Source organism: Georgenia sp. G2120 (genome assembly GCF_055326485.1).
In genome coordinates this window covers 1-49,690 of record NZ_JBUZNL010000008.1, presented here as the reverse complement: position 1 = coordinate 49,690, position 49,690 = coordinate 1, and the positions used below count along the sequence as shown (strand labels likewise).

Below are 49,690 nucleotides of genomic sequence, written 5' to 3'. Positions count from 1 at the left end.
GGGGTCACACGCTCTTTGGGTTGGGGGGGGCCACCCACAAAGGGTTGGGGTGCCCCCCACCCCGCGGTAGCAGCACAACCATCGACCCGTGGAGGTCCCCATGGCCGACTCCGGCCGCGCGCGCCGGCTCGCCGAGCGCATCCAGCAGATCGTCGCCCGCATGCTCGACACGCGGATCAAGGACCCGCGCCTCGGGTTCGTCACGGTCACCGACGTCCGGGTGACGGGCGACCTCCAGCACGCCACCGTCTTCTACACCGTCTACGGCTCCGACGAGGACCGGGCCGGGACGGCGGCGGCGCTGCGGTCCGCGACGGGCATCATCCGCTCCGAGGTCGGCAAGCAGACGGGCGTGCGCCTCACGCCCACGCTCGAGTTCGTCCTCGACGCCCTGCCGACCACCGCCCAGGATCTCGCCGACCGCCTGGCCGAGGTCAAGCTGCGCGACGAGCAGATCGCCGCTGCCGCCGCCGGCGCCACGTACGCCGGGGACGCCGACCCCTACAAGGCGCCGCGCGAGGAGATCGACGGCGACGAGCCCGACGACGAGGCGATCGGTGACGGGCGGGACGACGTCTCGGCCGGAGTTGGCGAGGACGACAACGCGCACGACGACGACACCCCCGCCGCTCCTGCGCGCTCGGGCGAGGACCTCGAGGTCGTCGGTGAGATCGACGGCGACGAGGACGTCTACCGGAGCCCGGACGTCGACGGCCCTGCCGCGGACCCCTTCGACGCCGCGGCGGAGTCCGCGCCCGGCGACGGTGCAGGCTCGACCGACGGTGCCGGCTCTCCCGACGCCACGGACGCGCCCGGCAGCCCTGACGCGCCCGGCACCGGCCGCGACTGAGGGCCGCGTGCAGTTCCCGCGCGGGAGCGCGACGGCCGCGGACGGCGTCCTGCTCGTCGACAAGCCGCAGGGGCTGACGAGCCACGACGTCGTCGCACGGGTGAGGCGCATGGCCGCCACCCGCAAGGTGGGGCACGCCGGCACCCTCGACCCGATGGCGACGGGCCTGCTCGTCCTCGGCGTCGGCCGCGCCACGCGGCTGCTCACCTATGTGGTCGGGGCGGACAAGACGTACGAGGCGACGATCCGCCTCGGCGTCGCGACGACCACAGACGACGCCGAGGGGGAGGCGACGGACTCTCCCGGGGCGAGTGCCCACGTCGTGGGGGAGCGGCTGCCCGCCGCCCTTGCGAAGCTGACCGGGGTGGTCGCCCAGGTCCCGTCGGCGGTCTCGGCCATCAAGGTCGACGGGAAGCGCGCCTACGCGCGGGTCCGCGACGGGGAGGACGTCGATCTCGCGGCGCGCGAGGTGACCGTCCACGAGCTGGACGTCGTGCGCGAGGTGCGCTCCGGCGTCGTGCAGGAGGGGGAACCTGGTGAGGGGACCGCGGTCGTCGACGTCGACGTGCGCGTGAGGTGCTCCTCGGGCACGTACGTGCGGGCGATCGCGCGCGACCTCGGGGCGGCGCTCGGGACCGGCGGGCACCTGACGGCGCTGCGGCGCACGGCGGTCGGGCCCTTCGACGTCGGGGAGGGACGGACACTCGAGGAGATGGCCGAGTCGCTCGGCGAGGTGCGGGAGACCGAGTCCGGGGGCGTCGCCGGTGAGGTGACTGGTGACGGCGGTGGTGGTGGTGCCGAAGCCGGGACTGTCGGGGTCGGGGCTGATGGTGTCGGCGCCGGAGGGACGGCACGGTCCGCAACGACGGGTGACGGCGTCCTCGAGACGCTGCCGGCCGGGCTCCTCGCCCGCCGTCTCTTCCCTGTCCGTGATCTCACCGACGCCGAGACCACGGCCGTGCGGTACGGGCAGCGCATCGAGGCGAGCGGTCTCACGGACGACGGCGCGGCTGGTGCGTCGGATGGCGAGTCGAGCGGGGCGTCGTCCGGTGCGTTGTCCCGCGTTGCCGCTGCGGACACGGACGCGGGTGGGTCGGGTGGTTCCGGCGTCGTCGCCGCCTTCGCGCCCGCCGGGCACCTCGTGGCCCTCCTCTCCGACGAGCGACGGAAGGCCCGTCCGGTCCTCGTGCTGGATCCGGCCTGATAGAGGTATCGAGCGGCCTCGCCGTGCGGTGAGTGCGCGGGGATTCGTCGCTTGCCCGACGGGGCCTGAGCGTGACTCCGCGCGAGCTGCTCATACGGCACGCACGAGGGATGCCGGCCGATTCTCGACCGGGACCGAGCGACCGGCTGATGCACGCGAGTCCACATGTTTGCCCAGGTCACGGCCATCCACAGATGTGCCTCGAGCCCTTGCCGTTGTCGGTGGTACCCCGTAACGTGGCCGTTGATCGAACACAAGTTCGAGCGATGGGTGACTGGCCGCGATCATCGCGGTGGGTCCACGATCATGTGGGGGAGGTGTCGACGATGACGTTGGATGAGGCGGACGTGCGCGGTGTGGGCGCCTTCCCGAGCGACCCGCTGGAGGACCTCCACGTCGCGATCCAGGACGAGCCTCTGGTCGAGCAGCTGAGCAAGTCCCGGGTGGAGCACCTCGACGCGCCCCCGGTCGACCCCCTGGTTGATCACCTGGATACGCCCTCGGTCGACCCTCTGGTTGATCACCTGGTCGAGGCTGAGAACGAGCCCCAGGACGTGGCAACCGTCCTCACTCCCACGATCGATGCCGCTGACGTGCGGGCGCTCCTGCCTGCACTCACGCGCATGACGCGTGCCTCCGAGCAGGAGGCGATCGACCACATCCAGCTCTTCGAGCGGCTCAAGGCGGTGGCGTCGGCGGGGCAGGCGATGGCGGCATCGGACCTTGCGCGGATGCGGGCCGAGGCCGAGGAGGAGAGGGGGGTGCCCTTCGAGGATCGCGGCAGGGGCCTGGCGGCCGAGGTGGCGCTGGCCCGTAAGGAGCCGGCGCGGCGTGGTTCCCAGCACCTCGGGCTCGCGAAGACGCTTGTCGACGAGCTGCCGTGCACCCTCGAGCTCATGCGTCAGGGTCTCGTCTCCGAGTGGCGCGCGACGATCCTCGCCCGCGAGACGGTGGGCCTGTCCGTCGAGGATCGGCAGCGGGTCGACCTGGCACTCGCGGACGACCTTCCGAACTGGGGCGACAAGCAGATCCGGGACCATGCGCGGAAGAAGACGCAGGAGCTCGACGACGAGGCCGCCCTGCTCCGGCACCGCCGTGAGCGGACCAGCCGCCGCGTCAGCGTGCGGCCCGCCAACGGCTCGATGGCCTACCTGTCGGCCTACCTCCCCATGACCGAGGCCGTGCGGGTCTACGCCTCGCTCACCGAGCAGGCGGCGTCGATCGTCACCGCCGGTGAGTCCGGCGAGCGGACCGCGAACCAGGTGGCGGCGGACCTCCTCGTCGAGCACGTCACCGGTGCGTCCGCGAGCGAGCCGCGGGACATCGATCTCACGGTCGTCTTGACGGACAAGACCCTGGCGGGCGCGGACGAGCCCGCGTGGCTGCCCGGTCAGGGTCCGCTGTCCGCGTCGGTGGCGCGGGACCAGGTGCGGGAGGCGAGGAACGTCTGGTTCCGGCGCCTGTGGACCGACCCGGAGACGGGCGGCGCCGTCCGCATGGAGTCGCGCAGGCGCACCTTCGACGGCCAGCTGCGCAAGTTCGTGCTCCTGCGGGACGACTCGTGCACCGAGCCGTTCTGCGACGCCCCCGCGGAGCACGTCGACCACGCCGACCCGCACGCCCAGGGCGGCAGGACGCGCGCCGACAACGCCTCCGGCCTGTGCGCCACGCACAACTACGCCAAGCAGAACCCCGGGTGGCGACAGGCCATGGACGGTGAGCAGCTCGACGTCTGGACTCCCACCGGCCACCGGTACCGGGTCCCGAGATCGCCGTTCCCCTACCGGCTCAGACCGCTACCACCGCTGATGACCAAGGAACGCCACGAGCAGCTGAAGGACCGGGTGGCCGCGCGCGTCCGCCGCTTCGACGAGCTCTCGGAGGCGGCGCTCGAAGCCGAGCGTGCGGGAGTTGAACCGCCCTCCGACGGCGAACCACAGGGCGAACTGGATCCCTAGGTTGGCCGCGTGCGTGACGGAGTGCGACGACTCATCGCCCGACCCGGGTGGCGGGGGAGCGCCTACCCGTGCGTCCCGGTCGTGCTCGCCGCGGCGACCCGCTCGGCGCTGACGAGGTCGAGGATCGCCTTCACGCCGGGCAGTGCGCGCCCGGGGCCGGTGGCGAGATAGCCGGGCCGGTGGATCTCCGGCGCGTCGGGATCGCCGTCGATGACGAGGTGGTCGACCGTGCCCCCGGCCGACCGCACGAGGTGGGCGCCGGCGGAGACGTCCCACGGCGTCGTGCGCAGGCCGAACGTCGCGTCGAGGCGCCCGGCGGCGACGAGGGCGAGCTCCGCGGCGCCGGCCCCGAGCGAGCGCACCGCGCCGACCGTGGTGAGGAGCTGGGCGAGGTGCGTGAGCGTGGCCGGGTGGTCGAGGTCCCGCACGCCCGGGTACCCGGTGGACAGCACGGACTCGATGTCGGTCCGCTGGACGGGGCCGGGCACGCGGGTGTGCTCGTCCGTCGTCGGGCTCCCGTCGAGGGGATGGGTGAGGACGTGGCAGCCGTCGTCGCCGGCGAAGACCTCGAGCCCCAGCTCGGGCATGCGCACGACGGCGGCCACCGTCTCGTCGCCCACCTGTGCCGCGATCGACGTGCAGTAGACGGGCACCCCGGCCGCGAAGTTCGACGTGCCGTCGATCGGGTCGACGACGAACGTCACGACGCCCGGCGGCGTCGGGTAGAGGGAAGGGGTGGGGGAGCTGTCGGTCGCGGAGCCGCCGTCGTGCGTCGTCGAGATGCCTGCCGGAACGTTGAGGCCCCCCTCCTCGCCCAGCACGCGAGCGTCCGGCACGTGCCGGCGCAGCACCTCGATGGCGATCTCCTCGCTGCGCCGGTCGTGGACGGTGACGATGTCGTGGGCGTCGCGCTTGAGCTCGCGCTCCGCCGCCGCGCCCGTGACGCCGACGAGGTAGTCGCAGATCCGGTCCGCCGCGTCACGGACGGCGGCGAGCAGATCCGCGGGTGACGGGGCGGACCCCGCGGCGTCGACGGGGGATTCCTGGGACTCGAGGGACTTTGGGGCGTCGGCGTGACCGGGCGAGGTGGCGCGCATGGCCTCACGCTAGCGGCCGGCCCGGCGGGGCGCGCTGCGCTCCTGGGCACGCCGACTGCCGTCACGCTCACGCTCACACCCACGTTCACGATCGCCGCTCGCACTCACACGTCGTCATTGGCCACTCGCCACTCGCCACTCGCTACTCGCTACTCGCACTCGCCGCTCGCCGCTCGCCACTCGCCGCTCGCCGCTCGCCACTCGCCGCTCGACATCGCTTCCAGGAAACGCCCAGACGACTCCCACGCAGCTATCGGCCACCTCCCAGAGATCTGGCAGCGCACCACGGGATCCCTCCCAGAGTGGCCATGCACTCTCTGCCTCACACCGGGACCCACAACGGGCCCGCTGCGAGAAGGAGAACGCCATGGCCACCGGAGCCCCCGAACCGACCACCACCCCCGACGGCCCCGCCTACGAGGGCCGTCTCCTCGTCCGCCCCGACGACGAGGTCGTCGACCAGGGCGTCGGCTTCGACGTCGGCACCCTGCTCAGCCGCCGCAACGTCCTCGCCCTCGTGGGGGCAGGCGCGGGGGCGACCTTGCTGGCGGCGTGCTCGCCATCGGGCTCGGACTCCTCGACCGCCGGCGACTCCGTCACGGTGGGTGGCGAGAGCGCGACCGACAGCGCCTCCGCCGGCACGCGCACCGCCTCCGCCGGCACGGGCACCGCCTCCGCCGGCACGGGCACCTCCTCCACGAGCACGGTCCTGCCCGCCGCCGAGATCCCCGACGAGACCGCCGGCCCCTACCCCGGCGACGGCTCCAACGGCCCCGACGTCCTCGAGGAGTCCGGCATCGTCCGCTCGGACATCCGACCCAACATCGGCGAGACCACCACGGTCGATGGCGTCGCGCTCACCTTCACGATCCGCGTCACCGACATGGCGAACAACGACGCGCCGTTCGAGGGCGCCGCCGTGTACGCCTGGCACTGCAACGGCCTCGGCGAGTACTCGATGTACTCCTCCGGCGTCGAGGAGGACACCTGGCTCCGCGGCGTGCAGGTGGCCGACGCCAAGGGGGACGTGACCTTCACGTCGATCGTGCCGGGCTGCTACGCCGGTCGCTGGCCGCACATCCACTTCGAGGTCTACCCGGACGTCGACTCGATCACGGACGCCGAGAACGCGATCGCCACGTCGCAGCTCGCGATCCCGGAGGCGATCCTCGGCGACATCTACGCGCTCGACGCCTACTCGGGCTCGGGCCAGAACCTCGCCGGGGTCACGCTCTCGACGGACGGCATCTTCGGCGACGACACCGAGGACCTCCAGATGCCCGTGGTCACCGGCGACCTCGACACCGGGTTCATCGCGACGATCGTCGCCCGCGTGGACACGACCACCGAGCCGACCGGCGGCATGGGCGGCGGTGACATGCCTGGCGGTGGCATGCCCGGTGGCGGCACTCCGCCCGGTGGCGGTACCCCGCCCGAGGGCGGCCCCGGCGGCACGCCCGGTGACACCTCGACCGACGGGTCCTGAACCGGCACGCCCCCCGACCTTCTTCCTCCCGCTCGACCCACCGAAAGAGAGACCGACATGCTCCGCAACCTCACGGGCTGGCACGCCCTCATCATCCTCGCCACGATCCTCCTGCTGTTCGGCGCCTCGAAGCTGCCGGCGCTCGCCCGCAGCGTCGGCCAGTCCGTGCGCATCCTCAAGAAGGAGGCCGGGACCGACGAGTCGTCCGGTGATACGGGCAACGTGACGGCCCTGCCCGACGTCGGACACCCCGGTGCGTCCCGCGCAGGCTCCGCGGCGGGCACGGCGTTCGACGGCACGGCAGTGCCTGACGTCGGAGACCCAGGTATGTCCCGCGCGCCGACCGTGCTGGTCGCGGCGAACGACGCAGGTCCGGCGTCGTCGGCGGGTATGCCACGCGAGAACGTGACTCCGTCCCCCGAGGTCGCGGGCGGGACTGGGCGGATCGCGTCGTGACCGCAGCCCCCGCCGCGACGGGGAACCGGATGCCGCTCGCGGGGCACGCCCGCGAGGCGCGCGACCGGATGCTCCGCTCGGTGGTGGCGCTCGCGGTCGGCACGTGCGGCGGCTTCGTCCTGGCGGACCCGCTGCTCGACCTCATGCGGGCGCCGCTCGCCGAGCTCACCGAGTCGCACGTGACCGCGCTCAACCACTCCAGCCTCACCGGGGCGTTCGACCTGACGGTCCGGCTCGCCATCGTCTCCGGCCTCGTCCTGGCGGCGCCGGTGTGGATCTACGAGGCGCTCGCCTTCCTGCTCCCGGGCCTCACGAGGCGCGAGCGTCGGTTCGTCCTCGCCTCGCTCGCGGGCGCCCTGCCGCTGTTTCTCGCCGGCTGCCTCGCCGGCCTGCTGCTCTTCCCGCACATGGTGCAGCTGCTGGTCGAGATCTCGTCGACGGAGGACCTCACCCTGCTCGATGCCTCCGGGTACGTGAGCTTCGTGCTCAAGGTGGTCCTGACGACCGGTGTCGCGTTCACCCTGCCCGTGGCGGTCGTCGTGCTCAACGCGCTCGGCGTCCTCCCGGCGCGTCTCCTCGCGCGGACGTGGCGGGTGGTCGTCGTGGTGATCGTCGTGTTCAGCGCCCTCGTCGCCCCCGCCGCCGACCTGCTGTCGATGGCGCTCGTGGCAGTGACGATGTCCGCGCTGTTCGGGGCCGCGTACGTGATCGCGCTCGTGCACGACCGGATCGCCGCGCGGCGGGCGCTCGCCAAGGGCGGGGGCACCGGCGCCAACGAGGTGCATGCCGCGAGTGGGGTGCCCGCTGCGGGCGGGGTGGATGCTGCGGACCGGGTGCTCGGTGCGGACCGGGTGCTCGTTGCGGACCGGGTGCTCGTTGCGGACCGGGTGCTCGGTGCGGACGCGGCGGACGACGCTGATCGTGCACAGCACTCGATCTCGGGAGGTGGATCATGACCATCGGGCTCAGCCTGGAGAAGCTGGTCGTCGTGCTGGCGCTGACGAGTTTCGTCATCGGGCCGGCGCGACTGCCGGGATATGTCGCACGGCTGGCCGAGATCGTGCGGGGCGTGCGCGCCTACGTCGAGGCGACGCGCACCCGGACTGAGGACGAGCTCGGCGTGCCGCTCGCGGTCGACCAGTGGCGCGACGCCGCACGGCGCTACGACCCGCGCCGCGTGGTGCGCGACGCGCTCGTGGAGCCGGCTGAACCCGCCCAGCCTGTCCAGCACGCCCATCACGCCGGGGCCGCTAGGCCTGCCGAGCCTGCCGAGCCCGCCGGGGCCGCTGAGCCCGCGGTTCACGCCGAGCCTGCCGAGCCCGCCGGGGCCGCTGAGCCCGCGGTTCACGCCGAGCCGGCCGAGCCCGCATGGCGTTGGGTGATCGCGGGCGGGAGCTCGGGCCACCCGCGTCGGATCCGCGTGCCGGTCGAGGTGAGGTCCGAGGCAGGGAATGCCGAGGGGGGAGGCCGCGAGGATTCGGCCGGCGGGTCTGCCGGCGTGCCCGCCGCCGACGCGCCTCCCGGCGACGACTCCGTCGCCCACGCCGACGCCGCCCCGGCACCGACCACCCGACGGGCCGCCCCCGCAGGAGAACTACAGTGACCCTGCGGCGCGACGCGTCGCCCCCGGCAGGGGCACGCACACGGAGAGGCCGACGGTGCAGGTCTGGCACGGCACGGACGAGATCCCCGAGAACCTGGGGCCGATCGTCCTCACCGTCGGAGTCTTCGACGGCGTCCACCGGGGGCACCGCGCGTTGCTCGCTGCGACGGTCGCCGAGGCCGAGCGGCGCGGGCTGCCCGCCGTCGCGCTGACGTTCGACCCGCACCCGGCCCAGGTGCACCGGCCGGAGGACGACCTCGTCCTCGTGGCCAACGCCGCCGACCGGATCGCACGCCTCTCGGCGCTCGGCCTCGACGGCGTCCTCGTCCAGCACTACGACCTCGACTTCGCGTCGGCCGGCCCCGAGGAGTTCGTCACCGAGTACCTCAGGCGGGACCTCGACGTCGCGTGCCTCGTGGTGGGCGAGGACGTCCGGTTCGGCAAGGACAACGCCGGCGACGCCGAGGTGCTGCGCGAGCTGAGCGACCGCCTGGGCATGGGCCTCGTGCTCGTGGCCGAGGTCGCGTGCGACCTCACGGGCCGCCGCTGGTCCTCGACCTGGATCCGCCAGTCGCTCGCCGAGGGCGACGTCCACCAGGCCGCCCGCATCCTCGGGCGGCCGCATCGCCTGCGCGGCGTCGTCGTGCGTGGGTTCCGCCGTGGTCGGGAGCTCGGCTACCCGACGGCGAACCTCGCCCCCGACGACCTCGGCGTGGTGCCCGCCGACGGCGTGTACGCCGGCTGGCTCCTCCCGGGACCGTTCGAGTCGCCCGGCGCGGCCGACGCCGGGGCGACCCGCCTGCCCGCCGCCATCTCGGTGGGCACCAACCCCACGTTCGACGGCACCGAGCGCACCGTCGAGGCCCACGTCCTCGGCCGCACCGACCTCGACCTGTACGACGAGGAGGTCGTCGTCGAGTTCGTCGCGCACCTGCGGCCGATGGTCGCGTTCGACGGCATCGAGCCGCTGCTCGTGCAGATGCGCGCCGACGTCGAGGACGCGGCCGGCATCCTCGGCGTCCCTGTCCCGCCGGACCTCGCGCCGGGCTCGGTCACCGCGACCTGAGTCGCGGGTCCGACGGCGCACGGCTCGCGACGTGGGGGAGAGGTGGGACGACGGGCCGACGACGACGAACCGCCGGTGACGATCCGCCGCTGCCCCGTCGCCCGGTCCCCACGCCGACGCCGGACCGCTGCTCGCGGCGGTTCGCCGTCGGGTCGTCAGGCTGCCGCGAGAGCCGGCTCGAGGAGGCGACCGTCGGCGATGCGTGCGACGGCGTCGACGCCCCCGAGGGTGGACTCGTCGTGGCTGACGAGCAGCGTCGCGGCGCCGGCCGCGCGCGTGAGCTCGGTGACGAGGTCGACGATCTGCGTGCCCCGCTCGTGGTCGAGGGCCGAGGTCGGCTCGTCGACGAGGAGGACGGCGGGATCCCCGACGAGCGCCCGGGCGATGTTGACCCGCTGACGCTGGCCGCCGGAGAGCTGGTGCGGCCGTCGACCCAGCTCGCTGCCGAGGCCGACGCGCGTGAGCATCCGGGCGGCCCGCTCCCGCGCCGCCGTCATGTCGCCGCCGCGCATGTGCGTCCGGACGGTGAGCTGCTCGATCGCGGTGAGGCTCGGCAGGAGTCGCGGCTGCTGGAAGACGATGCCGATGCTCGTCCGGCGCAGCTCGGCGCGCTCGCGCTCGCCAAGCGACCGGCCACCACCCGTGACGACGCGGTCGCCGATCCGGACGAGACCGGCGTCGGGGAGCGTGAGGGTCGCGGCGACGGCGAGGAGGCTGGACTTGCCGGAGCCAGACGGGCCGAGCAGCGCCGTCGTCGTGCCGGCGGGGACCGAGAGCGAGACGTCGTCGACTGCGGTGAGCCGGCCGCCCCCGTCGGGGTAGGTGAGCGTGACGTGCTCGAGCGTGAGGCCGGCGGCGGAGGCCGAGGCTCGGCTTGGGTCGGGGGCGGCGCTGCGGGCGGCGCTGGAGTTGGAGGCGGAGTCGACGGCTGGCGTGGTGGGCCGAGTGGGCATGGTGGTCACGGCGGGAACCCTTCTGGTGGGTGGCGGAAGGTCGGTCGTCGACGCCGTCAGCGCGGCGGACGGGGAGTCGGGCGGCGGGTGGGGAGTGAGGCGGCGGGCGAGATCGCGTGTGGCGGAGACTCGGTCGTCAGGAGGCGCTGAGTGCCGCGTGGGGATCGACGGACGCGAGGCGGCGCAGCGCGAGCCCGGCGCCGAGCAGGCCGAGGCCGACGAGGATCGCGACGGGCAGCACGGTGGTCGTCCATCCGACGGCGACCGGCATGACCCCGGAGATCGCCCATGCCGTGGCCGTGGCGAGGCCGGAGCCGAGGACGGTCCCGGCGAGCAGGACGACGGCGGCCTGACCGAGGGCGTCGCGCATGAGGTAGCCCGTCGAGGCGCCGAGGGCCTTGAGGACCGCGACGTCGTCGGACCGGCTGATCGTCCACACGGTGAAGAACGAACCGACGACGAGGGCCGAGATCGCGTAGAGGAAGCCCTGCATCATCATCAGCGAGCCGTTCTCCGAGGAGTACGAGCCGATGGCCTGGAGCGAGTCGCCGCGCGAGACCGTCGTGGTCCCGGCCTCGGCGTCGAGGGCCGCGAGGTCGGCGCCCGAGGTCGTCAGGGCGAGGACGGTGGCGACGTCTCGGCTGTCGGCGGGACCGCCGGTCCCGCCGCCCGCACCGCCGTCGCCGCCGTTCGTCCCGCCGTCGCCGCCGCGCGACGGTGATCCGACGGCCTGCCAGTCCGCGAGCGTCGTCCACACGACCGGCGTGTGGGAGAAGCTTGCGTCCACGTCCGCTACCCCGGCCACGACGAGCTCCTGGCCCGCGACGGCGAGGGTGTCGCCGGCCGCGGCGTCGAGCTCCTCGGCCGCGCCGCTCGAGAGCCAGGTCGAGCCGTCGGCGAGGTCGACACCCTGGGGCAGGACCGACGCGCCTGGCTCGGCACCGAGGACCGTGACGCTCGCGGTGGTGCCGCCGACCGCCGACCGCGTGGTGGCGACCCCGAGCGGGTCGACCGCCTCGACGCCGTCCGCGCCGGTGAACGCCTCCCGCTGCGCGGCGTCGACCTGCGAGGACGTGAAGCTCGGCTCCTCGCCGGAGCCGAACGCGAGGTGGTCGGCCGGCAGGTCGGCGATCGCGGACGTCGACTCGCGGGCGAGCCCGGAGGTGAGCGCGGACAGGAAGGTGACGAGGAAGGTGATGAGGACGACGACGCCCGTCATGAGGGCGAAGCGTCCCGAGGCGAATCGAAGGTCGCGCCAGGCGACGAACACGGGGACTCCTTGGATGGTGGGGCGGTGCGCGGGGCACCGGGTCGGTGAGGACCCCAGGCTCGCGCCGACCGCCCCGGTCCCACATCGGCCGTGGTGGACGCTTCCGGGTGCCGCGAGGTGCACGCCGACCTCCACCCTTTGGCCGATCCGGACGGCCCGCCCGCTCCGTACTGTGGGCCGGTGACCGCCACGCCCGCCCCCGGACGGCGAGCCGCGCGCACCATGCAGGTCGGGCTCGACCTGCTCGCGCTCGTGCTCGCCGCGCTCGTCGTGTGGCGGGGCGAGGGCGCCGCGCCCCTCGGCATCGCGTTCGCCCTCGTCCACGTCGTGGGCCGGCTCGCGCTGGGCCCGGTCGTCAACGTCGGTGGGCACGCCCAAGCCACAGAGAACCACCGCGCCGTCGAGAACGGCAGCGTCGGCCCGCCTGCCCGCGTAGGAGGGCACAAGAGGCCGCCGCGGACGCCCCGGCCGTGGGCCCAGGTCGCCTGGGTGGGCGTCCTCACCGCGCTCGCGATCGCCGCGGGCGTGCTGAGCGTCGAGGGCATCTGGCTCGCGTTCCCCGTCTTCCTCCTCCAGCTGCACGTCCTGCCCGCCGCGGCCGGCATCGTCGCGGTCGCGCTCACCACGGTGGTCACCGTGACCATCGGCGTTCTACGCCACGGGTCCGGGGTCGGCGGCGTGCTCGGGCCGGTGCTCGGCGCCGCCGTGTGCGTCGGCGTGGTCCTCGGCGTCCGGGCGGTCCTCGCGGAGGCCGAGCAGCGTCGCGAGCTCCTCGAGGACCTCGTGGCCGCCCGGCAGGTGCTCGCCGAGCGCGAGCGCGCCGCCGCGGTGACTGCCGAGCGGCAGCGCCTGGCGCGCGAGATCCATGACAGCCTCGCCCAGGGCCTGGCCTCGATCGAGCTCGTCCTGCGTGCTGCCGACGGTGCGCTCGCCGCCGGCGACACCGGCCGGGCCACCGATCTCGTCGACACCGCGCGGACCGCCGCCCGCGACAACCTCGCCGAGGCCCGCGCCTTCGTCCGTGACCTCCCGTCCCCGCTCGTGGACACCGGCCTGCACGACGCCGTCACGCGCCTCGGTGAGCAGACCTCGCGCGGCAGCGGGGTCCGGGTCGACGTCACCGTCACCGGCGACGAGCGGCCCCTGCCGGGGGCGGTCGAGCAGGCCCTGTGGCGCGTGGCCCAGCAGGCGCTCGCCAACGCCGTCGAGCACGCGGAGGCGACTCGGGCGCACGTCACGCTCACCTACCTCGGCGACTCCGTCGCGCTCGACGTGGTCGACGACGGCTCCGGGTTCGATCCCGCGCGCGTGCTCAGGGCCGCAGATCCGCCTCGCGCGTTCGACGCCGGGGAACTCGGCCGGGCGTCCGACGCCGACACCAACGCAGACTCCGTCGACCACGACCACGACCACGACCACGACCACGACCGCGCCGACGGCCGGGGGAGGGGCCTCGCCGGGATGGCGGACCGGTTGCGCGCCGTCGGCGGGTCGCTCACCGTGGAGTCGGCGCCCGGTTCCGGCACCGCGATCGGGGCGGCGGTGCCGCTGTGACCGACCAGGTGGTCCGGATCGTCCTCGTCGACGACCATCCGGTCGTGCGCGCCGGCCTGCGCGCGGTCCTCGAGGCCGAACCGGACCTCGACGTCGTCGCCGACGTGCCGGACGGGGACGCGCTCGACGAGGTGCTGGCCGCCGGGCGGAGCGTCGACGTCGTGCTCATGGATCTTCAGCTCGGGGCGGGACGGCCCGACGGCGCCGCCGTCACGCGCCGGGTGGTCGCGTCCGGCGGCCCGCCCGTGCTCGTGGTGACGACCTACGACACGGAGGCCGACATCCTCGCCGCGCTCGACGCGGGTGCCGTCGGCTATCTGCTCAAGGACGCGCCGACCGAGCAGCTCGTGGCCGGTGTGCGGGCCGCCGCGCAGGGCCGCACCGCCCTCGACCCGTCCGTGCAGGACCGGCTGGTCGGCCGGATGCGTTCGCCGGGCACCGCGCTCACGCCCCGCGAGCTCGAGGTGGTCGACCGGCTCGCGCGGGGGGAGTCGAACGACCAGATCGCCGCCGCGCTGTTCCTCTCGCGCGCCACCGTGAAGTCCCACCTCGCGCACGTGTACGCCAAGCTCGGGGTGGAGAGCCGGACGGCGGCCGTCGCGCGGGCCCGGGAGCGCGGGCTGCTGCGGGGGTGACGCATGGTGCGGCGGGCCCGACGGGCCCGGCCGCCGGTGGTCCGGGGCTGCTGCGGGGGTGACTGCTGGTGGCCGGGCTCACGCCGACCGGCCCGGCTGTGCGCGGCCTCCTTGCTAGGATGGTCGTTGCCGTCAAGCCGGCCACGGACGCGTCATGCCCGGGAGAACATGCCCCGGAGCTCCGTGCAACGAACCGAACTGGAGACACATGGCCCTCTCGAAGGACGTCAAGCAGCAGATCATCGCCGAGTACGCGACCCATGAGGGCGACACCGGTTCCCCCGAGGTCCAGGTCGCGATGCTCTCGCGCCGGATCAAGGACCTCACCGAGCACTTCAAGGGCCACAAGCACGACCACCACTCGCGTCGTGGGCTCATGCTCCTCATCGGCCAGCGCAAGCGTCTGCTCGCGTACCTCGCCGAGGAGGACATCGAGCGCTACCGCGCGCTCATCGCGCGTATCGGCCTGCGCCGCTGACGTCACCGGCCCCGGGCCCCTCACGGGGACCGGGGCCGATCTGCGACCCACCCGATCTGCGAGACAACTGAATCCACCGCAGCACACCGCCGCACCAGGCCGTTCGTCCGGTCCTCGGTAGTGGCCTCCGGAAGCGCACGAGCGCCGTCCGTGGGCCTCGATCGATGACCGTCGGAGGTCGGCGCGGCACGACCGACAAAGGAGGCCCCCATGGAGGGACCCGAGATCACCGCGGCCGAGGCCGTCATCGACAACGGCCGCTTCGGTACGCGCACCGTGCGCTTCGAGACCGGCCGTCTCGCGCGCCAGGCCGCCGGCTCCGCCGTCGCCTACCTCGACGAGGAGACGATGGTGCTGTCCGCCACGACGGCGAGCAAGCACCCCAAGGACCACTTCGACTTCTTCCCGCTCACCGTCGACATCGAGGAGCGCCAGTACGCCGCCGGCAAGATCCCCGGTGCGTTCTTCCGCCGCGAGGGCCGCCCGTCGACCGACGCGATCCTCGCCTGCCGCCTCATCGACCGCCCGCTGCGCCCCTCGTTCGTCAAGGGCCTGCGCAACGAGATCCAGGTCGTCGGCACCGTCTTCGCCGTCCACCCGGACGACGCCTACGACGTCGTGGCGATGAACGCCGCGTCGATGTCGACCCAGATCGCCGGCCTGCCCTTCTCCGGCCCGATCGGCTCCGTGCGCATCGCGCTGGTGGAGGACACGTGGGTCGCGTTCCCGCGCTACTCCGAGCTCGAGCGCGCCGTCTTCTCGATGGTCGTCGCCGGCCGTCGCGTGGAGACCAAGGACGGCGCCGACATCGCCGTCATGATGGTCGAGGCCGAGGCCTCGGACAACGTGTTCGACCTCGTCGCCGCCGGCGCCACGAAGCCGACCGAGGAGGTCGTCTCGCAGGGCCTGGAGGCCGCGAAGACCTTCATCGGCGCGCTGTGCGACGCCCAGTCCGAGCTCGCCGCCACCACGTCGAAGCCGACCGGCGACTTCCCGCTCTTCCCGGACTACGCCGACGACGCCTTCACCGCCGTCGAGGCCCACGTCCGCGACGACGTCGCGCAGGCGATCCAGATCCCCGGCAAGGCCGACCGCGAGTCGCGCCAGGAGGAGATCCGCCACGCGATGCTCGAGGCGCTCGGCGAGCAGTTCGAGGGCCGCGAGAAGGAGCTCTCCGCCGCGTACCGGTCCGTCACGAAGCAGGCCGTGCGTGCGCGCGTGCTCACCGAGGGCGTCCGCATGGACGGCCGCGGGCTCAAGGACATCCGCACCCTGTCCGCCGAGGTCGAGGTCCTGCCCCGCGTCCACGGCTCGGCGCTGTTCGAGCGCGGCGAGACCCAGATCCTCGGGGTCACCACGCTCAACATGCTCAAGATGGAGCAGCAGATCGACTCGCTGTCGCCCGTCACCAAGAAGCGCTACATGCACCACTACAACTTCCCGCCCTACTCGACCGGTGAGACCGGCCGCGTGGGGTCGCCGAAGCGTCGCGAGATCGGGCACGGCGCCCTCGCCGAGCGCGCGCTCGTGCCGGTGCTGCCGAGCCGCACCGAGTTCCCCTACGCGATCCGTCAGGTCTCCGAGGCCCTCGGGTCCAACGGTTCGACGTCGATGGGCTCGGTCTGCGCCTCGACCCTCGCCATGCTCAACGCCGGTGTGCCGCTGCGCGCCCCGGTCGCCGGCATCGCCATGGGCCTGATGTCCGACGAGGTCGACGGCGAGACCCGCTTCGCGGCCCTGACCGACATCCTCGGCGCCGAGGACGCCTACGGCGACATGGACTTCAAGGTCGCCGGCACGCGCGAGCTCGTCACCGCCATCCAGCTCGACACGAAGCTCGACGGCCTCCCGGCCTCCGTGCTCACCGGCGCGCTGACCCAGGCCCGCGACGCCCGCCTCTACATCCTCGACGTGATGAACGAGGCCATCGACGCCCCGGACGAGATGGCCCCGACGGCGCCGCGCATCATCACCGTCCAGGTCCCGGTCGACAAGATCGGCGAGGTTATCGGCCCCAAGGGCAAGATGATCAACCAGATCCAGGAGGACACCGGCGCGGACATCTCGATCGAGGACGACGGCACCGTGTTCATCGGTGCGGTCGACGGCCCGTCCGCCGAGGCGGCGCGCCAGGCCATCAACTCGATCGCCAACCCGCAGATGCCGGAGATCGGCGAGCGGTTCGTCGGCACGGTCGTCAAGACCACGTCGTTCGGCGCGTTCGTCTCGCTGACCCCCGGCAAGGACGGCCTGCTGCACATCTCGCAGGTCAAGCGCCTCGTCGGCGGCCGCCGCATCGACTCCGTCGAGGAGGTCCTGCAGGTCGGGGCCAAGGTGCAGGTCGAGCTCGCCGAGATCGACCCGCGCGGCAAGCTCTCGCTGCACGCCGTGGTCGAGGGTGACGAGGGTGGTCAGGCCGGCGACGGCGCCTCCGCCTCGTCCGACCCCGACGGCGGTGCCCAGGACGACGCCGAGAAGCCGGCCCGTCGTGAGCGCGCGCCGCGCGAGCGTCGCCCGCGCACGCGGACCCGCAGCTCGGAGAACGACTCCTCCGACGAGTGAGGGCACTGCCCCGCACGAAGGAGGGGAGCGTTCCTCACGAGTGCGGGGAGTGGAGTGTTCGCCACGAGCCGGGCGATGCCTGGCGAGTGAGCGGACATCTGCTCGACGAGTGAGCACGACGTGAGTACCGACCGGGGGTCGGGCCCTACGGGGCCCGGCCCCCGTCGTCGTGCCGGGGACCAGATGTCAGGGAGCGGCGGCGGGAAAGTCGGAACCCGGCACGACGGCGACACCCGGTCCACGGACCGACCCGGCTCGCGGGTGGGCCGGGGCCCCGTTCCGCGGCCGCCGACCTAGGATTGATCGATGCCCAGCGACCCTCGCATCTCCGCCGGCCACGCCCCGCGTGCCGGCTCCGACGCCCGAACTTCCGACGACCGACCGACCGACGGCGGACCGACGGCCGACGGCGGACCGACGGCCGACCGCTCCGGTCGCGGCTCCCGCCCGACCGACTCTGGTCCCGCCAACTCTCGTCCCACCGACACCCGCCCGACCGACACCCGGTCCCACCACGGCCGGGGCCCTCGTTCCTCGGGCTCGCGGGGGAGCGACGGCCGAGCCGGTGACGCCCGAGGCGGACGACGGGGTGCCGGACCGTCCACGGCGGAGTCCGGCGCGCGGCCCCTCGTCGTCGCCCCCGCCGGTTCGCCCGGCACGGAGCTGACCTGGGAGGCCGGTGGCACGCTCGCCCGCCGCTCGGTCCTGCCCGGCGGCGTGCGGGTGCTCACCGAGCAGGTCCCGGGCCAGCGGTCGGTGGCGCTCGGGGCGTGGATCGCCGTCGGCGCCCGCGACGAGACCGGCGGGCACTTCGGCTCCACCCACGTCCTCGAGCACCTGCTGTTCAAGGGAACGGAGCGACGCAGCGCGTTCGACATCGCCGAGGCGTTCGATGCCGTCGGTGGGGAGTCCAACGCGGCGACCGGCCAGGAGTCGACCTGCTACCACGCGCGGGTGCTCGACACGGATGCCCCGCTCGCGCTCGAAGTCATCAGCGACATGATCACGTCCGCCACCCTCGACCCGGCCGAGATGGAGAACGAGCGGGGCGTCATCCTCGACGAGCTCGCCGCGGCGGAGGACGACGCGCAGGACGTCGCGCACGAGCGCTTCGCCACCGCGGTCCTCGGGACGCACCCGCTCGGTCGGCCCGTCGGCGGCACGCCCGAGTCGGTGCGCGCGCTGCCGCGCGACGTCGTCGCCGAGCACTACCGCTCCTACTACCGCCCCGACGAGCTCGTCCTGACCGCCGCCGGTTCGCTCGACCACGACGAGCTGTGCGAGCGGCTGACCGACCTGCTCGAGCGCGGCGGCTGGGAGCTCGACCCCGCGGCCGCGCCGGCCCCCCGCCGGAGCGCGCACGACCCGATGCGCGGGCGGCCCGGGGTGGCCGACGCCGGGGCGGGTGCCGGTGCCGTGACCGGTGCGGGATCGGCGGCCGGGGCGGGATCGGCGGCCGGGACCGAGGCCGAGCCCGGGAGCGCCGCCGCGAGCCGCGCCGTCACCGTCGTGCGCGCCACCGAGCAGGCGCACGTCGTCATCGGGGCCCCCGCGCTGCGGGCCGGCGACCCGCGACGCTGGGCCCTCGCCCTGGCCACGACCATCCTCGGCGGCGGCATGAGCTCGCGGCTGTTCCAGGAGGTCCGGGAGCGCCGGGGACTCGCCTACAGCACCTACGCCTGGTCCACCTCCTACGCCGAGGCCGGGTATGCGGGGCTGTACGCGGGCTGCGCGCCCGACGCGGTGCCAGAGGTCGCGACCCTGCTCGCCGGCACCCTCGCGGACCTCGCGGGTGACGGGCCGACCGCGGCCGAGCTGGCCCGCGCCAAGGGGCAGCTGCGCGGCGGCCTCGTGCTCGGGCTCGAGGACAACGGGGCGCGGATGTCGCGCCTCGGTTCCGCCGAGATCGTCCGTGGCGAGCTGACGAGCGTCGACGCGACGATCGAGCTCATCGACGCCGTGACCGCGCAGGAGGTGGCGGACATGTGCGCGTTCATCGCCGCCGGCGACCGCGCCGCCACCGTGGTCGGACCGGTGGCCCCGGACGCCGCGGACGGCCTGCTCGGGTAGGGCGGACCCGGGGGCCGCACTGCTCGACCGAGCGGGCCGACTGCGGGGCTCGACGATGCGGCCGCCCGGCCCGCCCGGTCCGTCCGGCCCGTCCGTACCGCCCGATGTCCGGATGGTGGGATGTCCGGCGTCGGGCGGGCGGGCGATCGTCGGCTCTGGCGAGAGTGGGCAGCAGCCGGGCCGGACGGCCCGGAGGCATCCACGAGGGAGACGACATGACGACGACGATCGACGCAGCCACCACCACCGGCATCCCGGCGAAGCACGAGTCCGTGCCGGCCGCGCGCGGCATCTGGCGCGGCAAGCTGCACACCGACCTCACGTCGCGCCACTTCGAGTACGCCACCGGTGAGCCGGAGTCGATCGGCGGTACGGACCTCGCGCCGTCGCCGATGGACCTGTTCGTCGGCGGCACGGCCGGCTGCCTGTCCGTCGTCGTCGAGGTCGTCGCGGGCGAGCTCGGCATCAGCTTCGACGCGCTCGAGATCGACGTCGACGGCCACCTCGACACCCGCGGGTTCCTCGGCACCGCGGACGTGGCGCCGAACATCCAGGTCGTCGACGTCACGGTCCGCCTGACGACGTCCGCGACCGAGGAGCAGGTGGCCGAGCTCAAGGCCGCTGCGAGCCGGCGCTGCCCGGCGCTCGGGCTGTTCCGCGCCGCGAACCTCACGATCAACGAGGACTGGTTCGTCACCGCTGCGTGAGCGAGCGACCCCCGACGTCCGCCGGCCTCGTATCGTGCCTGGCATGACTGAGTCGATCAGGGTGGCGGTCGTCGGGGCCGCGGGACGCATGGGACAGAACGTCGTGGGCGCCGTCGGCGCCGCGGCCGACCTCGAGGTCGTGGCCGAGCTCGACGCCGGGGACGACGTGACGGCCGGGGTTCGCGAGGCCGACGCCGACGTCGCGGTGGAGTTCGCGGTGCCGAGCGTGAGCCGCGACAACGTCCGCGCGATCCTCGCGGGCGGCGCCCACGCTGTCGTCGGGACCACCGGGTGGACGGACGAGGCGCTGGCCGAGCTCGCGACGTACGTGGACGAGGTCAACGAGTCCCGGACCGCGGCGGGCGAGGAGCCCCTCGGCGTGCTCGTGGCGCCGAACTTCGCGCTCTCGGCGGTGCTCGCGATGTCGTTCGCCCGGCAGGCGGCGCCGTTCTTCGAGTCCGTCGAGGTGGTCGAGCTGCACCACCCGGACAAGGTCGACGCACCCTCGGGCACCGCGCTGACGACGGCGCGCGGCATCGCCGCCGCCCGTCGCGAGGCGGGGGTCGCCGACTCCCCGGACGCCACCGAGACCGACCCGGACGGCGCGCGGGGTGCCGACGTCGACGGCGTGCACGTCCACGCGGTGCGGCTGCGCGGTCTCGTCGCGCACGAGGAGGTCCTCCTCGGCAACCCCGGCGAGCAGCTGACCATCCGGACCGACTCGTTCGACCGGGCGAGCTTCATGCCCGGCGTGCTGCTGGCCGTGCGCCAGATCGGTGGACGGCCCGGGCTCACCCGCGGCCTGGACGCGCTGCTCGACCTCTGAGAGGTCGGGCTCGTCGGGGCTACCGGTCTGCCGGTGGCGGGCGGACCGCGCGGGGCGTCAGGCCCCGAGGGTCGGCCGGCGGCAGGGTTCGCGGGGTGGTCGGCTACTCGCCGAGCGAGGCCCACCACTCGTCCTGGACGGCCTCGGCGCTGCCGACGGGGATCTCCCGACGACGACCGGTCGGCGCGAAGCCCGCCGTGTCGAGGAAGCGTTGACGCGGCTCGTCGCCGCGCACCACCCAGGTCGCGAGCGCCGTCGCACCCGAGTCGCGCGCGAGGTCCGCACAGGCCGCGAGCAGCCGGGAGCCGTGCCCCACGCGCTCGTCGCCCGGGCGGATCTCGAGGGCGAGGATCTCCAGCAGCGTCCCGCGCCGTGCCGCGTCGAGAGGCTCGGAGGGCGCGGCGTCGTCGGTAGGAGCGGCGTGGTCGGCGGGCGTGGCGTGGCCGGAGGGCGCAGCCGGCGTCGCGTCGCCGACCTGAGCCGCACTCTCGACACGAGATCGACCAGCGTCCTCGGCCCGAGCCGCACTCTCGGCGGATGCGGGGGGCGCGAGCTGCTCGGCCTCCTCGTCGGTGGCGGGCGCGACCGGGGCGATCGCAGCGAGTCCGACTATCTCGGTGCCGTCGAGCGCCGTGAGCACGTGGTGCCCCGGCTCGGTCACGGCGGCGGCGTCGGCCCAGGCCAGGCCGAGGTCGCCCGCGGCGATGACGGCGAGCGCGTCGTCGTCGGCGTCGATCCCGGCGCCCACGGCCAGGGCGGCGCGCATGGTGGTGGCGTGGATCGCGCCGAGCGCGTCGGCGTCGCCCGCCAGCGTGGGGCGCACGGAGACGTCGGGACCCCCGCGGGACGTCGTCGGCAGGCCCTCGGGCGTGCGGCCGGCCGCGAGGGAGGACAGGACGTCGTCGTGGTGGTCGCTCACCCGACCAGCCTAGGCAGACGAGGGGGCGGTGCCGGCACCCGAGCGCCGCACCACCGCGCCTCCGTCCCGCACCCGCGCGCCTCCGCGTCGCACCCCCGGGCCTCCGCCCCGCACCCGCGCGCCTCCGCGTCGCACCCCCGGGCCTCCGCCCCGCCCACCCCCGCGCCGGATCAGCGCGTGAGCGCCGCCGACAGCTCGTCCGCGTGCGCCCGGAGCCAGTCGGCGCGCCGCAGGATCTTCGACCCGACGTCCTCCTCGAACCACATCCGCGCCCAGCCGCCCCCGAGCCGCACGGCGCGGTCGTGCATCACCACGTGCGATCGCTCCGCCGTCGCGATCGCCACCTCGACGAGCCCCGCTCGTTCCTCGCCGAGGCCGTACGCGTCGACGAGCACCCGTCCCCGCTGCGCGGCGTCGACCTCCCGCACGGCCTCCGCGCGGTCGTCGACCGGCATCCATGCCGCCCACCACAGGAGCAGGTTGACCACCTCGTCGACCGGCCGTACCGGCGCAACGAGGTCGAAGTCGATGAGCGCGGACGCCCGCCCGTCCGTGAAGACGACGTTCTCCGGGGTGACGTCCCGGTGCCCGAGGAACGTCGCGGGGCCGAGGTCCGGCCCCGGGAGGACCGGCGCCGGAGCCAGGTCCGGGAGGCCGAGGGGGAGCATCGCGTCGTCGAGCCGCCGCACGAGGCGGGCCACGCTCACGCCCCGCTCCTCGTCCGCCACCCACGCCGGCCACGGTCGTCCCGCCACCTCGCCGTCGACGAAGTCGAGGATCTCGCGCCCACGGTCGTCGACGCCGTGCAGCCGCGGGGCACCGTCGAACCCGACGGCCTCGAGGTGGGTGAGTGCGGCGTGGACGAGCGGTGAGTGGGGGCCGACCGGGCGTCGTACCGTCCTCCCGACGCGCACGACGCCTACCGACACGTCGCCGCCCGTGAGCGGAACCTCCTCGTCCACCCCGGCACGGTAGCGCCCCGCCGTCGAGCGCTCCCGCCGCGCGCCGGACGGCGCGGGTACCGTGCCAGCATGACGATGCCGTACCACCCCTCGCGCAGCTTCGGCTCAGTGTCCGTCGCGATGGCGACGCCGTTCACCGCGGACGGAGAGATCGACGTCGACTCCGCCGTCGCCCTCGCCACCGCCCTCGTCGACGACGGCTGCGACGCCCTCGTCCTCAACGGCACGACGGGCGAGTCCCCGACGACGCACCAGCCCGAGAAGGACGCCCTCGTGTCCGCGGTGGTCGACGCCGTGGGGGACCGCGTGATGATCATCGGCGGCGCCGGGTCGAACGACACCGCCCACGCGGTGCGGATCGCCGAGGGGGCGGCGCGCTCCGGTGCGCAGGGCCTGCTCGTCGTGGCGCCGTACTACAACCGCCCCTCCCAGGAGGGCGTCTACCAGCACATCGTGGCCGTCACCGAGGCGACCGACCTGCCGGTCATGGTCTACGACATCCCCGGCCGCACGGGCGTCCGACTCGAGGAGGCCACGCTCGACCGCCTCGCGGAGCACCCGCAGATCCTCGCCGTCAAGGACGCCACGGGCGACGTCCCGGCGGGCTTCGAGACGATGTCCCGCACCGGGCTCGAGTACTACTCCGGCGACGACGCGCTCAACTTCGCCTGGCTCGCCCACGGCGCGTCCGGGGTCGTCTCGGTGGTCGGCCACGTCGCCGCCGCCAGCTACGTCGAGATGGTCCGGGAGGTCGACGCCGGGGACCTGCCCGGTGCGCGCGCCGTCGCCGCCCGCCTCAAGCCGGTCGTCGCCGCCCTCATGGGCACCGGGCAGGGGGCCGTCATGTCGAAGCACGCGAGCCACCTGCTCGGCCGCATCCCCGACCCCACGGTGCGGCTGCCGCTCGTGGCGGCCACCGAGGACGAGGTCGCCGAGCTCCGCGCCGTGCTCGAGGCCGAGGGGTACCTCGGCTCCTGATCGAGGCGACGGGGCCGGGGCGCGCGAGAAGGCGCGCCCCGGCCCCGCTGACTGTGCCCCGGCCGCTCGCCCGGGGAGCCGTGGTCAGTGCTTGACCGTGTACCCGGCGTCGACCGGGAGCGTGATCCCGGTGACGTACCGCGCCTTGTCGGACACGAGGTAGACGATGGCGTTCGAGACGTCGACCGGCTCGATGACGCCGACCTCCCGCATGAGGTTCGCGCGGTCGGTGGCGAAGCCCCACCGCTCGAGCGTCTTCGGCACGCTGTCCATCAGCGCCTCCGCCATCGGCGAGTTGACCCCGGTCGGGACGACGACGTTGACGCGCACGTGCTCCGGCGCGAGCTCGACCGCGAGCGTCTTCGCCAGCGAGATGATGCCGGCCTTGGCCGCGCCGTAGTGGCCCCACGACGGCGAGGCCCGCAGGCCGTCCGTCGACGACGTGATGACGATCGAGCCCCCGCCGCCGTCGACGAGGTGCGGGATCATCGCCCGCACGGTCTTGAAGACGCCGGTGAGGTTGACGTCGATCATCCGCTGCCAGTCGTCGTCGGCGATCGTGTAGGTGTCGGGCAGGACCTGGTGGACGGCGGCGTTGGCGAGCACGATGTCGATCCGGCCGAAGGTCTCGATCGCCGCGTCGGCGACGCGCTGCATGTCCTCGGTGCTGCGGACGTCCGCGGTCACGCCGACGATGCGGCGGTCGAGCGCCTCGACCTGCCGGACGGTCTCCGCGATGTCCTCCTCGGTCGCGAGGCCGTAGGTCAGCCCCTCGATCGGCGCGCCGATGTCGGCGATGACGATGTCCGCCCCCTCCTTCGCGAGCTCGATCGCGTGGGAGCGGCCCTGACCGCGTCCTCCGCCCGTGATGACCGCGACCTTGCCGTCCAGCATGCCCATGGCGTTCCTCCGATGTCGTCGTCGACCGGGTGCGAGCCGCCCGGAAGGTGTCTCACACGCTAGCCCGGGTATTGAGGCACGGGGTGCCGTTTCGTCCTCGGCTCAGAGTTCGCCGGTGACGTAGCGCTGGAAGGTGGGGGCGAGCCAGCGCACGACGTCGTCGCGGTCCGCCGACGCGAGCGGCTCCACCCGCGCGACGAGCCGGACCATGGCGAGCCCGATCACCTGGGTGGCCACCAGGCTCGCCCGGAGCCGTGCCTCGCCCTCGGGGACGCCGAGGCGGACGAGCAGCGGGACTACCTGGGCGGACATCACGTCGACGAGCCGCGCGCGGGCCGGCTCGTGGGCCACGGCGGAGCGCACGAGGACGACGAGGACGTCGTCCTGCTCCCATCGCCGCAGGAAGTTGCGGGCGATGAACTCCCCGACCCCGTCGAGGTCCGCCGGCAGGTCGTCGGCGCCGATGCGCAGCTCGACGTCGACGGTCGCCGCGAACAGGTCCTCCTTCGACCCGAAGCTGCGGATGACGACGGCGGGGTCGACCCCGGCGCGCGTGGCGATCGCCCGGATCGTCGCGCGGTCGTACCCCTGCTCGGCGAAGAGCTCCCGCGCGGCGGCGCGGATCCTCTCGCGGTTCTCCTCGGCGGTGCGGCGGGCCATGCCCCGATCGTACGTCAACGCGTGTTGACCGAACGCGGCCCCGCGAGTACGTTCGGATCAACAGTTGTTGATCGACGGGAGGTGCGCGATGGGCAGGCACGTGGAACGCGGGGTCGCGGGGCCGGTGCGCGGAGGTGCGGCGGACGACGGGCCGACGGACGACGGGCCGACGGACGACGGGCCGACGGACGAGAGAGCGGCAGACGAGGGAGCGGCAGACGAGGGAGCGGCGGACGCGGGAGCGGCGGACGCGGGAGCGGCGGACGCGGGAGCGGCGGACGCGGGAGCGGCGCGCGGTCCGGGAGCTCCCGCAGGATCAGGACACGGGCGGCCGGCGCCGGGCGACGTCGTCGTCGAGGCCCGAGGCGTCTCGGTGACCAGGGGCGGCCGCGAGGTGCTGCGCGGGATCGACCTCGAGCTGCGCGCCGGCGAGATCCTCGGCCTGCTCGGCCCCTCGGGCGGCGGGAAGTCGACGCTCATGCGGGCGGTCGTCGGCGTGCAGCGGCGCGTCACGGGGCACCTGACCGTGCTCGGCCGGCCCGCCGGGAGCGCCGCCGTGCGGGGCCGGGTCGGCTACGTCACCCAGGCGCCGTCCGTCTACGACGACATCACGGCGGGGGAGAACCTCGCGTTCTTCGCGTCCGTGCTGGGCGTGGGCGAGGCCGCCGTCGACCAGGCGCTCGCGGCCGTCGACCTCACCGGCGCGGCCGACCAGGTCGTGGGCTCGATGTCCGGCGGGCAGCGCGGCCGGGTCTCGCTCGCCACCGCTCTGCTCGCGCAGCCGCCGGTGCTCGTCCTCGACGAGCCGACCGTCGGGCTGGACCCGGTCCTGCGCCGCTCGCTGTGGGCCACCTTCGCCGAGCTCGCGGCCGGGGGCGCCGGCGTCCTCGTCTCGAGCCACGTGATGGACGAGGCGGAGCGGTGCGACCGCATCGCCCTCGTGCGCGACGGTCGCCTCCTCGCGACCGGGACCCCCGCCGACCTCCTCGAGCGCACGGGCACCCGGTCGGTCGAGGACGCCTTCCTCGCGCTCGTCGAGGAGGCGGCGGCATGACACCGAGGACCATGTTCGCCGTCGCCCGCCGGGTGCTCGCCCAGCTGCGGCGCGACCCGCGCACGGTCGCCCTCATGCTGCTCGTCCCGTGCCTCCTGCTCACCCTCCTGTGGTGGGTGTTCGGCGAGGTCGGGGACGGGACCACCTTCCAGCGCCTCGGCCCGGCCCTCATCGCGATCATGCCGTTCGTCGTCATGTTCGTCGTGACGTCCGTGACGATGCTCCGCGAGCGCACCGCCGGCACCCTCGAGCGCCTCCTCGCCATGCCCACGGGCCGGGGCGACCTCCTCCTCGGTTACGCGGTCGCGTTCCTCACCGTCTGCGTCGTCCAGGCCGGGCTCGTCATCGCGCTGTCGGTGGGGCTCCTCGGGCTCGACGTCGGCGGACCGCTCTGGGCGCTCGTCGTCGTCGCGCTCGTCGACGCCTTTCTCGGCACCGCGCTCGGGCTGTCCGTCTCCGCGTTCGCGCGCACCGAGTTCCAGGCCGTCCAGTTCATGCCGGCGCTCATCTTCCCGCAGATGCTGCTGTGCGGGCTGTTCGTGCCGCGCGACGCGATGCCGCGGGCCGCGGAGCTGGTCTCCGACGTCCTGCCGATGTCCTACGCGGTGGACGCGATGAACGGGGTGCGTTCGGGCACGTCGGGCGCGGTCGCCGAGGGCACGTGGGCCGACCTCGCGGTGGTCGGGGGCTTCGCCGTCGTCGTCCTCCTGCTCGGCACGCTGACGCTCCGCAGGCGAACGGACTGAGGTCGGGCGCGGAGAGTGGGAGGATGACCCCGTGAGCAATCCCCATCCTGAGCTGTCCACGCCCCCCGCCCTCGCGAAGGGCACCATGCGCATCGTGCCCCTGGGCGGGCTCGGCGAGGTCGGCCGCAACATGACCGTCTTCGAGTACGACGGCAAGCTGCTGATCGTCGACTGCGGCGTCCTGTTCCCCGAGGAGCACCAGCCCGGCGTCGACGTCATCCTCCCGGACTTCGGCTACATCGAGGACCGGATGGACGACGTCGTGGGCGTGGTCCTCACGCACGGCCACGAGGACCACATCGGCGCCGTGCCGTACCTCCTGCGCCTGCGCAAGGACATCCCGCTGCTCGGCTCGCGCCTCACGCTGGCCTTCATCGAGGCCAAGCTGCGCGAGCACCGCCTCACGCCGGTCCTCGAGGTCGTCGCCGAGGACGAGCGGGTGACCAAGGGCCCGTTCGACCTCGAGTTCGTCGCCGTCAACCACTCGATCCCCGACGCGCTGGCCGTGATGATCCGCACCGGCGCCGGCTCCGTCCTGCACACCGGCGACTTCAAGATGGACCAGCTCCCGCTCGACGGTCGGATCACCGACCTGCGCGCCTTCGCGCGGCTCGGGACCGAGGGCGTCGACCTGTTCATGACGGACTCGACGAACGCCGAGGTCCCTGGGTTCACCGCCAACGAGCGGGACATCGGCGGCGTGCTCGACCAGGTGTTCGGGCAGGCCGAGGGCCAGATCGTCGTGGCCTCGTTCGCCAGCCACGTCCACCGCGTCCAGCAGGTCCTCGACGCCGCCGCCCTCCACCGCCGCAAGGTCGCCCTCATCGGCCGCTCGATGGTGCGCAACATGGGCATCGCCGCCGACCTCGGCTACCTCACGGTCCCGCCCGGGGTGCTCATCGACCAGAAGAACATCGACTCGATCCCGCCGCAGGACCGCGTGCTCATGGCCACGGGGTCGCAGGGCGAGCCGATGGCGGCCCTGTCCCGGATCGCCAACCGCAACCACAAGGTCGACGTCGGTCCCGGCGACACCGTGATCTTCGCGTCCTCCCTCATCCCGGGCAACGAGAACTCCGTGTTCCGGGTGATCAACGGGCTCATGCGCCTCGGAGCGAAGGTCGTCCACCAGTCCAACGCCAAGGTGCACGTCTCCGGGCACGCCTCCGCCGGCGAGCTCCTGTACTGCTACAACATCGTGCGGCCGAAGAACGTCATGCCCGTGCACGGCGAGATCCGCCACCTCGTGGCCAACGGGGCGCTCGCCGTCCGCACCGGGCTGCCCGCCGAGCGGGTCGTGCTCGCCGAGGACGGCGTCGTGGTCGACCTCGCCGACGGGCGCGCGCGGATCGCCGGCGCCGTCGAGTGCGGGTACGTCTACGTCGACGGCAGCTCGGTCGGTGAGGTCACCGAGACCGAGCTCAAGGACCGGCGGATCCTCGGCGAGGAGGGCTTCATCTCGATCTTCGCCGTCGTCGACCGCCAGCACGGCACCGTGGTCGCCGGGCCGGACATCGAGGCGCGCGGCATGGCCGAGGACGCCGGCGTGTTCGACGACATCCTCCCCGACGTCACGGCCGCCCTCGAGGAGGTCGCCGGCCGCGGGAACGCCGACACGCACCAGATGCAGCAGGCCATGCGCCGCGTGGTGGGCCGCTGGGCGTCGCGCCGCCTGCGCCGCTCGCCGATGATCCTGCCGACGGTCGTCGAGGTCTGAGCCGCCGCGTCGGGGCCCGTCTCGGGCCCCGACGACGAAGGGCCGGGTTCATCGAGATTGCGGTTGGGGCCCCAACCGCAATCTCGACGAGCACCAACCGCAATCTCGACGAGCACCAACCGCAATCTCGACGACGAGCGGGGCTGTCAGCGCGGCAGGCAGGCCGTCGCGATGCGGTCGACGATCTCGGTGAGGATCGCCTCGCTGGTGGCCAGGGTGAGCCGGACGTGGCCGGCCGCGGCGACGCCGAAGCTCGGACCGTCGCCCGGCAGCACTCCGTGCTCGCGCAGCCGGAGGGCGGGGGAGTCGCCGAGGCCGTAGGCGCGCAGGTCGACCCACCCGAGGTAGGTGCCCTCGGCCGGGGCGACGACGGCCTCGGGCAGCCGCTCGGCGACGAGCCGGGCGAGCAGGTCGTGCCGCGAGTCGATCGTCGCGTTGAGGCCGGCGAGCCAGTCGTCGGCGTCGGTGTAGGCCGCGGTCACCGCGAGGACGCCCGGCGTCGAGCACTCCTTGGGCAGGTGCGCCGCGTGGGTGTCCCATCCGCGCGCCGCCTCGGGGGTCGAGGCGATCAGCTGGGCGCACCTCAGCCCCGGCAGGTTGAACGACTTCGACGCCGAGGTGGCCGTCACCGAGTGCGCCGCCGCCACGGGGGAGAGGCTCGCGTACGGGACGTGCACGTGACCGGGGCGCACGAGCGAGGCGTGGATCTCGTCCGCGAACACCGTCGCGCCGCTCCTGTCGACGACCTCGGCCAGCGCCTCGAGCTCGGCGCGCGTGTGCACGCGGCCGGTCGGGTTCTGGGGGTTGCACAGGACGAACAGGTCGCCGGGCCTGAGCGTGGCCCAGATCGCGTCGAGGTCGAGGACGTGGCTCGCCCCGTCGCGGGTCATCGGGACCTCGACCAGCTCGACGTCCCGCCGCTCGGCGACGGCGAAGAACATCGGGTAGGCGGGCGTGGGCAGCACGACGCGGGCGCCGGCGGGCAGGCGCCGGATGAGCTCGTGCATCGCGGACAGGACGTCGGGCAGCAGGCGGACCTGGTCGGGGTCGATCTCGACGCCGTGCTGGCGCGTGCGGAAGGCCGCGGTCGCCTCGACGCAGTCGGCGATGAGCCCGGGCGAGAGGTAGCCGAACAGCTGGGCGTCCACCGCCCGGTGCAGGGCCTCGACGACCGCCGGGGCCGTGCCGAGGTCGGACTCGGCGATGAACGAGCCGTACGCCTCGGCGTCCGGCTGCCACGAGACGCGTCCGCGCAGCGCCCGCAGCGCGGCGACCTCGGCGGCGTGCCCGGCGGTGGCCGCGTCGTTCGTCGTCGTCGGGCTCGTCCCGGCGGTCGTCCGTCCCACAGTCACGCGTCACTCCTCATCGGTCGGCCAACGGTGCGATGGTGTCGAGCGCACGCTCGAACCTCGCCACATTGTCCTCCTCGCTGCCGATGATCACCCGGTCGATCTCGAACATGACCAGACCGTGGACGAACGCGCAGACGGTGACCGCGGTCTCGAAGACCTCGTCCTTCGGCGCGTCCGGCGGGCTGAGCCGGCGCACGGCACGCAGGGTCGAGCGCAGACCGTTGACGCCGGACAGGTCGAGGTCGCCGCGCCGGGCCGCCACCACGCCGAACGCCCGGTACATGTGCGGCATGTCGAGGGCCGCGCGCCGGTAGGCGAGAAAGAGCTCCCGGATGTCCTCGCGGGGGTCGTCGTGGACGGGCCGGGCCTCGATGTGCGCCCGGAACTCCTCGAGCCCCCGCGCCGCCACCTCCTCGATGAGGCTGTCGCGCGAGCCGAACAGGGCGTACACGCCCGCCGTCGTCGTGCCCGCCTGGGCCGCCACCGCGCGGATCGAGACCGCGAGCTCGCCGCCCTCCGACAACGCTCGCCCGGCGGCCTCGAGCAGGTCGTTCCGGAGCGCGTCGTCGTAGGGGCGTGGCCGAGGCATGGACGCAGGGTAGGTCGGTGGGCGCCGGCGCGCGGGCCGACCGGGCGGGGAGGTCGATCCGTGCACGCGGGCGCCGGGAGCAGGAACGGTGTGATCCGGGGCGGCCCGGCGCGCATCTCTCGGGCCCCGCGCGTTCCGGCGGCTATCGTGGCCCCCGATGGCTACCCGTGCGACTTCCCCCTCACGGCCGGCCCCGGCGGCACGCGGTGCGTCCTCCTCGCCGGCGCGTCCCACGCGCCCGCGCGGCGGTGCATCCGGCTCGAAGGGGTCGGCGAGCTCGTCGCGCGGCGGCGGCAACGACAAGAGACCGACCGGCAAGGGAGGCGGCGTGCGAGGCACCGACGACGGCTCGTCGGGCGGACGCGGCTCGCGCGGCAGCATCCCGTCGGGGTTCCGCAACGACGCCATCGCCCTCGGCCTGCTGGCGCTCGCGATCGTCATCGCCCTGCGCGAGTGGTTCGGCCTCTCCGGCCTCGCGGGCGTCCTCATCCACCACGCGGTGGCCGGCCTGGTCGGGGTGCTCGGCCGGCTCGTGCCGATCGTCCTCGTCGTCCTCGCCGTGCAGCTGTGGCGGGAGGACCCCGAGGATCCCGACGACGACGTGCGACCCCACGTCATCATCGGCGTGACGATCCTCGGGCTCGCCGTGGCTGCCTGCATCCACATCTTCGCCGGCTCGCCGTCCCCGATGGACGCGTTCTCCGACGTCGAGGACGCCGGGGGGCTCGTGGGCTGGGTGCTCGGCACGCCGCTCAACGCGCTGCTCTCCCCGTGGGGCGCGATCCCCGTCCTCGTGCTGTTCGGCCTGTTCGGGGCGCTCGTGCTCACCGGGACGCCGATCCGCGCGCTGCCCGAGAAGGCCCGGCGCGCCGGCGCCTGGATCTCGGGCCACACCCCGGCGGTCCGCCGCGGCGCCGAGGACGGGGACGACGACGAGGAACCCGGCTCCGGACCGCGCGGACGTCGCAAGGGGCGCGGCGCCGACCGCACCGAGATGCTCGACCGGTACGCCGGTGACGACGCCTTCGACCAGGCGGCCGAGGTCGGGCCCGGTCCCGCCGCCGGTCGCGGCCGGGGGACGGCTGCCGGGCGAGGTTCCGGGGCTGCGGCAGGGAGCGACGCCGGGTACGACGACGAGGCAGACACCGCACCCCGCCGCGCGAACGCCCGCCGCGTGCGCCGGCCCAGCCCGCACGACGTGGCCGTGGCCGCCTCCGAGCCCGCGGGCGCCGCGGACCCCGCCGCCGACGCCGAGGGCGTGACGACCGCCGCCGGGCTCGCGGCGCGCGGCGGCGCGGGTGCGGCCGGTGCCGCCGGAGCGGGCGGCGACGGTGCGGACGCCGACGGCCCCGAGGCACCGCCGACCCGCACCCTGCCCGCGAGCGGCGAGCAGCTCACCCTGCCCGACGGCGACTACGAGCTCCCCGAGGAGTCCCTCCTCGAGCAGGGCCCGCCCCACAAGGTCCGCTCCGCGGCCAACGATCAGGTCGTCGACGCGCTCACGCAGGTGCTCGACGAGTTCGGCGTCGACGCCTCCGTCACCGGGTTCTCCCGGGGGCCGACGGTCACGCGGTACGTGCTCGAGCTCGGCCCCGGCGTCAAGGTCGAGCGCATCACCGCGCTGTCCCGCAACATCGCCTACGCCGTGGCCAGCGCCGACGTCCGGATCCTCTCGCCGATCCCCGGCAAGTCCGCGATCGGCGTCGAGATCCCCAACACCGACCGTGAGTCCGTCGCCCTGGGCGACGTGCTCCGTTCCGCGGTCGCGCGGGCGAGCGACCACCCGCTGATCGTCGGCGTCGGCAAGGACGTCGAGGGCGGCTACGTGGTCGCGAACCTCGCGAAGATGCCGCACATGCTCGTGGCCGGTGCCACCGGGTCCGGCAAGTCGAGCTTCATCAACTCGATGATCACCTCGGTGATGATGCGCGCGACGCCGGAGCAGGTCCGCCTCGTCCTGGTGGACCCCAAGCGGGTCGAGCTGACGATCTACGAGGGCATCCCGCACCTCGTCACCCCGATCATCACCAACCCGAAGAAGGCCGCCGAGGCCCTCGAGTGGGTCGTGCGCGAGATGGACATGCGCTACGACGACCTCTCGACATACGGGTACAAGCACATCGACGACTTCAACGCGGCCGTGCGCGCCGGCAAGGTGAACCCGCCGCCCGGGAGCGAGCGGGTCGTCTCGCCCTACCCGTACCTGCTGGTCGTCGTCGACGAGCTGGCGGACCTCATGATGGTCGCCCCGCGCGACGTCGAGGCCTCGATCCAGCGGATCACCCAGCTCGCGCGCGCCGCCGGCATCCACCTCGTGCTCGCCACGCAGCGGCCGAGCGTCGACGTCGTCACCGGACTCATCAAGGCCAACGTGCCCAGCCGCCTCGCGTTCGCCACGTCCTCGCTCGCCGACTCCCGCGTGGTCCTCGACCAGCCGGGCGCCGAGAAGCTCATCGGCCAGGGCGACGCCCTGTTCCTGCCCATGGGCGCGAGCAAGACGATGCGCGTCCAGGGGTCGTGGGTGGGCGAGAGCGAGATCCACCAGGTCGTCGAGCACGTGAAGTCCCAGGCGGACCCCGTCTTCCGCGAGGACGTCACCGCGCCGGTGGCCAAGAAGCAGGTCGACGAGGACATCGGCGACGACCTCGACCTGCTCCTCCAGGCCGCCGAGCTCGTGGTGACCAGCCAGTTCGGGTCGACCTCGATGCTCCAGCGCAAGCTGCGCGTCGGGTTCGCCAAGGCCGGGCGCCTCATGGACCTGCTCGAGTCGCGCGAGATCGTCGGCCCCTCCGAGGGGTCCAAGGCCCGCGACGTCCTCGTCCAGCCCGACGACCTGCCCGGGACTCTTGCCATGCTCCGCGGGGAGGACGCGCCCGCCCCGCAGGGTGGGGGTGCCGGCGAGGTCGGCGTGGCCGGCGGCGGTGACGTCCCGTTCGACGCGGCCGCTGCGGCGGGCGAGGGGCAGACCGAGGTCGTGGCGCCTCCGCGGTGGGACGACTACGGCGACGACGAGGGGTCCGGCGAGGACGCCTGGGAGCTGACCGACCGGCGCTGAGCGGCTGCCGGGCGGTGCCCGGAGCGGCTGCTCAAGGTAGCGTAGGAGTCCTGCTCAAGGTAGCGTAGAAGTCCTGCTCAAGGTAGCGTAGGTGCGTGGAGTACACGCGACGGACGGTCGATGCCGAGCTGGACGAGTTGATGACGCTCGCTCCGGCGATCGCCATCGACGGGCCGAAAGCGGTCGGCAAGTCGGCAACCGCGACCAGGCGGGCCGATCACAGCTGGTTCCTCGACGACCCCGACCAGCGCGAGCTCGTGGCGGCTGATCTCGGGTTGGACGGAGCTCCGTCGGGCACGTTGCTGCTCGACGAGTGGCAGCGACTCCCTGCGGTCTGGGACTCGGTGCGGCGAAAGGTCGACGGTGGTGCTCCGCCCGGGCGTTTCCTTCTCACGGGCAGCGCGTCACTCGATCCTGCCTCGTCCGTGCACAGTGGCGCGGGCCGGTTCATCTCCTTGCGCATGCGACCGATGGCTCTGCACGAGCGTTGGTCGGATGCTCCGACGGTGAGCCTGCGCGCACTCCTCTCGGGTACGGCGGGCGTCCTCTCCGGCGCGACCGATCGCGTACTGCCCGACTACCTCGGTGCCATCGTCGAGAGTGGATTCCCTGGAATTCGTCGAGGCGCGGAGCGACTGCGGCGGGCCCGGCTCGAGGAGTATCTCGACCTCGTCGTCGAACGTGACCTGCCGGAGCTCGGCCATACGGTGCGGCGGCCGGCGACCCTGCGACGCTGGCTCTCCGCGTATGCCGCTGCGTCGTCGACGACCAGCAGCTACTCCGCGATCCTCGACGCGGTGACGGCGGGCGACGGGAGTCAACCCGCGAAGACCACAACCATCGCGTACCGCGAGATGCTGACGCGGCTGTGGCTGCTCGACCCGGTTTCGGGCTGGACGCACAGCCGTCGGCCGCTGAGTCGTGTCCAGCAGGCGCCGAAGCATCAGCTCGCCGACCCGGCTCTCGCTGCCCGACTGCTCGGGCTGACCGCCAGCTCGCTCGGGAGTGGTGCCGGCGCGAGCATGGCCGGGCCGCTGTTCGAGTCGCTCGCCACGCTCGGCGTGCGGGTCGCGGCGCAGGCTGCCGAGGCTCGTGTCGGGCACCTGCGCACCCGGAACGGGGACCGGGAGGTCGACCTTGTCGTCGAAGGGACGGACGGGCAGGTCGTCGGGATCGAGGTCAAGCTGTCCTCCTCGGTGGCGGACACCGACGTCCGGCACCTCCTCTGGCTGCGGGACCAGCTGCCGGAGGACGTCGTGGACCTCGTCGTGCTGACGACGGGACGGCAGGCGTACCGCCGCCGGGACGGTGTCGCCGTCGTGCCGCTCGCCCTGCTCGGTGCCTGACCTGCTCAGGACTCGCGGTCGACGACGACGATCCGCACGTCGTGCAGGATGCCGCCCTCGACGACGGCCGTCATCAGCGTGCAGTCCGGCTGACGCCGGCGGTCGGTGGGCGAGCCGGGGTTGAGGAGGCGGATGCCGCCCGGCGTCGTCGTGTCCCAGGGGATGTGGCTGTGCCCAAACACGAGGACGTCCGGGGGGTCGTCCGCGAACGCGGCGTCCGCGCGGCGCTCGCGGCCCTGGGCGGCGCCCGTCTCGTGGACGACGGCGAGGCGCAGCCCCTCGACGTCGGCGCGCGCGACCTCGGGGAGCCGGGCGCGGAGCTCGTCGCCGTCGTTGTTGCCGTGGACGGCCAGCAGCCGGGCGGAGCGCTCCTCGAACGCGTCCAGCGTGGCGGCGTCGACCCAGTCGCCGGCGTGGACGACGACGTCGGCCCGCTCGACCTCGCGCCACACGTCACCGGGGATCCGGCGCGCCCGGGCGGGCACGTGGGTATCGGCGACGAGCACGAGGCGCGTGGTCAAGGTCAGCTGCGGGGCTCGACCCGCGGGGGCTCGCCGGTCGGCTCGGCCGGGGTGTCGAACGAGGCCGGCTCGTCGCCCATGAGCTCGTCGAGCCACGAGTTGTACGACTCGATCTGGGCGGGGTCCCAGGCGGTCGTCGTCGGGTCCTCCAGCGCGGCGTGCAGCGGCACGAGGCCGTAGTCGCCGTTGGAGTCCATCACCGTGCCCATCCACTCGACGGAGTCCACGCGGGCCGGCCCCTCGGCGGGCACCGTGATCGTCGCCTGCGTCATGAGGCCCACGGCGGTCTCCATGATCGTCGAGCTGCCCGGCTGCTGGCTGGCCAGCGAGTTGCCCATCGACCAGACGACCCACATGCCCTGCCCGTCGACGCCGCCCTCGAGCTGCTCGATCGGCTGCGGCGTGTGGGGGTGCGAGCCGAGGACGAGGTCGATCTCGCCGGAGTCCGCGAGGCGCTGGGCGGCGTCCTGCTGGTAGGCGCTCGGGGCGAACGTGTACTCGTCGCCCCAGTGCATCGAGGCGACGACGACGTCGGCTCCCGCCTCCCGCGCGGCGATCGCCTGGTCGACGATCGGCTCGTCGTCGATGAGGTCGACGAGGTGCGGCTCGGCCACGGGGATGCCGTTCGTCGAGTACGTCGCCGCGAGGTGGGCGACCGTGACCTCGCGGCCGTCGCGCTCGAGCACGTACATCTGGGGCGTGGCCTGCTCCTCGGGGGTGCGGGCCGTGCCGGCGTAGCCGAGGCCGTGCTCCTCCATCACCTCGATGGTGCGGATGACGCCGTCGGTCTGCTGGTCCACGGAGTGGTTCGTCGCCGTCGAGCAGCCGTCGTACCCGGCGCGTCCGAGCAGCGGGACGATGTCCTCCGGCGCGGCGAAGACGGGGTAGCCCGCCGGCTCGGCACCCTCCTGGGCGATCGGCACCTCGAGGTTGCACAGCGCGAGGTCGGCACCCTCGATGTAGGGGGCGACCGGCTCGATCATCGGCCAGTAGTCGTAGGAGCCGTCGTCCTGGATCGCCTCGGCGTTCATCAGGGGGTAGGTGATGACGTCGCCGGCTGCGGCGAGCGTGAAGGTGACGTCGTCGCCCGCCTGCGCGGCGTCGTCGGACGGGGTCTCGCCGCCCGACGCGCTCTCGCCGCCGGAACCGCCCGGGGCGTCGTCGCCCGAGCCGTCGCCGTCCTCCGCCGGCGCGCCGGGCGGGTCGTCGGCGGCAGGCTCCTCGGACTCGGAGCCGGACGCGAGGCGCATCGCGAGGACGACCAGGCCCACGGCGAGGGCGATCACGAGCACGACGACGAGCACGAGCTCGGCGGTCCGGGACAGACGAGGCATGTCCGAAGGGTGCCACGCCGAGCCGCCCGGGCGGGAGAGACGGGCGGTGGGGACCTACCCTGGGCGCATGACGACGCCTGCCCCCGGTGCCGCGCAGGCGCCCCTGTGGAACATCGCGAACATCCTCACGATGCTCCGGATCGTCCTCGTGCCGGTGTTCGTCGTGCTGTTCCTGAAGGACGGCGACGCGATGCGCTGGGCCGCCGCCGCGGTGTTCATCCTCGCCGCGATCACGGACAAGCTCGACGGCTACCTCGCGCGCTCGCGCAACCTCGTCACCGACTTCGGCAAGCTCGCCGACCCGATCGCCGACAAGACCCTGGTGGGGGCGGCGCTCATCCTGCTGTCGTGGGCGGGCGACCTGCCGTGGGTCATCACGATCGTCATCCTCGTGCGCGAGCTGGCCGTCACCGTGCTGCGGGACGTCATGCGGCGCCGCGAGGTCGTCATGCCGGCCTCCCAGGGCGGGAAGCTGAAGACCGTCCTCCAGCTCGTGTTCCTGTCGATGATGCTCGTGCCCTGGGCGTCGTTCCTCCCGGAGTCCGCGGCCGACTCGATCGTCACCGTCGCCCTCGTCATCGCCTGGGCCGCCATGGGCGTGGCGCTCGTGACCGGCGTCCAGTACTTCGTGGCCGCCGCGCGGGCGATCCGCGAGGCGCGGGACACGGGCGCGGGAGCCGGACCTCGTGCCGGTGCGTGACACGTCGGTGCCTGGTGCGGCGACCGGTCCGCCCCGGGCCGGCTCCGTGACCGACCCGACTGGACCTCTCGTGCCGGGCGTTGCTCCCGACCCGCGCGGCACGCTCGTGCCCGGCGCGGCACCCGACCCGCTCGCTCCCCTCGTCGCGGCGCTCGCCGGGCGCGGGCTGCGGATCGGCGTGGCCGAGTCCCTGACGGCGGGCGCACTTGCCGCCCGGCTCGCCGCCGTGCCCGGCGTGTCCGCGGTGCTCCGCGGGGGAGTGGTCGCCTACGCGAGCGACCTCAAGATCGCCCTGCTCGACGTCGACGGCGACCTCCTCGCCGCCGGCGGACCCGTCCAGGCCGAGGTCGCGGCGCAGATGGCCCGCGGTGCGGCACGGGTGCTGGGGGCCGAGATCGGGCTCGCCACCACCGGCGTGGCGGGACCCGGACCCGCCGACGGGAACCCGGCCGGCACCTTCCACGTGGCCTGCGCCGGGCCGGCGGGCGTGCGGACGCGCTCGTGGCTGGTCGCCGGGACGCGCCCAGCTGTTCGCGCGGCTGCGGTCGACGCGGCGCTCGCGCTGCTGGCGGACGTCGTCGCCGAGGTCGAGCCCTAGGCGGAGATCCGGACGTCGGCCGGGCCCGGTCGGTCCGTGCTCGACTGCGGGCCGCGTCCGCGCTCGACGGCCGTCCACATGCGCGTCCGGGGGCGGGCCGCATACGTGTCCGGTGGGCGGGAACAGATCCGACCCGGACGGTGTTGTGCCCGGTGATGATGCCCTCGACGAACATCGCCCGACCCATCGGTCCGCCCGACAGGCGGGACGACCCCCGCCCCGGTTCCCGCCAGGCGCCCCGCGCCAGGTACCGTATCTCCACACCCGTCGTCGACGAGACGACGACCGAGCCCGACGAGAGGGGGACCCCCGTGCTGCTGCGCAACGTGATCGGCGACGTGCTCCGCGAGGTCCGTCAGCGTCAGGGCCGCACCCTGCGCGAGGTGTCCTCGGACGCCAAGGTCTCGCTCGGCTACCTCTCCGAGGTGGAGCGCGGGCAGAAGGAGGCCTCCTCCGAGCTGCTCGCCTCGATCTCCGAGGCTCTCAACACCCCGCTGAGCCACATCATGCGCGTGGTCTCCGGCCGCCTCGCGGCCCACGAGCCCGTGCGCGTCCCGGACACCGTGCCGGACGAGTTCCTCGACGAGCTCGCGCCCGCCGCGCCGTGATCCGCTGAGGCCGGTCGGCCGGCTGCACTCCTCGACGACGCCCTCGCCCTCGCGGCGGGGGCGTCGTGCTGTTCGTGGGGCTACGCCGGCGGGTGGAGGCCCCCGGGGCCGCGGACCCAGCCGGCCGCCGTGAGGGCGCGCTCCGTGGGCCCGGCCCGGTGGCTGCCGGCCGGTGAGCCGCCGTCGACCTGCCGGACTGTGGCGCGCGGGAGGCGGCCGTCCCGCACCTGGACCGCGGCCGCCGACGCCGCGGCCGTGAGGAACGCCTCGTCGTCCGTGAGCCCGAGCACCGACCGACCGCCGCGCTCGACGAACAGCGCCGGCGCCGCGTCGACCAGCACGACGAACGCACCCGCCCGCCGCGACGGCCGCGGCCCCTCGGCCGGGCCCGGCCACGGCAGCGCCGCCCCGTACGGGTTCGCGGGGTCCGCGGCGGCGAGCACGTGGACCACCGGGGTGCCGGCGGCGGTGCCAGTGCCATCGGCGTCGTGACCGGCGGCGCCGTGGCCTGCGGCGCGCAGGTCCTCGTGGCGCCCCGCGTCGGGCCGTGTCTCACGCCCCGCCTCGCGAAGCACCTCGAGCATCGCGGGCAGCGCGAACTGCGCGCCGCCGAGGCCGTCCACCACGTAGCCGCGCCGGACCTGCGCCGCGTCCTCGAGCCGGCGCAGCACCTCGTAGGCCGCCGAGAACCCGCCCGCGAGCTCACTCACTCCCGACGAGTCCCGGGTGAGCACTCCGTGCGTCTCGACGAGCTGGGCGACTCGGGCCGCGAGCGCGACGGTCGGGTCGGGGGCGGCCGGTGCGGACCGGCGGACGAGCGACCAGCGGCCCGCGAGGTCGGCGGGCGTGGCGGCGAGCGCGGAGCGGGGGCGGACGGCGGCCGTCGCGCGGCGCCTGAGGCCCCCGCGGACAGGGCGCGGCGGCCGCGGCGCGGTGCGGGAGCGGACCGGGCCGGACGCCTGCGTCGCACGGCTGCGCGCGGCGGCAAACGTGTCCGAGGTGACGATGCCGGCGGTGGCCAGCCACCACAGTGCCTCGCCGACGGCCGGGGCGTCGACGGCGGCCGGGGCGTCGACGGCTGGAGACCGACAGTCGCTGCCGTCCGGGACCGCGTCGCCGGGCCGGTCGGCGGGCAGCGTGCCATGTGACGAGGCGGCGGAGGGGCCGGTCGTCCGGGCGTGCTCGTCGTCGGGCTCCCCGAGGTCCCACGGGTCGTCCGGGTCCGGCGCCCGGACCGCGGCGACGAGGTCCGCGAGCGTGCGGGATGCGCCGTCCGACAGGGCCCGGACGACGGCGCCGAGCAGCGCCTCGGAGGGGACCCGCTCGTCGGCCGCGACCCCGGAGCCCGACCCGTCCCCGCCCGCCGGCGCCGACCACGAGTCGGTCGGCGGGGCGAGGTCGGCCACGGCGTCCGACGGCAGGAGGATGACCTGGTCCGGCGCGGCCGGCGACGTGCGCGGGCCGCGGCCGACCCACACGACCTCGCCGTCGGCGACGAGCTCGTCGAGCAGACCGGGTCGGTACCCCGGCACGCGGGAGGGCAGCACGTGCGTCTCGAGGCCCGCGAGCGGGAGGGGCTGCCCGGCGAGTCGGTCGACGACGTCGAGCAGCGCGGCCGCGGTGGTGTCGTCGGATGCCGTGTCGCCGGATGCCGCGGGGACGGATGCCGCGGGGACGGATGCCGCGGGGACGGGGGCCGTGCTAACCGGCTCCGGCGCAATCCCGTGCCACCGCAGCGTCGCGCGGGCGAGCACCTCGGGTTCGATCGCGTCCACCTCGCCGCGCAGCAGCGCGAGCGAGCGGCGGCGGATCCGGCGCAGCACCTCGGCGTCGACGAGCTCGAGCCCGTCGGCGTGCCCGGTCACGCGCCCGGCGACGAGCACCTCGGCGCCCACGAGCCGGTCGAGCGGCGCCCGCAGCACACCGACCGGCAGGTCGTACCGGGCCGCGACGTCCGCGGGGGTGAACGGTCCGTGCGTGCGGGCGTAGCGGCGCAGGAGGTCGCCCAGCGGGTCCGGCACGTCGTCGGCGAGCTCGGCCGGGACGCCGGCGGGAAGCACGACGCCGAGCGCCCCGCGCACCCGGCCGGCGTCCTCGACCACCACGAGGTGCGGCTCGCCGCCGACCTCGACCTCGAGCACGCGTCCGGCCCGCGCCAGCTCGGCGACGAGGGCGTCGACGTCGTCCGGGTCCGCGAGCCGTTCCGCGAGCTCGCTGCGCGGCAGGGGGCCGAGGCGGCGGACGAGATCGATGGCCGCCTCGGCGTCGTGCGCCCGGCTCGCCTCCGTGAGGAGGCCGACCTCCGCGGCGACCTCGGTGACGGCGCGCGGGTCGAGCACGTCGACGAGGTCGGCGGTGTCGCCGCCGATCAGCTCGGCGAGCAGGGACGTGTCGAGCGCGAGGGCCGCCGCCCGGCGCTCCCCGGGCGGGACGTCCTCGCCGTAGAGGAACCGCGCGGTGTAGCCCATGAGCAGCGAGCGCGCCCAGGGCGACGGGCGCGGCGTCGTCACCTCGACGACCCGGACGCGGCGCGCGGCGACGGCCGCCATGAGGGCGGTGAGCGCGGGGACGTCGTAGTCGTCCTGGAGCGCCTCGCGGACGGCCTCGAGGGTGATAGGGAACTCGGGGAACTTCGAGGCGACGGCGAACAGCGCGGCCGCCCGGTGCCGCTGCTGCCACAGCGGCTGCCGCTTGCCCGGGAACCGGCGGGGCAGGAGGAGCGCGCGGGAGGCGGCCTCCCGGAACCGGGCGGCGATGAGCGGGGACCCGGCGAGTGCGGCGACGACGCGGGGCCGCACGTCGTCCGGGTCGACCAGGAGGTCGTCGGGGCCGAGCTCCTCCTGGGCGCCGGGCGGGAGGCGCAGGACGATGCCGTCGTCTGCGGCCTGCGCCTGTGCGTCCACGCCGGTGCGCTCGCGCAGCGCTGCGGCGAGCAGGAGGGCCCACGGGGCGTTGACGCGCCGGCCGGCGAGGGAGTGGACGACGACGCGCCAGTCGCCCAGCTCGTCGCGAAACCGCTCGACGATGATCGTCTCGTCGTCCGGCACCGCGCCCGTCGCCGCGCGCTGGTCGGCGATCCACGCGCTGATGCCCGCGGCCGTCTCGGGGGCGAGGACGAGGCCGTCGGCGCCGCCGCGGGGGTCGTCGGTGCGTCGCTCGTCGTCGGGGAGCAGCGTGTCGTCAGGGCCGCGCGTGCCCGACTGCGTGCCCCAGGTGCGGGCGGCGGCTCCGATCGCGGCCCCGAGCGTGGCCGGGCGGCCGAGCGTGTCGCCGAGCCAGAACGGCAGCCGGCCCGGGCGGCCGGGGGCGGGGGAGACGAGGACGCGGTCGGCGGTGATCTGATCGATGCGCCAGGTCGAGTTGCCGAGGGTGAACGTGTCGCCGAGCCGGGACTCGAAGACCATCTCCTCGTCGAGCTCGCCCACCCGGCGGGCGCCCGCGGACTCGCCGCCGGAGAGGTAGACGCCGAACAGGCCGCGGTCGGGGATCGTGCCGCCGGACGTGACGGCGAGGCGGGCGGCCCCCGGGCGGGCGCGCAGGAGACCGGCCGCGCGGTCGTGGACGATCCGGGGCCGCAGCTCGGCGAACTCCTCGGCGGGGTAGCGCCCCGAGAGCATGTCGACGACGCCGTCGAACGTCGCCTGCGTGAGGTCCGCATAGCTTGCCGCGCGCCGCACGCGGGTAAGCGCCTCGGCGGGCGAGAGGTCCTCGACGGCGACCATCGCGAGCAGCTGCTGGGCCAGCACGTCGAGCGGCGTGCGCGGCAGCGTCGTCGCCTCGACCTCGCCGGCGAGCGCGCTGCGGGCCGCGACGAGGGTGGGGAGCAGCTCGGCGCGGTGGACCGGGAGGAGCACGCCGCGCGACGTGCCGCCGACCTGGTGACCCGCCCGGCCCACGCGCTGGACGGTGGAGGCGACCGTCGGCGGGGCGCCGATCTGGACGACGAGGTCGACCTCGCCCATGTCGATGCCGAGCTCGAGGGTGGACGTGGCGACGACGCAGCGGAGCGCGCCCGACTTCAGCGCCTCCTCGGCGATCGCGCGCTCGGACCGGCTCATCGAGCCGTGGTGGGCTCGGGCGAGGACCGGGTCGAGGCCGAGCGACGTGCCGGACTGGCCGGGGACGGCGGCCGGCCACGCCTCGCCCTCGCCCGACACGCCGGGTCCGCCCCGGCGGCGGTCGTGCTCCTCGTTGACCTGGGCGGCCAGGCGCTCGGCGAGGCGGCGCGAGCCGACGAACACGATCGTCGACCGGTGGGCCTCGACGAGGTCGACGACGCGGGCGGCGACGTGCGGCCAGATCGATGGCGGTTCGGGGCGGCCGGCGAGGCCGGCCGCGTCGTCCGGGCGGTCGGGGACGGGGGGTTCGCCGTCGGGCGGGATGTTTCCGGGTGCGGGGCCGGGTGCCGCGAGGTCGGCGACCGGGAGCTGGATGTCGAGCCGGAGCCGCCGCGGGGACGGCGGGGCGACGACCCGGACGGGGCGGCCTCCGTCGTCCTCGCTGCGCACGCCGGCGAGCGCGCGGGCGACCTCCTGCGCCGGGCGGACCGTGGCCGAGAGGCCGACCCGCTGGACCGGGACCGGGGTGAGGGCGTCGAGGCGTTCGAGGCTGAGGAAGAGGTGCGCGCCGCGCTTGGTGCCGGCGATCGCGTGCACCTCGTCGACGACGACGGTCCGCACGTGCGCGAGCGCCTCCCGCGCGGCGGACGTCAGCATGAGGAACAGCGACTCGGGGGTGGTGATGAGGATGTCCGGCGGGCGGGAGACGAGGCGGCGCCGGTCGGCGGGCGAGGTGTCCCCGCTGCGGACCCCGGTGCGCAGCTCGGGAAGCTCGATCCCGAGGCGCTGTGCCTCGGCCCGGATCCCGCTCAGCGGGCGCTCGAGGTTCCGCTCGACGTCGACCGCCAGGGCCTTGAGCGGCGAGACGTAGAGGATCCGCGTGCGTGCGGCCTGGTCGGGGACGGGCTCGGCGAGCATCTCGTCGATCGCCCAGAGGAACGCGGCGAGGGTCTTGCCCGAGCCCGTGGGCGCGACGACGAGCGCGTGCTCCCCGGAGGCGATCGCCTCCCACGCGCCGGTCTGCGCCGGGGTGGGTGAGTCGAAGGCGGCGTCGAACCACGCGCGGGTCGCGGGTCCGAAGGTCACCGGGACATCGTCGCAGCAGGGGCCGACAGCGGTGGACGGGGACGGGTGGGGCCGTTGACCGTGCGGCGTCCGTCTCACCGGCGCGCCCCGCGGGGCCCGGGGCGCCGGGCGGTGGGACGCTGGCCCCGTGAAGCGCTCCCAGTTCACCGCCGTCGCGCGCGAGGTCCTCGGCGAGGCGACGGCGTCGTCCTACCTCGCCGACCTCACCCTCGCGGGCGTCGGCTACCGCACGGCGAACGAGGCGCTCGAGCAGGGCGTCCGCCCCCAGGACGTGTGGGACGCGATGGTCGACGAGCTCGGCCTGCCCGACTCCGCGCGCTGGCACCACCGCCGCGAGATCGACGAGTAGCGGGGGCACGCCTCCGCCCCGGGCACCCGACGCGCACGGGCGCCTCGTCGGCATCCGCGACACGCCGGGTCCGCCTGTCGCGCTCGAACATCTGTTCGGCGTAGCGTGCTCACAGGTGACGACGACTCCTGCTCGTCCACAGACCGGTGGCGGGCGGGAACGGATGTCGGTGGTCGGACATAGCGTCATCCCAGGCAGCGACCCGGAGAGGGACCCGCCCTGACAAGGCCAGCCCGTGACCGTCCAGACGGGGCGCCCAGCGTCCCCAGCACAGAGGTGAGAGACATGCCCGCTCCCGCAGCAGACCGCAGCAAGGCCCTCGAGGCCGCGCTCAGCCAGATCGACCGCCAGTTCGGCAAGGGGTCCGTCATGCGCCTCGGCGACGAGACGCGGCCCAAGGTCCAGACGATCCCCACCGGGTCCGTGGCGCTGGACGTCGCGCTCGGGATCGGCGGGCTCCCGCGCGGCCGGATCGTCGAGATCTACGGCCCGGAGTCCTCGGGAAAGACGACCGTCGCCCTGCACGCCGTGGCCAACGCCCAGCGCAACGGTGGCATTGCCGGGTTCATCGACGCGGAGCACGCACTCGACCCGGAGTACGCGAAGAAGCTCGGCGTCGACACGGACGCGCTCCTCGTCTCGCAGCCGGACACCGGTGAGCAGGCGCTCGAGATCACCGACATGCTCATCCGCTCCGGCGCGCTCGACATCGTCGTGGTCGACTCGGTCGCCGCGCTCGTGCCGAAGGCCGAGATCGAGGGCGAGATGGGCGACAGCCACGTCGGCCTCCAGGCCCGCCTCATGTCCCAGGCGCTGCGCAAGATCACCGGCGCCCTGTCCGCGTCCGGCACCACCGCGATCTTCATCAACCAGCTGCGCGAGAAGATCGGCGTGTTCTTCGGCTCGCCCGAGACCACCACGGGTGGCAAGGCGCTGAAGTTCTACTCGTCCGTGCGGCTCGACGTCCGCCGGATCGAGACCCTCAAGGACGGCACCGACGCGGTCGGCAACCGCACGCGCGTCAAGGTCGTCAAGAACAAGATGGCGCCGCCGTTCAAGCAGGCCGAGTTCGACATCCTCTACGGCCAGGGCATCTCCCGCGAGGGCGGGCTCATCGACCTCGGCGTCGAGAACGGCATCGTGCGCAAGTCCGGCTCCTGGTTCACCTACGAGGGGGACCAGCTCGGCCAGGGCAAGGAGAACTCGCGCCAGTTCCTCAAGGACAACCCCGAGCTCGCCGAGGAGATCGAGAAGAAGATCCTCGTCAAGCTCGGCATCGGCGAGGCGCCCGAGGAGCCGGCGGCCCCCGTCGAGCCGCTCGGCACCGACGAGCCGATGGCGCCCGTCAAGGCCCCGGCCGCCGGGCGCAAGGGCGCGGCCGCCGACCGCGCCGAGGTCCCGGTCTCCTTCTGATCGTCAGGCAGGACGACGCCCCGCCCCCGCGACCGACGGTCCGGGGGCGGGGCTGCGTGGGGACGGATCCCGCGGTGGCAGGCGGCGCGGTGACGGCCCGCGCGGTGGCAGGCCGCGTGGTGACGCCCCCCGCGGTGGCAGGCGGCGCGGTGGCGGGCCGGCTCGGGCATCGGCGACCGCTCGGGGGCCGGCGTCGGCGAGTGTGGAGGGAGCTCACGTGACGAGCGAGCAGAGGGGACAGAAGGCGCGCGAGCAGAGGGGACAGAAGGCGCGCGAGACGGCGGGGAGGAACGCGCGCGAGGATGCGGCGGGGTACGACGACGAGGACCCGCTCGAGGCGGCCCGCGCGATCGCCCTGCGCTCGCTCGCTGCGGCCCCGCGCACGCGCGCGCAGCTCGCCGAGAAGCTGGCGGACAAGGGCGTGGCCGGCGACGTCGCGGAGACGCTGCTCGACCGGCTCGCCGCCGTCGGGCTGATCGACGACGCGGAGCTGGCCGACCGGTTCGTCCGCACCCGGCACGCCGAGCGACACCAAGGGCGGCGGGCGATCGCGCTCGAGCTGCGCCGCAAGGGCATCGAGGACGAGGTGGCGGCGCGTGCGCTCGACCAGCTCGGCGACGAGGACGAGGAGAGCGCCGCCCTCGAGGTGGCCCGCGCCCGGTTGCGCGCGACCCGGCGGCTCGACCCGGCGGTCCGGTACCGCCGCACCGCCGCCGCGCTCGGGCGTAAGGGATTCTCCGGCGACGTCGCGCGGCGGGCGATGCGCACCGCGCTCGACGAGGAGGAGATCGACATCGAGGACGGGGCCGGCGCGGGGGACCTTGACGCCGACTGATCTCGGTCACACCGGCTGAATTGGCCCGTGTGCGTCCGGTTGGGTACGGTCGTCCGCCGGCGCGCGGCCTGTCCGGGAGGCACTTCCGCTCGGGACACGCGCCCGTTCGGGACATGCACCCGTTCGGGACTCGCGCCTGCGCGGGACGCCGGCCGCCCCGCGCACGTCGTGCCGCTGCACGTCGCCCCGTCGCTCCTCGTGAAAGGTCCCCATGCCCGTCCGCGCCCGCCTGCTCCCGACGACGACCGGAGCCGTGCTCCTCGCCACCGTGCTCGCCGCCTGCGGCGGGTCCGACGAGCCCACCGGCGCGCCCCAGCCCCCGCCCGCCGCTCCCGCGGCACCGGAGGACGTGCCCGGCGAGGGCAGCGCGACTGACGGAGCGGACGACTCGAGCAGCGACGACGGCGACGGCGGCGCAACGGACGGTGCGGATGGCGCCACCAGCATGCCGTCGGGCGCCGCGGCGGTGCTCACGCAGACGCCGGACGTCGAGCTCACCGAGGTCGAGCAGGATCGCTCGACCGTCATCTCTGCGTTCGACCAGGAGATCTCCGTACCGCAGGCGGGCACCGTCGACACCCTGCCGGTCGACGTCGCCGAGCAGATCCTCGCGGAGGACCCGAGCGACGAGACCGAGTTCGGCGACGCCGAGGAGGTCGCGGCCGCGGAGGGGGAGACTTTCGTCGTGGCGATCGTCCAGGTCGACGACCCGCGCTGGGAACCGGTCGACGACGAGATCGAGTCGTACGAGGCCACGGAGAACGTCGTGCGGGTCGAGGGGAGCGAGGTCGACCTCGACCTCGAGCTCACGCCCGGTGAGCAGGTCACCGTCGTGCTGTCGGTGCCCGACGACGCGGCACCCGAGGACGTCGTCCTCGAGAGCGTCGCGTTCGACGTCAGCCAGGAGATCAGCCTGCTCGACGGGACCCGGACCGCCTCCGGCGTCGAGGAGATCTATGCGCGGCCGACCGACGTCGAGGTCGGTGAGGGCGCGGAGTGGAGCCACGACTACGAGACCCGGTACGGCGGCATGACCCAGACGGGCCAGCTGACCGGTGGCGTCCTCACCCCGTTCGTCCCCGAGGTCGGCTGGGCGAACCCGGGCCACGTGTTCCTCGGCGTCGACGTGACGACCCAGGAGCCCCCGAGCCCGCACTACGACGAGTCGACGATCCGGCTCCGGCTCGCGGACGGCTCCACGGTCGAGCCCGAGACGAACACCAACGGTTCGGACGGCCCGTTCACGCGGCGGGTCTGGTTCCAGCTGCCGGTCGACGCCGCGGAGGCCGTCGTCGAGGTCTCGATCGTCATCGGGCTCGGCGGCGAGATGCACGACATCGCCGTCGCCGAGGTCCCGCTGACGATGGTGGGCGGCGCCTCGGGCGAGGGTGAGCCGGGGAGCGAGTCGGCGAGCTAGCCGACCAGCGGGCCAGCCGACCAGCGGGCCAGCCGACCAGCGGGCCAGCCGACTGGCCAGCCGGCCGACCAGCGAGCTAGTCGGCCTCGACCGTGAGCGCCGGGTCGTGCTTCTTGGCGCGGGCCGCGGTGTGCGGGTCGAGGAACTTCGCGAGCGCCCCGGCGATCGTCGTCAGCGTGAGGTTGAGGATGATGAAGATGCACGCGACGACGAACAGCGACGGCAGCAGGTTGGCGTTCGTCGTTCCCACGAGCCGGCCGTTGAGAAGCAGCTCGGAGTAGCTGACGAGGTAGCCGAGCGAGGAGTCCTTGAGGATGACGACGAGCTGGGAGACCATCGCCGGCATCATCGCCACCAGCGCCTGCGGCAGCTCGACGATCCGCAGCGACTTCCCGCGCGGCATGCCGATCGCCAGCGCGGCCTCCCGCTGACCGCCCGGCAGGGTGTGCACGCCGGAGCGCACGAGCTCAGCGATGACCGCCGAGTTGTAGAGCGTGAGCCCCACGACGACGGCGAGGAACGGCGCGTCGCGCTGGTCGAACAGGGCGCCGTCCGGCGCGAGCGTGCGGGAGAAGAGGATGTTGAAGAACAGCATGAGGACGAGCACGGGGACCGCGCGGAAGAACTCGACGATCGTGCCCGCGATGCCGCGGACGATCGGGTTCTGCGCGAGGCGGCCCAGGCCGAGCACGAGGCCGACGATGTTCGCGAGCACGATGGCGACCGCGGCGGCCCGGATGGTCGCCATGATGCCGGGCAGGTAGTTGTTCTCCCAGGTCGACCACTCGGCGAGCGGCGCCCACTTCTCGCTGGTGAACTGCCCCTTCTCGTTGAGGGCGTCGATGATGAACCAGGCGATGCCGAGGATGACGACGAGGCCGACGATGTTGACGATCCAGATGTTCCGGCGTGCCTTGGGGCCGGGGGCGTCGAAGAGGAGGCCGGGCTGCTTGCTCATCGCTTCACCGCCAGCTTGCGCGAGAGGAACGTGGCCAGCAGGCCGATCGGCAGGACGAGGGCGACCCAGCCGATGGCGAACAGCAGGAAGATCGCGACCATGATGTCCGGCCGGAACTCGATGGCCGTCGACATCATCCCGGCGGCCGTCGTCACGCCGGCGGCCTGGGCGACGGTCGAGTTCTTCGTCAGGGCCACGAGGGTGGAGCCGAGCGGGGCGATCGCGCCGCGCAGGGCCTGGGGCAGGATGACGATGGTCATCGTCTGCGCGAACCCGAGGCCGACGGCCCGGGAGGCCTCGGCCTGACCCGTGGGCACGGTGTTGATGCCGGAGCGCAGGGACTCGCAGACGAAGCACGCGGTGTACAGCGAGAGGCCGAGGACCGCCAGGTACATGTTGTTCCGGGCGAGCCAGCCGTCGACCTCGCGGTCGACGAGGATGATCTGCAGCTGCCCGAACAGCACCTGCGAGCAGGCGAGGATGATGAGGGTGAGCGGGATGTTCCGCACGACGTTGACGTACGCGGTGCCCGCCCAGCGCAGGGACGGCGCGGGGCTCACGCGCATGACCACGAGGATCGTGCCGAGGACGAAGGACAGCACGGCCGCCCAGAACGTCAGCTGCACGTTCATCCAGTAGCCCTGCAGGATGTCCGCGCCGTAGGTGTCGATCAGGTCGCGAAACCCGTCGATGATGGCCCCCACCCGGAGCTCCCCTCGGTGTCGTGTCGGTCGCGGGGGGGGGGGGGGGGGGGGGGGGG

General features: G+C 74.2%; 40 protein-coding genes and 2 pseudogenes. 28 read left to right on the top strand and 14 right to left on the bottom strand.

Translation table 11 applies throughout. The features are described from left to right. Positions 1-100: 100 nt before the first annotated feature. From rbfA to ACZLMO_RS10190, 3 genes and pseudogenes are all read left to right on the top strand, one after another. A pseudogene (rbfA, locus tag ACZLMO_RS10200) lies at positions 101-619 on the top strand (30S ribosome-binding factor RbfA); the annotation flags it as partial. A 238-nt stretch (positions 620-857) separates the two neighbouring features. Beyond that, a complete protein-coding gene (gene truB / locus ACZLMO_RS10195; RefSeq protein WP_463653683.1) occupies positions 858-2,054 on the top strand; it encodes a tRNA pseudouridine(55) synthase TruB in 1,197 nt (398 codons plus the stop codon). A 326-nt stretch (positions 2,055-2,380) separates the two neighbouring features. Beyond that, positions 2,381-4,012 carry an HNH endonuclease gene (locus ACZLMO_RS10190; RefSeq protein ID WP_425712980.1) on the top strand — a complete coding sequence of 544 codons (1,632 nt, stop codon included), beginning with the start codon at positions 2,381-2,383 and terminating at the stop codon, positions 4,010-4,012. A 62-nt stretch (positions 4,013-4,074) separates the two neighbouring features. Here ACZLMO_RS10190 and ACZLMO_RS10185 read toward each other — a convergent pair whose 3' ends face one another. Continuing rightward, entirely contained in the window at positions 4,075-5,109 is a 1,035-nt protein-coding gene (locus ACZLMO_RS10185) for an inositol monophosphatase family protein (RefSeq protein ID WP_463653682.1), read from the bottom strand. Positions 5,110-5,476: 367 nt separating this feature from the next. Between ACZLMO_RS10185 and ACZLMO_RS10180 the strand changes: the two genes are divergently transcribed. The 5 genes and pseudogenes from ACZLMO_RS10180 (at position 5,477) to ACZLMO_RS10160 (ending at position 9,720) form a co-directional block, all read left to right on the top strand. Further along, entirely contained in the window at positions 5,477-6,595 is a 1,119-nt protein-coding gene (locus ACZLMO_RS10180; RefSeq protein ID WP_425712982.1) for a dioxygenase family protein, read from the top strand. Positions 6,596-6,652: 57 nt separating this feature from the next. Continuing rightward, positions 6,653-6,782 (top strand): annotated as a pseudogene (locus ACZLMO_RS10175) (twin-arginine translocase TatA/TatE family subunit); the annotation flags it as partial. A gap of 265 nt (positions 6,783-7,047) precedes the next feature. Beyond that, positions 7,048-8,007 carry a twin-arginine translocase subunit TatC gene (gene tatC / locus ACZLMO_RS10170; protein WP_463653681.1) on the top strand — a complete coding sequence of 320 codons (960 nt, stop codon included), beginning with the start codon at positions 7,048-7,050 and terminating at the stop codon, positions 8,005-8,007. Further along, positions 8,004-8,654, top strand: coding sequence for a Sec-independent protein translocase subunit TatA/TatB (locus ACZLMO_RS10165; protein WP_425712985.1), 651 nt, complete (start codon positions 8,004-8,006; stop codon positions 8,652-8,654). Before tatC ends, ACZLMO_RS10165 begins: the two co-directional genes overlap by 4 nt. Before the next feature lie 55 nt (positions 8,655-8,709). Next, positions 8,710-9,720 (top strand): bifunctional riboflavin kinase/FAD synthetase, encoded by a 1,011-nt coding sequence (locus ACZLMO_RS10160; protein ID WP_425712986.1) that lies wholly within the window; start codon positions 8,710-8,712, stop codon positions 9,718-9,720. Positions 9,721-9,875: 155 nt separating this feature from the next. Here the strand turns inward: ACZLMO_RS10160 and ACZLMO_RS10155 are convergent, their stop codons facing one another. Continuing rightward, on the bottom strand, positions 9,876-10,682 hold the full coding sequence (locus ACZLMO_RS10155) for an ABC transporter ATP-binding protein (protein WP_463653680.1): 807 nt from the start codon (positions 10,680-10,682) through the stop codon (positions 9,876-9,878). 127 nt (positions 10,683-10,809) lie between these two features. After that, complete coding sequence (locus ACZLMO_RS10150) at positions 10,810-11,943, bottom strand: ABC transporter permease (RefSeq protein ID WP_463653679.1); 1,134 nt, start codon at positions 11,941-11,943, stop codon at positions 10,810-10,812. 180 nt (positions 11,944-12,123) lie between these two features. Between ACZLMO_RS10150 and ACZLMO_RS10145 the strand changes: the two genes are divergently transcribed. The 7 genes from ACZLMO_RS10145 to dapB all read left to right on the top strand — a co-directional run bounded on the left by ACZLMO_RS10145 (position 12,124) and on the right by dapB (position 20,775). After that, entirely contained in the window at positions 12,124-13,497 is a 1,374-nt protein-coding gene (locus ACZLMO_RS10145; protein WP_463653678.1) for a sensor histidine kinase, read from the top strand. Further along, entirely contained in the window at positions 13,494-14,132 is a 639-nt protein-coding gene (locus tag ACZLMO_RS10140) for a response regulator (RefSeq protein WP_463653677.1), read from the top strand. The genes ACZLMO_RS10145 and ACZLMO_RS10140 overlap by 4 nt, the downstream gene beginning before the upstream one ends. Positions 14,133-14,340: 208 nt before the next feature. Next, complete coding sequence (gene rpsO / locus ACZLMO_RS10135) at positions 14,341-14,610, top strand: 30S ribosomal protein S15 (protein ID WP_425712990.1); 270 nt, start codon at positions 14,341-14,343, stop codon at positions 14,608-14,610. Between the two features lie 210 nt (positions 14,611-14,820). After that, positions 14,821-17,172 carry a polyribonucleotide nucleotidyltransferase gene (locus ACZLMO_RS10130; protein WP_463653676.1) on the top strand — a complete coding sequence of 784 codons (2,352 nt, stop codon included), beginning with the start codon at positions 14,821-14,823 and terminating at the stop codon, positions 17,170-17,172. Positions 17,173-17,478: 306 nt separating this feature from the next. Next, positions 17,479-19,242 carry a M16 family metallopeptidase gene (locus ACZLMO_RS10125; RefSeq protein WP_463653675.1) on the top strand — a complete coding sequence of 588 codons (1,764 nt, stop codon included), beginning with the start codon at positions 17,479-17,481 and terminating at the stop codon, positions 19,240-19,242. A 215-nt stretch (positions 19,243-19,457) separates the two neighbouring features. Further along, positions 19,458-19,949: an OsmC family protein gene (locus ACZLMO_RS10120; protein WP_463653674.1), complete on the top strand. Its 492-nt coding sequence runs from the start codon at positions 19,458-19,460 to the stop codon at positions 19,947-19,949. 43 nt (positions 19,950-19,992) lie between these two features. Continuing rightward, positions 19,993-20,775, top strand: coding sequence for a 4-hydroxy-tetrahydrodipicolinate reductase (gene dapB, locus ACZLMO_RS10115; protein ID WP_463653673.1), 783 nt, complete (start codon positions 19,993-19,995; stop codon positions 20,773-20,775). A 103-nt stretch (positions 20,776-20,878) separates the two neighbouring features. Here dapB and ACZLMO_RS10110 read toward each other — a convergent pair whose 3' ends face one another. Both ACZLMO_RS10110 and ACZLMO_RS10105 read right to left on the bottom strand, forming a co-directional pair. Next, entirely contained in the window at positions 20,879-21,694 is an 816-nt protein-coding gene (locus tag ACZLMO_RS10110) for a GNAT family N-acetyltransferase (RefSeq protein WP_463653672.1), read from the bottom strand. A gap of 170 nt (positions 21,695-21,864) precedes the next feature. Next, positions 21,865-22,656, bottom strand: a complete 792-nt coding sequence (locus tag ACZLMO_RS10105; RefSeq protein WP_463653671.1) for a protein kinase family protein — start codon at positions 22,654-22,656, stop codon at positions 21,865-21,867. 75 nt (positions 22,657-22,731) lie between these two features. Here ACZLMO_RS10105 and dapA point away from each other — a divergent pair, with 75 nt between their 5' ends. Continuing rightward, on the top strand, positions 22,732-23,634 hold the full coding sequence (gene dapA / locus ACZLMO_RS10100) for a 4-hydroxy-tetrahydrodipicolinate synthase (protein ID WP_463653752.1): 903 nt from the start codon (positions 22,732-22,734) through the stop codon (positions 23,632-23,634). An 84-nt stretch (positions 23,635-23,718) separates the two neighbouring features. Here dapA and ACZLMO_RS10095 read toward each other — a convergent pair whose 3' ends face one another. Further along, positions 23,719-24,534 (bottom strand): mycofactocin-coupled SDR family oxidoreductase, encoded by an 816-nt coding sequence (locus ACZLMO_RS10095; RefSeq protein WP_463653670.1) that lies wholly within the window; start codon positions 24,532-24,534, stop codon positions 23,719-23,721. 102 nt (positions 24,535-24,636) lie between these two features. Next, positions 24,637-25,194, bottom strand: a complete 558-nt coding sequence (locus ACZLMO_RS10090) for a TetR/AcrR family transcriptional regulator (protein ID WP_463653669.1) — start codon at positions 25,192-25,194, stop codon at positions 24,637-24,639. Positions 25,195-25,282: 88 nt separating this feature from the next. Here ACZLMO_RS10090 and ACZLMO_RS10085 point away from each other — a divergent pair, with 88 nt between their 5' ends. From ACZLMO_RS10085 to ACZLMO_RS10075, 3 genes are all read left to right on the top strand, one after another. After that, on the top strand, positions 25,283-26,248 hold the full coding sequence (locus tag ACZLMO_RS10085) for an ABC transporter ATP-binding protein (protein WP_463653668.1): 966 nt from the start codon (positions 25,283-25,285) through the stop codon (positions 26,246-26,248). After that, complete coding sequence (locus ACZLMO_RS10080) at positions 26,245-26,994, top strand: ABC transporter permease (protein ID WP_463653667.1); 750 nt, start codon at positions 26,245-26,247, stop codon at positions 26,992-26,994. The genes ACZLMO_RS10085 and ACZLMO_RS10080 overlap by 4 nt, the downstream gene beginning before the upstream one ends. Positions 26,995-27,079: 85 nt before the next feature. After that, entirely contained in the window at positions 27,080-28,711 is a 1,632-nt protein-coding gene (locus ACZLMO_RS10075) for a ribonuclease J (protein WP_463653751.1), read from the top strand. Positions 28,712-28,857: 146 nt separating this feature from the next. On the opposite strand, the gene ACZLMO_RS10070 is transcribed toward ACZLMO_RS10075, so the two are convergent. Continuing rightward, positions 28,858-30,063: a MalY/PatB family protein gene (locus tag ACZLMO_RS10070; RefSeq protein ID WP_425713003.1), complete on the bottom strand. Its 1,206-nt coding sequence runs from the start codon at positions 30,061-30,063 to the stop codon at positions 28,858-28,860. A gap of 10 nt (positions 30,064-30,073) precedes the next feature. Next, positions 30,074-30,652, bottom strand: a complete 579-nt coding sequence (locus ACZLMO_RS10065; RefSeq protein WP_425713004.1) for a TetR/AcrR family transcriptional regulator — start codon at positions 30,650-30,652, stop codon at positions 30,074-30,076. Between the two features lie 328 nt (positions 30,653-30,980). Here ACZLMO_RS10065 and ACZLMO_RS10060 point away from each other — a divergent pair, with 328 nt between their 5' ends. Both ACZLMO_RS10060 and ACZLMO_RS10055 read left to right on the top strand, forming a co-directional pair. Further along, on the top strand, positions 30,981-33,707 hold the full coding sequence (locus tag ACZLMO_RS10060; protein WP_463653666.1) for an FtsK/SpoIIIE family DNA translocase: 2,727 nt from the start codon (positions 30,981-30,983) through the stop codon (positions 33,705-33,707). 95 nt (positions 33,708-33,802) lie between these two features. Then, positions 33,803-35,053 carry an ATP-binding protein gene (locus tag ACZLMO_RS10055; RefSeq protein WP_425713006.1) on the top strand — a complete coding sequence of 417 codons (1,251 nt, stop codon included), beginning with the start codon at positions 33,803-33,805 and terminating at the stop codon, positions 35,051-35,053. A 5-nt stretch (positions 35,054-35,058) separates the two neighbouring features. Here ACZLMO_RS10055 and ACZLMO_RS10050 read toward each other — a convergent pair whose 3' ends face one another. Further along, positions 35,059-35,574 carry a metallophosphoesterase family protein gene (locus ACZLMO_RS10050; RefSeq protein WP_425713007.1) on the bottom strand — a complete coding sequence of 172 codons (516 nt, stop codon included), beginning with the start codon at positions 35,572-35,574 and terminating at the stop codon, positions 35,059-35,061. A gap of 2 nt (positions 35,575-35,576) precedes the next feature. Next, a complete protein-coding gene (locus ACZLMO_RS10045) occupies positions 35,577-36,908 on the bottom strand; it encodes a CapA family protein (protein WP_425713008.1) in 1,332 nt (443 codons plus the stop codon). Between the two features lie 67 nt (positions 36,909-36,975). On the opposite strand from ACZLMO_RS10045, the gene pgsA reads away from it, so the two are divergent. From pgsA to ACZLMO_RS10030, 3 genes are all read left to right on the top strand, one after another. After that, a complete protein-coding gene (gene pgsA, locus ACZLMO_RS10040; protein WP_463653665.1) occupies positions 36,976-37,608 on the top strand; it encodes a CDP-diacylglycerol--glycerol-3-phosphate 3-phosphatidyltransferase in 633 nt (210 codons plus the stop codon). 106 nt (positions 37,609-37,714) lie between these two features. Further along, on the top strand, positions 37,715-38,206 hold the full coding sequence (locus ACZLMO_RS10035; protein ID WP_463653750.1) for a CinA family protein: 492 nt from the start codon (positions 37,715-37,717) through the stop codon (positions 38,204-38,206). 155 nt (positions 38,207-38,361) lie between these two features. Next, complete coding sequence (locus ACZLMO_RS10030) at positions 38,362-38,814, top strand: helix-turn-helix domain-containing protein (RefSeq protein ID WP_425713011.1); 453 nt, start codon at positions 38,362-38,364, stop codon at positions 38,812-38,814. Positions 38,815-38,894: 80 nt separating this feature from the next. Here the strand turns inward: ACZLMO_RS10030 and ACZLMO_RS10025 are convergent, their stop codons facing one another. Next, the gene (locus ACZLMO_RS10025; protein WP_463653664.1) at positions 38,895-43,958 is read right to left on the bottom strand and encodes a DEAD/DEAH box helicase; all 5,064 of its coding nucleotides are present in this window, start codon (positions 43,956-43,958) and stop codon (positions 38,895-38,897) included. Between the two features lie 127 nt (positions 43,959-44,085). Here ACZLMO_RS10025 and ACZLMO_RS10020 point away from each other — a divergent pair, with 127 nt between their 5' ends. The 4 genes from ACZLMO_RS10020 to ACZLMO_RS10005 all read left to right on the top strand — a co-directional run bounded on the left by ACZLMO_RS10020 (position 44,086) and on the right by ACZLMO_RS10005 (position 47,972). After that, positions 44,086-44,307: a DUF3046 domain-containing protein gene (locus tag ACZLMO_RS10020; RefSeq protein WP_425713013.1), complete on the top strand. Its 222-nt coding sequence runs from the start codon at positions 44,086-44,088 to the stop codon at positions 44,305-44,307. A 285-nt stretch (positions 44,308-44,592) separates the two neighbouring features. Then, the gene (recA, locus tag ACZLMO_RS10015) at positions 44,593-45,720 is read left to right on the top strand and encodes a recombinase RecA (protein WP_425713014.1); all 1,128 of its coding nucleotides are present in this window, start codon (positions 44,593-44,595) and stop codon (positions 45,718-45,720) included. A gap of 217 nt (positions 45,721-45,937) precedes the next feature. Next, a complete protein-coding gene (locus ACZLMO_RS10010; RefSeq protein ID WP_425713015.1) occupies positions 45,938-46,555 on the top strand; it encodes a regulatory protein RecX in 618 nt (205 codons plus the stop codon). A gap of 211 nt (positions 46,556-46,766) precedes the next feature. Further along, positions 46,767-47,972: a hypothetical protein gene (locus tag ACZLMO_RS10005; RefSeq protein ID WP_425713016.1), complete on the top strand. Its 1,206-nt coding sequence runs from the start codon at positions 46,767-46,769 to the stop codon at positions 47,970-47,972. A gap of 76 nt (positions 47,973-48,048) precedes the next feature. Here the strand turns inward: ACZLMO_RS10005 and ACZLMO_RS10000 are convergent, their stop codons facing one another. Then, the gene (locus tag ACZLMO_RS10000; RefSeq protein WP_425713017.1) at positions 48,049-48,930 is read right to left on the bottom strand and encodes an amino acid ABC transporter permease; all 882 of its coding nucleotides are present in this window, start codon (positions 48,928-48,930) and stop codon (positions 48,049-48,051) included. After that, positions 48,927-49,622 (bottom strand): amino acid ABC transporter permease, encoded by a 696-nt coding sequence (locus tag ACZLMO_RS09995; protein ID WP_425713190.1) that lies wholly within the window; start codon positions 49,620-49,622, stop codon positions 48,927-48,929. The genes ACZLMO_RS10000 and ACZLMO_RS09995 overlap by 4 nt, the downstream gene beginning before the upstream one ends. Positions 49,623-49,690: the final 68 nt, after the last annotated feature.

Excerpts from the sequence above, each read along its gene's own strand:
- ACZLMO_RS10190 (WP_425712980.1), top strand. The coding sequence starts at position 2,381 with ATGACGTTGGATGAGGCGGACGTGCGCGGTGTGGGCGCCTTCCCGAGC.
- ACZLMO_RS10185 (WP_463653682.1), bottom strand. The coding sequence starts at position 5,109 with ATGCGCGCCACCTCGCCCGGTCACGCCGACGCCCCAAAGTCCCTCGAG.
- ACZLMO_RS10180 (WP_425712982.1), top strand. The coding sequence starts at position 5,477 with ATGGCCACCGGAGCCCCCGAACCGACCACCACCCCCGACGGCCCCGCC.
- ACZLMO_RS10165 (WP_425712985.1), top strand. The coding sequence starts at position 8,004 with ATGACCATCGGGCTCAGCCTGGAGAAGCTGGTCGTCGTGCTGGCGCTG.
- rpsO (WP_425712990.1), top strand. The coding sequence starts at position 14,341 with ATGGCCCTCTCGAAGGACGTCAAGCAGCAGATCATCGCCGAGTACGCG.
- ACZLMO_RS10130 (WP_463653676.1), top strand. The coding sequence starts at position 14,821 with ATGGAGGGACCCGAGATCACCGCGGCCGAGGCCGTCATCGACAACGGC.
- ACZLMO_RS10125 (WP_463653675.1), top strand. The coding sequence starts at position 17,479 with ATGCCCAGCGACCCTCGCATCTCCGCCGGCCACGCCCCGCGTGCCGGC.
- ACZLMO_RS10120 (WP_463653674.1), top strand. The coding sequence starts at position 19,458 with ATGACGACGACGATCGACGCAGCCACCACCACCGGCATCCCGGCGAAG.
- dapB (WP_463653673.1), top strand. The coding sequence starts at position 19,993 with ATGACTGAGTCGATCAGGGTGGCGGTCGTCGGGGCCGCGGGACGCATG.
- dapA (WP_463653752.1), top strand. The coding sequence starts at position 22,732 with ATGCCGTACCACCCCTCGCGCAGCTTCGGCTCAGTGTCCGTCGCGATG.
- ACZLMO_RS10095 (WP_463653670.1), bottom strand. The coding sequence starts at position 24,534 with ATGGGCATGCTGGACGGCAAGGTCGCGGTCATCACGGGCGGAGGACGC.
- ACZLMO_RS10090 (WP_463653669.1), bottom strand. The coding sequence starts at position 25,194 with ATGGCCCGCCGCACCGCCGAGGAGAACCGCGAGAGGATCCGCGCCGCC.
- ACZLMO_RS10085 (WP_463653668.1), top strand. The coding sequence starts at position 25,283 with ATGGGCAGGCACGTGGAACGCGGGGTCGCGGGGCCGGTGCGCGGAGGT.
- ACZLMO_RS10080 (WP_463653667.1), top strand. The coding sequence starts at position 26,245 with ATGACACCGAGGACCATGTTCGCCGTCGCCCGCCGGGTGCTCGCCCAG.
- ACZLMO_RS10075 (WP_463653751.1), top strand. The coding sequence starts at position 27,080 with ATGCGCATCGTGCCCCTGGGCGGGCTCGGCGAGGTCGGCCGCAACATG.
- ACZLMO_RS10065 (WP_425713004.1), bottom strand. The coding sequence starts at position 30,652 with ATGCCTCGGCCACGCCCCTACGACGACGCGCTCCGGAACGACCTGCTC.
- ACZLMO_RS10045 (WP_425713008.1), bottom strand. The coding sequence starts at position 36,908 with ATGCCTCGTCTGTCCCGGACCGCCGAGCTCGTGCTCGTCGTCGTGCTC.
- pgsA (WP_463653665.1), top strand. The coding sequence starts at position 36,976 with ATGACGACGCCTGCCCCCGGTGCCGCGCAGGCGCCCCTGTGGAACATC.
- ACZLMO_RS10030 (WP_425713011.1), top strand. The coding sequence starts at position 38,362 with ATGATGCCCTCGACGAACATCGCCCGACCCATCGGTCCGCCCGACAGG.
- recA (WP_425713014.1), top strand. The coding sequence starts at position 44,593 with ATGCCCGCTCCCGCAGCAGACCGCAGCAAGGCCCTCGAGGCCGCGCTC.
- ACZLMO_RS10005 (WP_425713016.1), top strand. The coding sequence starts at position 46,767 with ATGCCCGTCCGCGCCCGCCTGCTCCCGACGACGACCGGAGCCGTGCTC.
- ACZLMO_RS10000 (WP_425713017.1), bottom strand. The coding sequence starts at position 48,930 with ATGAGCAAGCAGCCCGGCCTCCTCTTCGACGCCCCCGGCCCCAAGGCA.